Origin of the sequence: Novosphingobium sp. NDB2Meth1, from assembly GCF_900117425.1 — a bacterium.
Lineage (GTDB): Bacteria > Pseudomonadota > Alphaproteobacteria > Sphingomonadales > Sphingomonadaceae > Novosphingobium.
In genome coordinates this window covers 272,566-330,236 of record NZ_FPEH01000011.1, presented here as the reverse complement: position 1 = coordinate 330,236, position 57,671 = coordinate 272,566, and the positions used below count along the sequence as shown (strand labels likewise).

Sequence of the window (57,671 nt, the reverse complement as noted above, 5' to 3'; positions counted from 1 at the left end):
TTTCGCCGGCAGCGATGTGCAGCGGCTGGCAGCCTTCCTCGAATGCGCGGGCGATCCCGCTCTCGACGCCATCTGGTTCGCGCGCGGCGGCTACGGCTCCAATCGCATTGCCGAAGCTGCCATCGCGAAATTGGGGGAGGCCGCCCGCGGCAAGATTTACCTGGGCTATTCCGACACCGGCTACCTCCTTGGCGCGCTTTACCGGGCGGGCATCGGTATACCCGTCCACGCCCCCATGCCCGGCGATATCCGCCGCGAGGGCGGGGCCGAAGCCGTCCGGCGGACGCTGGGCTGGCTCGCCGGAGACCACATCGGCGCGGAACCGACGCAGGACGGCCACCCCCGCGCCGCCTTCAACCTTACCACCCTCGCCATGCTCTGCGGTACGCCGCTGATGCCCGATCTCAGCGGCCACGTCGTGCTGGTCGAGGAAGTCTCCGAGCACCTCTACGCGGTCGACCGGCTGTTCTTCCACGTGACCGCGCACCTTCATGGGATTGCCGGACTGCGTCTCGGCCGCATCGGCGACGTGCCGGAAAACGACGTCGATTTCGGCGCCGACGAGGAGGCCATCGCCCGCGACTGGTGCGCGCGGACGGGCATCCCCTACCTCGGTCGTGCCGATATCGGGCACGACATTGATAACAAGATTGTCGCATTCGGGCTTGAGGGACCCCCGCCGAATCACTAGGCGCGCGGCTTCACAGCAGGAGTGTGTTGATGCGGGCATTCGTTTTTCCGGGGCAGGGCAGCCAGAAGCTGGGCATGGGCGCAGAGCTCGCCGCCGCCAGTGCTGCCGCGCGCGAGGTCTTCGAGGAAGTCGATGATGCGCTCGGCCAGAAGCTCTTCGCGCTGATGACCGAAGGGCCCGAGGACGAACTGACGCTCACCGCCAATGCCCAGCCCGCGATCATGGCCAATGCCATCGCCGTGCTGCGCGTGCTGGAAAAGGAATGCGGCCTCGTGCTGGCCGACAAGGCCCAGTTCGTCGCCGGTCACAGCCTCGGCGAATATACCGCGCTTTGCGCCGCCGGGGCCTTCAGCCTTGCCGATACCGCGCGCCTCTTGCGTCTGCGCGGGTCCGCGATGCAGGCCGCCGTGCCGGTGGGCGAGGGCGCGATGTGCGCGCTGCTCGGTGCCGAGATCGATCAGGCCGCCGCGCTCGCCGAAGCTTCGGCGGCGGGCGAAGTCTGCACCGTCGCCAACGACAACGCCCCCGGGCAGGTCGTCCTTTCCGGCCACACCGGTGCCATCGAACGCGCGATCGCCGGTGTGAAGGAGCACGGTATCAAGCGCGGGATGCTGCTCCCGGTGTCCGCGCCGTTCCACTGCCCGCTCATGCAGCCCGCTGCCGATGCCATGGCGCAGGCGCTGGAGCAGACCCCACCGGGCGCCCTGCGCGTGACCCTGATGGCCAACGTCACCGCGGCCCCCGTCACCGACCCTGCCGAAGTCCGCCGCCTTCTCGTCGAACAAGTCACCGGCCGCGTCCGCTGGCGCGAAAGCATGATCGCACTGGGCGCTGCCGGGGTCACGCATTTCGTCGAACTCGGCGGCAAGGTCGTCGGCCCGATGATCACCCGCACTGTGGCCGATGTGGCAGTTGCCAGCGTGGTCGGCATGGCCGATATCGAAGCCTTCGCGAAGGAGCTCTAAGCCATGGAACACCGCCTCTTCGATTTGACCGGGATGACCGCCCTCGTCACCGGCGCTGCCGGCGGCATCGGCTCGGCGATCAGTCACGCGCTGGCCCGTCAGGGTGCCCGCCTCGCACTCTCGGGCACCAATCCGTCGAAATTGCGGTCTTTCCGGGAAGAGCTCAACGACACCTACGGGCACGACCATGTCGAGATCACCTGTGATCTTTCGAACACCGAGCAGGTCGAGCATCTCGTCCCTGCCGCGATCGATACGCTCGGCAAGGTCGATATCCTCGTCAACAACGCCGGCATCACGCGCGACAACCTCGCGATGCGGATGAAGGACGAGGAGTGGGATGCGGTCATCAAGGTCAATCTCGAAGCCGCCTTCCGCCTGATGCGCGCGGCCTCGAAGCCGATGATGAAGGCGCGCTTCGGCCGCATCATCACCGTGACCAGCGTCGTCGGCGCGACCGGCAATCCGGGGCAGGTCAACTACGCCGCCGCGAAGGCCGGCCTCGTCGGCATGTCGAAAAGCCTCGCGCAGGAACTCGCCAGCCGCGGCATTACGGTGAACTGTGTCGCCCCGGGCTTCATCCGCACCGCGATGACCGACGTGCTGCCCGATGCGCAGAAGGACGCGCTCAACGCGCGCATCCCGATGGGCCGGATGGGCGAGGGCGGGGACATCGGCGCGGCGGTCGCCTACCTCGCCAGCCGCGATGCGGGCTATGTCACCGGGCAGACCTTGCATGTGAACGGCGGCATGGCGATGCTCTCCTGAGCCAGCCCCTGCACCTCAAGATGCGCCGCGCGGCTCTTCTTCTGGCGCTGGCCCTGCTCCAGACAGTGCCCCAGGCAGTGCAGGCGCGCCCGCCGCAGGCGCTCGCCTGTGCTGTCATCGCGGCCCCGGACGGCCTCGACGCGCAGCTTGCGGACTCGATGCTCACGCTCGACGAGACGCGCAGCAAGTCCGCGATGGATACGCTGCACACTCTCGTCGATCGCTGTGCGGCGGACCAGTTCCTGAATGACAAGGAGCGTGAGGCCTATTTCGGCTATGTGCTCGGCCGCATGGCGCGCGATGGGCTCGATCCGCGCCTCAAGGCAGAAGGCATTCCCGCCGATCTCATCGACAAGGCGCTCGATATCGGCCCCGGCAATGCCAACAATCCGGCGACGCAGGTCACGCAGGGTGACTTGCGCCGGGTCTCCACCGCACTCAGCGAAGCGGGCAAGGATCCGGCCAAGGTAACGCCCGTCGGCTGGGGCCTCATCACTGCGTGGATCGCCGCCACCGCGCAGATGTTCGACGCGCTGCGCGTGCTCGATTGACCCTGCAGGGCAAGCCCGCCGTTTTCGCTGCATTTATGCACAGCTTCGCCGCCGCGGATGCGGCTTGCGCTTGCCCGCGGCGGGGCGCGCGTTAAGGAAGGTAGTCCAGCAACAACCCATCTCTCCGGGCGATTCCGCTCGCGAGGAGATGCCAGCTAGACGGCCTTGACGGTCCTTCACGCGGACCGGCCCGGGCAGGGGACACGAGACGAGAATGAAGGCCACGATCGAACGCGCGACCTTGCTGCGCTGCCTGTCCCACGTGCAATCGGTGGTGGAGCGGCGCAATACCATTCCGATCCTTTCCAACGTGCTGATCGAGGCTGCGGCCGGCGGTGCGGTGCGCGTGATGGCAACCGACCTCGATCTCCAGATCGTCGAGACGATGCCCGCCCGCGAAGTGGAACGCCCCGGCTCGATCACCGTTTCCGCGCACCTCCTGTTCGACATCGCGCGCAAGCTGCCCGATGGCAGCCAGGTCAGCCTCGATGCCTCCGAAGGCCGCATGGTCGTCAAGGCCGGGCGCAGCCGCTTCCAGTTGCCGACGCTTCCGCGCGACGATTTCCCGGTGATCGTAGAAGGCGATCTGCCGACCAGCTTCGAAGTGCCCGCCCGCGTCCTCGCCGAACTGATCGACCGCACCCGCTTCGCGATCTCGACCGAGGAAACCCGCTACTACCTCAACGGCATCTTCCTGCACGTGGCGGACGAAGCCCAGCCGGTGCTCAAGGCCGCCGCGACCGACGGCCACCGCCTCGCGCGCTACACCATCGCGCGGCCTGACGGGGCCGAGGGCATGCCGGATGTGATCGTGCCGCGCAAATGCGTGGGCGAGCTGCGCAAGCTGCTCGAAGACGTGCTCGATACCGCCGTTCTTGTCGATCTTTCCGCCAGCAAGGTGCGCTTCACGCTTGGCGGCGAGCACGGCGTGGTGCTCACCAGCAAGCTGATCGACGGCACCTTCCCGGACTACAGCCGCGTGATCCCCACCGGGAATGACAAGCTGCTCCGCCTCGATCCGCGCAGCTTCTTCGAAGGCGTCGATCGCGTCGCCACGATCGCCACCGAAAAGACCCGCGCGGTCAAGATGGCGCTCGAGAACGACAAGGTCACGCTCTCGGTCACCAGCCCGGAAAACGGCACGGCGGCAGAAGAAATCGCTGCCGAATACCGCGCGGCGGGCTTCGAGATCGGCTTCAACGCCAATTACCTCAAGGACATCCTCAGCCAGATCGATGGCGATCTGGTCGAGCTGCACCTTGCCGATGCCGGCGCGCCGACGCTGATCCGCAAGGATGACAAGTCGGCTGCCCTCTATGTGCTGATGCCGATGCGGGTGTGATTTTGCGGAGTGCATGTGGCCTCTACGGAGCCTCCTGCGTCCGCGCGATGGCCCCAATAGACAAGGCTGCCGCATCCGGCTGTAAACGACCGAATGGGCCGATGTAACCTTCATCCGTACTGATTCCGGGCTGATCGGTCCACGATCGGATACGCATTCAACCATATCGGGCCTTCTTCTGTTGCGAATTGTTTCTGGAGTATCCGATCCGGACACAAAACGGACGGACCAAGACACATGGACAACCGCGACATCGCAGGAAAACTGGCTTTCTTCTCGATCGGCGCCGACGACAGGGCCCGCTTCCCGGGCGTCGGCAAAGTGATCGCCAGCGCCGGCCCCGCAGCGCTCGACAAGCTTTACGATCAGATCGCGGCCACGCCCCAGACCGCCGGATTCTTTGCCTCGCGCAATGCCATGGCCTCGGCCAAGTCCAAGCAGATCGCACATTGGCAGGCTCTTTTCGCGGGCGGCGCCACGCCTGACTATTTCCAGCGCGCGGAAAAGGTCGGCAAAGTCCACGCCCGCATCGGCCTTGCCCCGCAGTGGTATATCGGCGCTTATGCCAGCGTGCTGGAGCCCGTCATCACCGCCATGGTCGGCCCTCTCTCCAAGGGACAGGCCAAGCGGATCGCCACGTTGGTCAAGATGGCGCTGCTCGATATGGAAATCGCGGTCGAGACGTACTTTGCAGTGGAGGAGGAACGCCGCAGTGCCGTGATCGACGCGCTCGGCGCCGCACTGCAGCGCATGACCGACGGCGATTTCGGCACCGCGCTCGAACAGCTCCCAGCCGAGTTCGCCGCGATCCACAACAGCTTCGAGACGATGCGCGCGCAAGTCGGCAGTGCCCTCGGCGATGTCGCGCAGACCTCGCATGCCGTCGATCTCGGCGCGCAGGAAATCCGCCAGGCCTCCGATGACCTCGCCCGCCGCACCGAGCAGCAGGCCGCCAGCCTTGAGGAAGCCTCCGCCGCGATGACCGCGCTGGCCGCCAGCGTCGGCAGCACCGCCGGGGATGCTGCGCATCTCCATGATTCCGTACAGGCCGCGCATGGAGACGCTCAGGCGGGCGGCAGCGTCGTCGAGGAAGCGGTCCACGCCATGACCGACATCCACGATTCCGCACAGGAAATCGGCAAGATCATTGCCACCATCGACGGTATCGCCTTCCAGACCAACCTGCTCGCGCTCAACGCCGGGGTTGAGGCGGCGCGGGCCGGAGATGCCGGGCGGGGCTTCGCCGTCGTCGCCAACGAAGTGCGCGCACTGGCCCAGCGCTCCGCCGAAGCCGCGCTCGATATCAAGACCCTGATCGGCCAGAGTTCGGTGCAAGTCGAGCGCGGCGTCGCGCTGGTCGGCCAGACGGGTGACACGTTTGCCCGCATCGTCGGCAAAGTGGGCGAAATCGCCGGGCTCGCCAGCAACATCGCCTCCGCCGCCAGCGCGCAGGCCGAGAACATCGGCCACGTGCGCGAGACGGTGCGCGAGCTTGACGTCATGACGCAGCAGAACGCCGCGATGGTGGAAGAAGCGACAGCTGCCTCGCGCAACCTCGCGGGCGAAGCGGACCGCATGGCCGCGCTGGTCGGACGCTTTGCGCTTTCCGGCGCGGCTTCGGGTCAGGGCGGTGTCCAAGGCGGCATGGCGCTTATGCGCCACGCCGCCTGACGCTCAGATATCGACGACGATCTTGCCGAAGTGGGTATTGCTCGCCTGATGGCGGAAGGCACCCGCGAGATCGGCCAGCGGAAAGTGGCTGTCGATCACCGGCTTGATGCCGTTCGCCTCGATGCCGGCGATCATGTCCAGCTGCATCGCGCGGCTTCCGACGGTCAGGCCCTGCACGCGCAGGTTCTTGAACATCAGCGCCGCGGTCTGCACCGGCCCGGCAAACCCTGCCAGCACGCCGATCAGCGCGACATGGCCGCCGACGCGGGTGGCCACCATCGACTGGTCCAGCGTGCCCGCGCCGCCGATTTCGACCACGCAGTCGACACCCGCGCCGCCGGTCAGTTCAAGCGCCTTGACGCCCCAGTCCGGCACGACCGTGTAGTTGATCAGTTCGTCCGCCCCCAGTGCGCGCATGCGTTCCAGCTTGGCGTCCGATGAACTCGTCGCGATCACCCGCGCGCCTGCCGCCTTGGCGAACTGCAGCGCGAAGACCGAGACGCCGCCGGTCCCTTGCACCAGCACGGTCGAGCCCGGCTTCACGTTGCCGTCCGCGAACAGTGCGCGCCACGCGGTGAGGCCAGCGCAGGTCAGCGTCGCGGCCTCGGCAGCCGAATAGCCGTTGGGCACGCGGGTGAACCAGCCCGCCGGGGCGACGATCTCCTCGCGGGCATAGCCGTCGATCCCGTCGCCCGGCACCGTGGTGAAGGCCGTCGCGGGCGGCGCGCCGTCGTCCCAGTTGGTGAAGAAGGTCGAGACGACGAGGTCGCCCGGCGCATAAGCGGTGACGCCTTCACCCACCGCCACGACTTCGCCGGCACCGTCAGACATCGGAATGCGACCGGGGGCAGCGGGGAGCATGCCCGTCACCACCGCGAAGTCGTGGTAGTTGAGCGAGGAGGCGCGCAGCCGCACCCGGATCTCGCCGGGGCCGGGATCGCCGCAGTCGGGGAGCTGGTCGAGATGCAGGGTGTCGAGCGACGCCGGGGCACCGATACGGATCGCGGCAATGCTCATTCTGCGGCCTCCAGCATCTCGGCCTGCTGCGGGCCGCGCACCAGCACGCCGGGCGTTGCGCCGGTCCAGGTGCCGTTCTCGAAGGTCACTTCGCCCGACTTGATCGTGTAGACGTACCCTTCCGCTCTCTGCAGCAGCCGCTTGCCGCCCGCGGGCAGGTCGAACGCCAGCCACGGCTTGCCGAGCTTCAGCGCCTCCATGTCGATTACGTTGAGGTCGGCCAGCGCGCCCGGCGCGATCACGCCGCGGTCGTTCATGCCATAGAGCCGCGCGGTGTCGTGGCACTGCCGCTTCACGGCCTGCTCGAGGCTCAGCCGCCCGCCGCGCTTGCGATCGCGCACCCAGTGCTGGAGCATGAAGGTGGGCGAGGCCGCATCGCAGATCGTGCCGCAATGCGCGCCGCCATCGGAGAGCGAGTTCACGCAGTCGTCGCGCGATTGCAGTTCCTCGAGGAAGTCGAGGTTGCCGTCGGCATAGTTGAGGATCGGCAGGTAGATGAAGCCGGTGCCGCCGTCCGCCAGCATCAGGTCATAGGCATAGCTTTCCGGCGTCACGCCCGCCGCCGCCGCGCGCGCAGCGATGCTCGCATCGGCCTGCGGTTCGTAATCGAAGCTCGCGTCCATTTCATACTGGTTGGCCCAGCCTTCGCCGATCACGCGGTAGAGGTGGACGATGTCGGTATCGGGATAGACGTTCTGCTCCGACAGCAGGATGTTCTTGAACACCGGATCGGCGAGGTGCGCGAGCTGGTCTTCCCACGGCATCGCCGCGATGGCCGCCCACGAAGGGCGGAACAGGAACGGATGCACCGTTCCGCGCCAGTTCATCACGATGCCGTTCCCGCGCAGCGCGATCTGGGCGACAATGTTCGCGCCGGCCGCGTTCTGGCGGGTCATTTCCGCAATCTGCTCGGAAAGCGGCAGTTCCTTGGCGATCGACTGCAGCGCGGCGAAAGTGACGGGCAGGCCCGTCTCGCGGCTCAGCGCGCCCATCCAGCCGAACTCGTCCCACTCGCGCTTCATGTCGCTGGCGATCTCGAACACGCCGTGGCCGACGCGGCCCATCGCGCGGCCGATGCGGATGAGTTCGTCGGCGGTGGCGGTGGTGCCGGGGACGACTTCGCCGTCGACGCTCTTGTGAATGATGGTGCGGCTGCTGGAGAAGCCCAGCGCTCCTGCACGGACCCCGTCCTCGACGATTTGCGCCATCTTTTCAATATCTTCGTCGGTCGGGACGGCGCCCGGACGCTCGCGGTCGCCCAGCACGTAGGCGCGCACCGCGCCATGGGGCACGTGGGTCGCCACGTCGACCGAGCGCGGCAGGCGCTCCAGCGCGTCAAGGTATTCGGGGAAGCTTTCCCAGTCCCACTTGAGCCCTTCGGCGAGCGCGGTGCCGGGGATGTCCTCGACGCCTTCCATCAGCCCGATCAGCCACTCGTGCCGGTCCGGCGCGGCGGGCGCGAAGCCGACGCCGCAGTTGCCCATGACCACCGTGGTCACGCCATGCCAGGAACTCGGCGCCATTTCCTGATCCCAGGTCGCCTGACCATCATAATGCGTGTGGATATCGACCCAGCCCGGCGCGACGACCTTGCCGGCGGCATCGATCTCGCGCCTCGCCGTGCCGCTCACCTTGCCGACAGCGGTGATCAGGCCATCTCGCACGGCCACGTCGCCGGTGAAGCGGGGGCGGCCGGTGCCATCGACGATGGTCCCCCCGCGCACGATGAGGTCATAAGTCGGCATCACTCGGCTCCTCTATCCCCGCGCGGCCGACTCGTTGACGGCGGCCTACGCGTTTAACTGGGCGATTAAGTCAGAGGATGGCCAGCGGGTCAATGTCCGCTTGGGCCTAGGCGTCAAGGAACCCGGTCAGCTTGCCGATAAAGGCGTCCGGCTGGGCGAGCATGAACAAGTGCCCGCCGCCCGCGGTCATCTCCAGCTTGCTGCCGGGGATCGCGTTGTGGAGGAAATGCGCGTTGGCGGGCGGCACCAGCTGGTCGTCGGCATCGCCCATCACCATGACCGGCATGCCCAGCAGCGGCAGGAACGCGGCGCTGCTCCAGCCTGCGAAGGCCGCCAGCTGGCAGCTCCAGCCGAGCGGGGAGGGGGCGGTTGCGGCGTTCAGCGATACGCGGTCCGCCCCGCCGCCGTTGTAGAACATCGCAAGGTTCCGGCGCAGCGTCTTCTCGACAGAATATTCCATCGGATCAAGCATCTGGCTGATCATCGAGGCATTGCCGGGGATCATCGTCCCGCCCGCCGAGGTTGCCGCCAAGACCAGCTTGCCGGTGCGCGCGCGGTGCTGGAAGGCGAACTGCTGCGCCACCGCGCCGCCCCAGCTGATCCCGAGCAGATCGACGCAATCGATCCGCAGCCGGTCGAGCAGCGCCGCCAATGTCAGCGCCATATGCGGGATCGTGTAGGGGAAGATCGGATCGGGTGACTGGCCGATGCCCGGCATGTCGAAACTGATGATCCGGCGGTCCGGCAGGCGCCGCGCGATCGGCTCGAGCATTTCCATGTTCATGCCGATCCCGCTCAGGATCACCAGCGGGCGCGGTGCAGGCGCCTTGGCACCCGGCGCCGGCTGGACATGCCATTGGCCCACCCGCAGGCGCCGTCCGGCAACGCCGATCATCGTGAAACTGGCGGTCGTGGCCACGCGAAATCCTCGAGGTTCTGGTAAAACAACAGCTTGCCGCTGCCCCTAGCACCGCGCCGTGGCAAGCAAAAGCAAACCCAAGGAAATCTGCGGAAAAAAGTCCGGAATGGGGGCACGCTTAACGGTTTCTCAAAGCAGTTAAGCGCAATTGACGGGTGATGAGCCAACCGACCGGGGACCCAGCTGCTTTGCAGGCCGAGCCGACGCGCGCGGTGCGCGATTTCGCGCGCACGCAGCGGCGCCGGGACCGCGTGCCGACCGCGCCGGTCAGCCGCGCCGATGTCGCCGGCGCGGCGTTCCTGTTCGGCACCGGGCCGGGCAGAGGCCTGATCGCGCGCGAATGGCCGCATATGGCCTTGCCGATGGTGCTGGGCGTGCTCGGCCTTGCCCTCGCCAATTTCTCCGTCCGCCCGATCATCGCGCCGCTGCTTGCACTGCTGGCTTCCGCCCTGCTGTTCGTCGCGCGCTTCACTTCGGTCTACGAGGAGAGCCGCGACCATCCCACCATCGTCCGCATGGCGCTGATGGCGGCCTCGATCGGCATTCCGCTGTTCATCTATGGTTACGCGATCGGCATGTGGGCCAACAGCGGCGTGGTGCCGTGGGTTCAGGCGCTCGCGCTTCTCGTCACGATCTCGCTCCTTGCCACCGTCACCGAATCGGGCCGCCTTGCCGGCATGCTCACCGCCGAAGTCGCGATGTGGTCGGGCGTCACCTGGGTCACGCATTTCGCTGGCGGCATTCTCTCGCTGGTGATCGGCGGCGTGATCGCGGTCGCGGCCTATCTCCGCCAGCGCGAGATCGATCTCAAGGTGCGCATCGCGGTCGAAGAGGGCGTGCGTATCCAGACCCGCGCCGAGGAAATCCTCGCCGATTACGAGGAGACCGGGCAGGGCTGGTTCTGGGAAACCGACCGCCGCGGCCTCATCACCTATATCTCGCGGCCCGTCGCGCATGTCCTCGGCCGCAAGGTGGACGAGATCATCGGCCGACCCTTTGCCGAACTGTTCAACCTTTCCGAGCAATCGGGCGAGGGCGAGCGCACGCTCGCCTTCCACCTCTCCGCCCGCTCCAGCTTCAGCGAACTGGCGGTGCGCGCCGCCGTCTACGATGAGGAGCGCTGGTGGTCTGTGACGGGCCGCCCGACTTACGACGCGTTCAACAACTTCCAGGGCTTCCGCGGCTCGGGCACCGATCTCACCGAGAAGCGCCGCTCGCAGGAGCACGCCTCGCGCCTCGCGCATTTCGATTCGCTCACCGGCCTCTCGAACCGCTTCCAGATGTCGCAGACGCTGGAGAAGATCCTCACTGCGCCCAACGAGCAGAACCGCGCCTGCGCCGTGTTCCTGCTCGATCTCGACCGCTTCAAGCAGGTCAACGATACGCTCGGCCACCCGGCCGGCGATGCCCTCCTCAAGCAGGTCGCGCAGCGCCTCGAACGCGTGATCGGCACCGTCGGCCGCGTCGGGCGGCTTGGCGGCGACGAATTCCAGGTCATCCTTGCCGGCAAGATCGCCCGCGAGCAGCTGGCTCACCTCGCCGAGCGCATCATCGAGACGCTCAGCCAGTCCTATTCCATCGAGAACAGCCGCGTGATGATCGGCGCCTCGGTCGGCATCGCGCTGGCGCCCGACGACGGCGTTACCAGCGAAGCGCTCATCCGCAATGCCGACCTCGCGCTCTACGCCGCCAAGGACGCGGGACGCGGACGCTATCACTTCTATGCCGCCGATCTCCACAGCGATGCCGAGGAGCGCCGCCAGCTCGAGGAAGACCTGCGCGACGCGATCACACACGGCAATCTCGAGCTTTACTACCAGCCCGTCGTCCAGACCGCGACCGAGCGGATCACCGGCTTCGAGGCGCTGCTGCGCTGGAACCACCCGGTCCACGGCTTCATCTCGCCCGCCAAGTTCGTGCCGATTGCCGAGGATGCGGGGCTGATTGTCTCGATCGGCGAATGGGCGCTGCGCACGGCGTGCCAGGATCTCGCGCAGTGGCCGGATGACGTGCGCGTCGCGGTCAACGTCTCGCCGCTCCAGTTCGCCAATCCGGCGCTGCCTTCGATGGTGACCAGCGCGCTCGCGTCCGCCGCAGTCCATCCCGACCGGCTCGAACTCGAGATCACCGAAAGCGTGTTCCTGGGTGACGACAAGGCCACCGAGGCGATGTTCCGCGCGCTCAAGGGCATCGGCGTGCGCCTTGCGCTCGACGACTTCGGCACCGGCTATTCCTCGCTCGGCTATCTGAAGCGCGCGCCCTTCGACAAGATCAAGATCGACCAGTCCTTCGTGCGCGGCGCCACGCAGGCCGGCAGCCGCAACGGCGCGATCATCGCCTCGATCGTCAGCCTTGCCGAAGCGCTCGGCATGGAAACGACCGCTGAAGGCGTCGAAACGCTCGACGAACTCGATCTCGTGCGCATGCTCGGCTGCAGCCATGTGCAGGGCTATATCTACGAACGCCCGCTGTCTGCGTCCGCCACCCAGTCGCGCCTCGCCACCGGCCTCATGGCGATCGCCCGCGGCCCCCGTTCGGCCCGCGCCTCGCGCCAGGCCATGCTCCGCCGCGTGGTGCTCGACCACGGCGGCCATCGCTACAACGGCACCGTGCGCAACATGTCGCTGACGGGCGCGCTGATCGAGGGCCTGTGGAACGTGCCGCCGGGCACCATCTTCCGCATCCAGCTCTCAGACGGCCACACCGTCACCGCCACCTGCCGCTGGGCGAGCGACGACCGCATGGGGGTCGAATTCTCGCAGCCGCTGCGCCTTGATGATGACGGCCGGATCGCCGCCGTGGCGATCAGGTCCACTCTGGCCCCGCTGCCCGATCCCGCCGCAAACCAGCGCAAGGTTGGCTGAGCGCTAGCCCGCTTTCCCGAAGATCCTGCCCAGCAGCTTGCTCCCGGTCCCGAGCGGATTGCGCCGAATCTCCCGTTCCTGCTCGCCGAGGTAGAGGAATACCCCGTCGCTCGCCTTCTGGGTGACATAGCCAGTCAGGTCTTTCGCGCCGAACTGGCCCGCGATCAGGCTGTTCTTCGCGGTGAAATTGTCGAGCGCCTGGAACGCCTTTACGCCCGAAAGCGATTTGGCAACGACCGGCGTCATCGCGGTCTGCAGGTCCGGACCCATCGTGCGGCGGAAGTAGTCGGTGGCGGAGGTTTCGCCGCCGGTCACGATCCCCAGCGCATCGGTCACCGTCATCCGCGTGATCGCCGTCTTGAGCAGCGGCAGTGTCTTGCCTACCGCACCTTCCGCAGCGGCGTTGAGCTTGGCCGAAAGTCCGCCGCCCACCCCGGCGCGGTCGAGCGTCTGAAACAGCCCGTTCAACTTGCCCAGCGGCCCCGGCAACCCGATGCGCACGCGCGGATCATCGGCAAACCCGCCCGGCCGACCCAGCTGCGCGACGACCTTTTCCGCCGCCTTGCCCAGCGCCAGCTTGAGCCCGCTGGAGGCCTCGCTGTCGGTCACGCCGGGCGGCGGGGCGGAGGTGGTCGGTGCGCTGCTGGCGGACGGGGCCGTGCGGCCGAGAATAGCGCCGAGAATGCTGCCCGCATCCTGCGCTGATTGCGCGGCGGCGCTGCCTGCCACGGCCAAGGCAAGGCCCGCACCTGGTATCAACATCCTTGCGCGCATCGTCTTGTCCCCGTCCCGTTTTGGCCAGTCTGCCGCCGCGAGCCGCCTCGGGCAAGGGGGCGCCTGCACCTTGGGGCAGGGCTGCCGTCGGGTTCGCTAGTCAAAATGGCAATGGCACCGCCCTGTAGCGGCACCTAGCTCTCGGTGCACAGGCCAAGCCAAGCGGAGCGAGCTATGCCCCACACCAACCGCCGCATCTTCCTCAAGCAATACCGCGAGGGCCTGCCGCTTCTCGAAGACTTCGGCGTCGAGGACAGCGAAATCGCAGATGTTCCGGCAGGCCATGTCGTGGTGAAAGTCGATACGCTCTCGATGGACGCGTGGATCCGCACCACGCTCACCCCCGGCAGCTTCCACGAGACGGCAGGCCTTGGCACCACGATCCGCGCTCTCGGGGTGGGGCAGGTGGTCGAAAGCGCCGATCCCGCGCTGGCAGTGGGCGATTGGGTGTACGGCATGCTGGCGGCGCAGACCCATGCGCTCACCCCTGCCGCCGCGCTGACCAAGCTCGACCTTTCGAACAGCCTCAAACCGGCGGATTATGTCGGCCCGCTTGGCCTCACCACCGGGCTCACCGCATGGGTCGGCCTTGTCGCGGTGGCGGACGTGAAGGGCGGCGATACCGTGCTCGTCTCGGGCGCAGCGGGGGCGGTCGGCTCGATGGTCGTCATGCTCGCCAAGGCGCGCGGCGCCCGCGTGATCGGTATTGCCGGCGGCCCGGCGAAGTGCCGCTACCTCACGGAGAAGCTCGGCGCGGACGTCGCGATCGACTACAAGAATGCCGATCTCGCCGCCGAAGTCGCCGCCGCCGCGCCTGACGGGATCGACGTGTTCTTCGACAATGTCGGCGGCGAGATCCTCGACGTCGCGCTCGCCAACCTCGCACCTGCCGATGCGCGCATCGCGATCTGCGGCGCGATCTCGCAATACTCGGACCTCGCCAACGTTCGCGGCCCCAGGAACTACCTCAAGCTGGCCGAGCGGAACGCGACGATGAAGGGCTTTGTTGTCACCCACCACGCCGCGCGTTTCCCCGAAGCGAAGGCCGAGATCGCGGCGCTGATGCAGGAGGGCAAGCTCGACCTGCCCGAGCACGTGGTGACCGGCATCGACCACTTCGCCGAAGCGCTGCTGCTGCTTTTCGCGGGCGGCCACACCGGCAACCTGCTGGTGCGGCCCTGACGCTTCAGTCCTGCGCGGCGTAGATCTTCACCAGATCGTGGAGGTAATCGCGTGCGCGGTAAGCGCCTTCCACCGAGTGTCGTTCGTTGAGACCGTGGAGACCGTTGCCGTCCGGATCGAGCAGCGGACCCGGCACCCCGTACGTCGGAATGCCGAGAGGCCCGATGTAGGTGGCGTCGGTTGCGCCAGCCAGCATCGCGGGGACGAAAGGCACGCCCGGATAGTGCTGGGCGGCGAGCTTTTCTGCCGGCCCCATGATGCGCGGGTCGAGCGGCGGGGGCACCGCGAGTGGACGCACTCGGCCAACCGGAGTGACCGTGATGCGCGGATCGGCAATTGCCTTGATCAGTGCGGCGCGGGTGGTGGCGCCATCCTCGCCGGGTACGATCCGGCAGTTGATATTGGCCTTGGCGCGCTGGGGCAGGGCATTGGCTGCATGGCCCCCTTCGAGCAGCGTGGCGACGCATGTGGTGCGCAGCAATGCATTCATCGTGCGGTCCGCAGCCACGATGGCTTCTGCAGACTGGTCGGCCGGATTGGCGGCAAGGCGCGCCATCGCCGCCCCCAAAGCATCCCCACGCGCAGCACCGACTTTTGCGAAGTAGGTGCGGGTCGTATCGTTGAAGTGGACCGGGAACTTCAGCGCTCGCACCCGTGCCAGCGCGTCCGCCAGCTCATAGATCGCATTGTCGTCCACCGGCAGCGAGCTGTGCCCGCCGGGATTGGTCGCCTGCAGTTCGAAATTGTGGTTGGCTTTCTCGCCCGTCTGCATCGATTGGCTGAGCACCTTGCCGTGCCCATCGGTCGTCCCGTTGCCGCCTTCGTTGAGCGCAAATGCGGCAGCAATCAGATCAGGGCGATTTTCGGCCAGCCATTTGGCCCCGTTCATCCGCGCACCGGATTCCTCGCCGCATGTCAGCGCGAGCTTGATCGTACGTTTTGGCCTGAAGCCCTCGGCCTTGAAGCGGACCAAGGTGTCGATCCAGATCGCATCGAGCAATTTCATGTCGGACGTGCCGCGCCCGTAGAAGTATCCGCCCTCTTCGATGAAGCCGTAGGGATCGCGCACCCAGTCCTCGCGCCTGGCGTTCACGACGTCGATATGGCCAAGCAGCAGCATCGACTTCGCCTTGGCCGACGTGCCGGGCACGGTAACGACCAGGCCACCATCGAGCGGGAAGGCCGGGTCCGTGAACAGCGTCAGTTGATCGTCGCCGAAGCCTGCGGCGCGGAAACGTACCGCGATCTTCTCTGCCAGCGCGGTACAACTGCCGGTGGCGAGCGACGTGTCCGTCTCGACCAGCTCCCGGTACAGATCGCGGAAGGCCAGCTGGCCTGCCGTCGGCCGCGCAAGCGCAGCATCGGCTGCATGCGAGGCTTGAGAGACAAGGACGAGCATGGCTGCCATTGCGGCGGCACAGGCGTGTCTGGTGGTCATGGCATGATTTCCCCTTACGCGGCGTAGTTTCCATTCCCCCGCGGGAAAGTCCACCACAGCCTGCAACGTGTGCAGGGTCATCAACCTCACTGTAATTCCATCGTCATCGCCGATAGATAGATCATCGGGCCACAGGCAGGGGGAATGAGCCGTGAGCAACGCAAGGCGCTGGATATGTGGGGTATCGGCTTCTGCATTGGCAGCCGTCAGTCCGCTCCATGCCCAGGACATCCCAAATCCGGCCCAAGCAGACGCGGCAGATGCTGCAGTGCAGCCCGGCGAAATCGTCGTCACTGCGCAGAAGCGCACGGAGAAGTTGCAGGACGTTCCGCTTTCGATCGTCGCGCTTTCCACCGAGGCGCTGGCCGAACGCAACGTCCGCAATTTCAACGATTACGCCAAGTTCCTCCCCAGCCTCTCCTACTCGAGCTACGGCCCCGGGCAGGCCGAAGTCTATTTCCGCGGCCTTTCGAATGGCAACCGCCTCTCCACCGGCTCGCTCCCCACCGTCGGCGTCTATCTCGACGAGCAGCCGGTCACCACCATCGGCTCGACTATCGACGTCCACGTCTACGATATCGCCCGCGTCGAGGCGCTGGCCGGCCCGCAAGGCACGCTGTTCGGGGCGAGCAGCGAGGCGGGCACCTTGCGCATCATCACCAACAAGCCCGACACCAAGGCCTTCTCGGGCTCGGTCGATCTCACCGCCAACACCGTCGTTCACGGCAAGCGGGGCGGGATCGCCGAGAGCTATCTCAACATCCCGCTGTCCAGCCGCATCGCCCTGCGCGTCGTCGGATTCTACCAGTACGACGGCGGCTATATCGACAACGTGCGTGCCCCGCGCGGCGTGACCTATCCAACCTCGGGCGCGGTGCGCGACAACAAGGACCTTGTTGGCCGCGACCAGAACTCGATCGAAGCCTATGGCGGCCGCGCTGCGCTCAAGGTCGATCTCGACGACAACTGGACGGCGACCGCCACGCTCATCGGCCAGCGCCAGACCTCGAATGGCACGTTCGCCTACAAGCCCTCGGTCGGCGATCTCAAGACCACGCGGTTCTTCCCTGAAAAGCAGGAAGACAAGTGGTATCAGGCCAGCCTCGCCATCGAGGGCAAGCTCGGCCATTTCGATCTGACCTATGCTGGCGCCTATTTCGCGCGCGAGGCGCGGTATACCTCCGATTATGCCGACTACGCGTTCTTCTATGATACCGCCTACGCCAGCACGCCGGACTATTTCGGCAACAACTTCTTCGACAATGCCGGCAATCTGATCAGCCCCGCGCAGACCGTCAGCCAGGACGAACGCTTCACCAAGCAGAGCCACGAACTGCGCATCGCGTCGCCCTCCACGGACCGTCTGCGGATCGTCGCGGGGCTGTTCTACCAGCGCCAGACCAACAACTGGCGCAATCTCTATACCGTCCCGAACCTTGCTGATGTGCAGTCCGTCACCGGCTTGCCGGGGGTGAACTACGCCAATATCCAGTTCCGCACCGACCGCGATTATGCCGCCTTCGCCGAAGCGGCGTTCGACATCGTGCCGACACTGACGCTGACCGGCGGCCTGCGCGCCTACAAGTACGACAACGACGTAATCGGCTTCTTCGGCTTCAACGGCACCCGCAGCGCGGTCGGCGAGGCGCTGTGTTTCCCCGGTACGGTGGGCGCCTATGGCACGCAGCGGCCTTGCGACAATATCAACGCCAAGGCGACCGGCTCGGGCGTCCGCCACAAGCTCAACCTCAGCTGGAAGGCCGCCCCCGGCAAGCTGCTCTACGCCACGTGGTCGACCGGTTTCCGCCCCGGCGGTATCAACCGCCGCCCTTCGGCCCCTGCCTATGCGGTCGAAAAGCTGACCAACTACGAGATCGGCTGGAAGACCAGCTGGCTTGACGGCAAAGTCCTGTTCAACGGCGCGCTGTTCCTCGAAAAGCTCACCCAGGCGCAGTTCGCCGTCACCAGCGACCAAAACGGCATCACCGATATCGTCAACGCCGGTCGTGCCCGCTCGAAGGGGATCGAGGCGGACTTGACCGTCATTCCGACGCGCGGCCTCTCGTTGCAGGCCTCCGGCACTTTGGTCGAGGCCGTAATCACCACGGACCTGTGCCAATACACCAATGCTGCGTTCGATTGCACGATCCCCAGCCCAGCGGGCAATCCCAATTCCTTGCGCGCCCCGGCCGGAACCCGCTTCGCCGGCAGCCCCCGCTTCAAGCTCTCGGGCCTCGCGCGCTACGAGTTCCCCCTCGGCCCGTTCAATGCCTACTTGCAGGGCGCGGTGTTTCACCAGTCCAGCGTCACGTCCTCACTCGATGTCGAGGAAGCGCGCCTGATCGGTATCCAGCCCGCCTACACCACCTTCGACATCTCGACCGGGGTCAGCCGCGACAACTGGTCCGCCTCGCTCACCATCGAGAACGTGGGCGACAGGCGCGCGCAGCAGAGCCGCACCGCGACTTGCGCCATCGCGATTTGCGGACCCGGCTCGGTCGTCGTCTATCCGCTGCGGCCCCGCTTCGTCAGCTTCCGGGTTGGGCGCAAGTTCTGATGGGAGGGAATGCCATGCTCCGCGCGCTGCTTGCCCTAGCTTTTCTCCTGCTCCCCTCCATCGCGCGCGGTGAAGCCCCTGCCGATGGCCAGCGCCTGATCCTTGTCACCATGGATGGCACGCGCTGGCAGGAGGTGTTTCGCGGGGCCGACAAGGCGCTGGCGGTGGACCCCAAGTTCACCCATCCCGACTGGAAGGAGACGGTCGAAAAGGCTTGGAATACTGGCCCGGCGGTCATGCCGTTCCTGCACAGCCTGCCGACGATGGGCGGCGTGCTCCACGGCAACCGCGATGCAGGCCAGTGCATGCGCGTGACCAATCCGATGTGGTTCTCCTACCCCGGCTACAACGAGCTGCTCACCGGCAGGCCCGACCCCGCCATCACCACCAATGACAAGATATGGAACCGCAACACGACATTCCTCGAATGGCTGAACCGCCGGCCCGGCTTTACCGGGAACGTGCGCATGTACGGCACCTGGGATGTCTTCCCCTACATCATCAACGACAAGCGCAGCGGTGTGCCGGTGAATGCCGAAGATGCCGGGAAGCTGCCCACCGAGACCCGCACGATGCGCATGGCGCAGGACGCGCTGCGCACCGCCAGCGGCATGCGCGTGCTCTATGTCGCGCTCGGCGATACCGATGAATTTGCGCACGAAGGCGACTATGCCCAGTACCTCTCTGCCATGAACCGCGACGATGATTTCATCGCCGAGCTATGGCGCATGGCGCAGGCCGACCCGGCGTGGCGCGGGCGCACCACCTTGATCGTCACCACCGACCATGGCCGCGGCGCCAAACCGGGCGCCTACTGGACCGAGCATGGCAGCGCTGCCGGTTGGAAGCTTGCGCCGCAGGACTACACGATCGCCGATCCCGAAGGCTTCATCGGCTCGGATGCGATCTGGCTCGCGGCCATCGGTCCCGGCGTCCACGCCGCGCCCGCAGGCTCGGCTTGCCTCACGCAAAGCCAGATCGCCGCCAGCGCGCTCACCGCGCTGGGCGAGGACTGGCGCGCTTTCGATGCCGGGGCAGGGGCGCCCCTGCCGTTCTTCAAATAGCCATTCTTCGGCGGGGGCTGAGGCCGCTTACTTCTTGCGCACCCACTTGAGGTCGTAGTCGGTCGTCCACGTCGCGCCGCCGTCCTCGGTGCCGATGGCCAGTTCACGGATCGTGCCGTCCGGCATGGCATAAAGCGTCCAGTGCCGCAGCCGCACCTTTCCGTTCGGCAACGGCTTTTCGGTCACGTACCGCATCTCGCCCGGCTTCACGAGGTTGCCGCGAAACACCGTCGCCGCGCCGTCATCGGTCGCCCAGGTATAGCCCCACGATTTCAGCAGCCGCGAATAGTTGAACAGGCCGATGCCGTTGCCGGTGGGGTGCCCGTCGGTCTTCTTCCAGTGCTCCTCGATCGCGCAATCGTTGAGGATCAGCGCCATCGTCACTTCGTCGGTCTTTTTGTCGCCGGTGTAGACGTCCCAGCTGCCAAGCGTGAAATCCAGTTCGCGGAACTTGGGATCGGTCTTGCAGGTATCTGCGGGGTTTGGCGCGGTCTGCGCGGCGGCCGGTGCGGCAAGAGCAATCAGGGCGGCGGCAAGCAGCGGACGAAGCATCAGCGGTCTCCTGTCGAAGTCGGCACGATGAGGCCGCAATTTCGGCGATTGCGCAAGGCCGCTTTGCGATTACAAATCATGGCCACGCGGCGCGCAGAAACGGGGGACATGCCATGGGCGAGTGGTCGGACAAGGAACTGGGGCTCCATTTGCCGATTGCCCGGCGCGACTTTATCGGCGGTGTCGCGGCTGGCGCAGCCATGGCCGCCGCACCCAAGGCCTTGGCTCAGGCCGCGCCGTCCAGTGTCGCGCCCGCTGGCGATTATCCCCCCGCGCTGACCGGGCTGCGCGGCCAGTACCCCGGCTCGTTCGAAGCCGCCCACATGGCGCGCGACGGCGATTTCAACGGTGCGCTGCAGGCCGAAGACAGCGGCGAGCACTATGATCTCGTCATCGTAGGCGGCGGCATTTCGGGCCTCTCCGCCGCCTGGTTCTACCGGCAGGCGCTGGGCGACGACCGCAAAATTCTCATCCTCGACAACCATGACGATTTCGGCGGCCACGCCAAGCGCAACGAGTTCACTTACGAAGGCCGCACCATCCTTGCCTACGGCGGCACGATGAGCATTGAATCGCCGTTCCCCTACAGTTTCACCTCGAAGAAGCTGCTGGCGGACCTCGGCGTCGATCTCACCAGCTACCACCGCTACGAGACCAAGGCCTACGATGGCCTCGGCTCGGCCACCTTCTTCGACAAGGAGCACTTCCTTGCCGACAAGCTTGTCACCGGAACCGGCAGCAAACCGTGGCCGCAGTTCTTCGCCGAAGCCCCGCTCACCCCGGCAGTGCGCGCCGACCTCACGCGGATATATACCGAAAAGGTCAACTACCTCCCGGACCTGACGCCGGAAGCCCGCGCCGAATACCTCCGGCACATCAGCTATCAGGACTATCTCCTCAAGCACGCGAAGATGCTGCCGGAAAGCCTGCCCTTCTTCCTCGGCCACTACTTCCGCAACAACAAGCGCGTCGATACGCTTCCTGCATGGGAAGCCGCGCTCGGCGGGCGGATGCCGGGTTTTGCGGCCATGGAACTGCCCAAGCAGATCACCGCCGAAGCGCAGCATTTCCATTGGCCGGACGGCAACGCCACTGTCGCCCGCCTGCTCGTCAGCCGCCTGGTCCCGGGCGCCTTCCCGTCAGACAAGCTCGATCAGGAAAGCGTCGTCCTCGCGCCCGCCCGCTATGCGGCGCTCGACAATCCCGCGAACCCCACCCGCCTGCGCCTCAAGAGCATGGTCATCCGCGCCGAACATATCGGCAAGGTGGCGCGCCAGACCGAGAAGGCCGTGCGCGTCGTCTATGTGAAGGATGGCAAGCGCATTGCGGTAACGGGCGCGAACGTCATCATGGCCTGCTTCAACATGGTGATCCCCTTCATCGTGCCCGATCTGCCGCAGGTGCAGAAGGATGCGCTGCATTATGCCTCCAAGGTGCCGATGCAGTACACCAACGTGCTGGTGAAGAACTGGCGCCCCTGGGCCAAGCTCGGCGTCAAGTCGATCGGCGCGCCCAACGGCTACCACATCGGCGCCTCGCTCGACTATCCGGTGGACATCGGCGGCTACAAGAGCGCGCATACGCCCGACGAACCGGTGGTGATCCACATGGTGCGCAATCCGAACCAACCTGGTTTGCCGCGCAAGGAGCAGAACCGCATCGGCCGCGCTGCCATGCTGGCCGAGGAATACCCCGCCATCGAACGCGAGATCCGTAGCCAGCTCCAGCGCATGCTCGGGGCTGCGGGCTTCAATGCCGCGCGCGATATCGCCGGGATCACGGTCAACCGCTGGCCGCACGGCTATGCCTATACCTACGATACGCTCGGCGATCCCGATGTGCCGGACGAGCAGCGCCCCCACGTCATCGGCCGCCAGACTTTCGGCCGCATTGCCATCGCCAATGCCGACGCGGCGGGCAGCGCCTTTACCAACACCGCCATCGACATGGGCGAACGCGCGGTGCAGGAATGCCTCATCAGCCGGGGACTGATCTAAACGATCCTCCCCATTTTCCCCTGAGCTTGTCGAAGGGGCAAATGGGGAGGTGGCCCGCCAAAGGCGGGTCGGAGGGGTAGTTAGAGCAACACAATGATCCAACTCTACCACTGCCGCGATGCGCGCTCGTTCCGCGCGCTCTGGGCGCTCGAGGAAATGGGGCTGGCCTACACGCTCCACACCATGCCGTTCCCCCCGCGCTTCCGGGTGCCGGAATACCTCGAGGCGAACCCCCTCGGCACGATCCCGCTCTTCGTCGATGGCGAAACGCGGATGACTGAGTCCAGCGCGATCCCGCACTATCTCGCCACCCGCTATGGCCCCACGCCGCTGGCCCTCGCGCCGGAGGAACCCGACTACGGCCTCTACCTCGATTGGCTCCTGCGCAGCGAGGCGACGCTCACGTTCCCGCAGACGATCGTCCTGCGCTACACCCGCCTCGAACCCGAAGAGCGCCGACTCCCACAGGCCGCCGACGACTACACCCAATGGTTCTTCTCGCGCCTCAAGCACCTCACCCGCGCGCTCTCCGATTGCCGCGAATGGCTCTGCGCCGGGCGTTTCACGATGGCCGATATCTGCACCGCCTACGCACTCCTCCTCGCGAAGGACCTCGGCCTCGATTACAAGTTCAGCCCCGAAATCGCCGCCTATTGGGAGCGCTGCGCCGCGCGCCCGGCGTTCCTTGCGGCAAAGGTGGCGCAGGCGGCCTAGTGCCGCGCGGGCAGTTCGATCACCCCGTCCACCGCGCGCCATTCCGCCGGGCGGATCAGCTGGTCATGCGCGATCCGCACCGAATGGATCTTCGCGCCGATGTCGCGCCGCCAGAAGCCAAGGAAATCGAACAGCACCGGAAAGTCCGGCGCCTCGTCGTATTCCTGCCACGCGAAGAGCTGAAGCAGCCACGGGTAGTCGGGCCGGTAGTAGGCGATCTCGGCGGTCGTCAGCCCATAGCCGAGGAGGCGGAGGCGCAGGCCTCCATCGGGGCTGGGCAGGGCAGGAAGTTGCGGCATGGCAGGCAAGGCAGGTACTCCCTTCTCTCAAGGGTCCGGCCCGGCCATCCCCCGGCACGCACCGGACAAGGGGCAGTCTTCCTCACTCGTGAACATCCGTCAAGTATCTGAAATATTGGCACTTAACCGGGTAGAGTGCCAAAAAATCGCATCGCCCCCTTGAAGCCGATTTTGCCCGCACCTAGCTTTTTGGTGCCTCCTGCCGGTCATGCGGGGGAGGCGTTCAACACATCGTTTTGCAACTGGAGGTTATGCATGCATTTCCGACCCTTGCACGACCGCGTGCTGGTCCGCCGCATCGAGGCCGAGGAGAAGACGGCCGGCGGCATCATCATTCCCGATACCGCAAAGGAAAAGCCGCAGGAGGGCGAAGTCATCGCCGTCGGCGCCGGTGCCCGCAACGAGGCTGGCGAACTTATCGCGCTCACCGTCAAGGAAGGCGACCGGATCCTGTTCGGCAAGTGGTCCGGCACCGAGGTCAAGATCAATGGCGAGGACCTGCTCATCATGAAGGAGAGCGACATCCTCGGCGTGATCGAAGCCGCAGCGGAGCTCAAGAAGGCGGCCTGATCAGGCGCCTTTTTCGTCCAACCCATCTGAGAGGAGGTAGGCCACAATGGCTGCCAAGGAAGTCAAGTTTGCCGGCGAAGCGCGCGAGCGGATGCTGCGCGGCATCGATACGCTGGCCAATGCCGTCAAGGTCACGCTCGGCCCCAAGGGGCGCAACGTGGTGATCGAAAAGAGCTTCGGCGCGCCGCGCATCACCAAGGATGGCGTCACCGTCGCCAAGGAAATCGAGCTCAAGGACAAGTTCGAGAACATGGGCGCGCAGATGCTGCGCGAGGTTGCGAACAAGCAGAACGACAAGGCCGGTGACGGCACCACCACCGCCACCGTGCTTGCCCAGGCGATCGTGCGCGAAGGCGCCAAGGCGGTCGGCGCGGGGATGAACCCGATGGACGTCAAGCGCGGCATCGACATGGCCGTCAAGGCGGTCGTCGCCGATCTCGCGGCGCATGCCAAGAAAGTCTCGGCCAACAGCGAGATCGCGCAGGTCGCCACCATCTCGGCCAATGGCGACGAGGAAGTCGGCCGCATCCTCGCCGAAGCGATGGAGAAGGTCGGCAACGAAGGCGTGATTACCGTCGAGGAAGCCAAGAGCCTCGCGACCGAGCTCGAGACGGTCGAAGGCATGCAGTTCGATCGCGGTTATCTCTCGCCCTATTTCGTCACCAATGCGGAGAAGCTGAAGGTCGAGCTCGACGATCCTTTCATCCTCATCCACGAGAAGAAGCTCTCCAACCTCCAGGCGCTCATCCCGTTGCTCGAACAGGTCGTGCAGTCGGGCCGTCCGCTCCTCATCATCGCCGAGGACGTGGAAGGCGAGGCGCTGGCGACGCTCGTCGTCAACAAGCTGCGCGGCGGGCTCAAGGTCGCCGCGGTCAAGGCGCCGGGCTTCGGTGATCGCCGCAAGGCGATGCTGGAAGACATCGCGATCCTCACCGCGGGCAATGTGGTCAGCGAGGAGCTTGGCACCAAGCTCGAGAACGTCACCGTCGGCATGCTCGGCCGCGCCAAGAAGGTCATCATCGACAAGGACAACACCACCATCGTCGATGGCGCCGGCGCCCGCAGCGAGATCGACGCGCGCGTTGCGCAGATCCGCGCGCAGATCGAGACGACCACCAGCGACTACGACCGCGAGAAGCTGCAGGAGCGCGTGGCCAAGCTGGCAGGCGGCGTGGCCGTCATCCGGGTCGGCGGCGCGACCGAGGTCGAGGTCAAGGAGAAGAAGGACCGCGTCGACGACGCGCTCCACGCCACCCGCGCGGCGGTCGAGGAAGGCATCCTGCCCGGCGGCGGCATCGCGCTGCTGCGCGCGACGCAGAAGCTGGGTGACCTCAAGCCCGCCAACGACGACCAGCAGTCCGGCATCGACATCGTGCGCCGCGCGCTGCGCGCGCCGACGCGCCAGATCGCCGACAACGCGGGCGAGGACGGCTCGTACATCGTCGGCAAGCTGCTGGAGAGCGAGGACTACGCCTGGGGCTTCAACGCGGCCACCGGGGCCTATGAAGACCTCGTCAAGGCGGGTGTGATTGACCCGGCCAAGGTCGTGCGCACGGCGCTGCAGGATGCGGCATCGGTCGCCAGCCTGCTGATCACCACCGAGGCGCTGATCGCCGAACTGCCCAAGGATGAGAAGGCGGCCGCGACGCCGCCGATGGACTTCTGATCCATCCGGCCAAACGAAAGGGGCGGCGGCCTTGCAGCCGCCGCCCCTTTTGCATGTCAGGCGCTTGTGCCGATCAGAACTTCACGCTGCCACGCACGCCGAACGTGCGCGGGGCCTGGAACTGATAGGTGTTGCTGCCCGCGTTGAAGTTCTGCGTCGCGTAGGCCAGGACCTGCTTGTCGAACACGTTGCGCACGTAGGCCGAGATTTCCCAGAAGCTGTTGTTCGGCGTGAACTTGATGTTCGCATTGGCCAGCACGTAGTCCCACGAGCGCGTATCGACCGTGTTGAAGACCCCATAGTAGAAGTCCGAGGAGTATTTCGCGTCGATCCGCGCGGTGAACGTGCCGAACGAGACGGGCAGATCCTGCTCGATCGAGCCCGATGCGGTGAATTCCGGCGCATTGGGCAGGCGGTTGCCGCTGATATCCACCGAAACCGGCGGATTGGCGCCGGTATTGATCCGGATGCCGTCGCCGAACTTGGTGTGCAGATAGGCCGCGTTGAGGTTCACGCGGGTGGTCTTGCTGGCAAGTGCGGTGAGGCTGCCTTCGATGCCGAACACCTTGGCACTGCCGACGTTGAAAACGCCGGAGCCGCTGGAGGTCGCGTCGGTGAACTGCGAACCCTGGTAGCCCTTGTAATCGAAGTAGAACACTGCGGCGTTCAGCTGCAAGGTGTTGCCCATCAGCGAGTTCTTGGTGCCGATTTCGAACGCGTCCAGCTTCTCGGGGCCGTAATCCACCGAAGGTGCGCTGCCGTTCGAATTGAACCCGCCCGACTTGTAGCCGCGGTCATACTTTGCGTAGACCAACGTGCCCGGTGCGGGGCGGTAGTTGAGGCCCACGTGCCAGGTCGGTTGGCCCTGGTTGAGGTTGCCGTTGCCCGGTGTCGTCAGGGGGAAGGGCGGGCACGAACCCGGGTTCGGGAAGTCGTTGCCGCAGAGCGGGAAGGCGAGCGCGGGCAGGCTCAGCACGGCGTTGCCGGTGCGCACCTTCTTGTCCCAGGTATAGCGGCCGCCAAGGCTGAGCTGCAGCTGGTCGGTCATTTTGTATTCGATCTGGCCGAACAGCGCCTGCGAGCGGGTCAGGATGTTGTAGTCGAACTTGATGCCGTAGCGGTTCGACTGGTCGACGTTGGGCAGGAACGAGAGCGGACCGCCCGGCCCGAACGGACCGCCGGGGCCGAACGCGCCGGTCATGTCGAGGTTGAAGATCCCCGAATTGACGACGTTCTTTTCCTGGAAATAGAAGTAACCGGCCTGGAAGAAGAGCTTGCCGCCCTTGTTGTTGCTTACCCGGAACTCGTGGTTCCAGGTCTTGGGGGTTTCCTGCTGGCGGAACTGGCGATTGGCGGGATAGCCGCTGGTCGCATCGAGCCGGTTGCGCCAGTCGGCGCTGTCATAGCCGCCTGAATAGATGAAGTTGAGGCCCAGGTCGGCGCTGTAGGCCGCTTCCCACCGCACACGGTCGCTCTCGAGCTTGGTCATCGTGGGCGCGAAGCTGGTGAAGGTCCTTGCCTTGCCGAAGTCGGGCATGGGGCCGCCGAGGGGACCTCGGAACTGCGCATCGCCGTTCACGTCGCGGCTGTCGTGCTGGTAGGAAACCCAGAGCGAAAGGCCATTGCCGCCCTTGTAGAGCGCCTGGATGCGGCCAGACTTGAAGTTCTCGTCATCGCCGTCGAAAGCGGGGCCTGCCGACTTGCGGTAGCCTTCGTGGCTCAGGATCGTACCCGAAGCGCGGACTGCAAAACCATCGGCGAGCTGGACGTTGACGCCGGCCTCGCCGTTGATCGTCTTGTAGTTGCCGGCCTCGATGCTGCCATAGGCGCCGGTGCGCATTTCGGGGCGGTTGGTGACGATGCTGACAAGACCGCCGGTCGAGTTGCGGCCCTGCAAGGTGCCCTGCGGGCCCTTGAGCACCTCGATGCGCGCCACGTCATAGAACGAGGAGCTGATCGAGAAAGAGCGGTTCACGAAGAACCCGTCGCGCGTGATCGGCACCGAGGGGTCGCCGATTTCGGTCACGTCGGTCGAGGCGATGCCGCGCACAGCGACATAGGCGGCGCCGGTCGAGTTCGTCACGTTCACGCTGGGGTCGATCTGCGCAAGGTCGCGCACCGTGTTGACACCCTGATCCGCGAGCGCGGCGCCCGTATAGACGTTGAGCGCGATCGGGGTGTCCTGCGCGCTCGAGGCGACGCGGTTGGCGGTGACGACGATCTCGCCGAGACCTTCGGCAGGCTTGGCTGCATCGGTGCCAGTGGCGGCTTCTTGCGCCTGGACGGGCGCGGCCAATGCGAAAAGGCTTGCACCCAGCAGGAATGGAACGGCGGTCTTGGCCTTCATGACTCTCCCCTTGGATTGGAATCTTTTGAGTGAACTAGATTAATAATGATCATTCTAATATTAGGAGCCGAAACGGACGTCAACCCTCTCGCCTGATTCGTCGGGGAAGGGCGCGACCTAAGCGCCGGAAATGCGGGGCTGTCCTACATGCGCTCAAGCTGGCATGGTATGGAAATGGCCGCTTTCCGCACCGTTTCAGTAATCGCCCCGGTCGATCAAAGCGCTTGGACTAATCGAATGGAGTTTTTCCTCAGGACTGTGTCAACCGTGTCAACCCCCTCCCGGACGGACCTGATGACTCGGGGCGCGCACACTGCTAACGGCGCCCGATGACCGACCTTTCGCTGATCCGTAATTTCTCCATCATCGCGCACATCGACCACGGCAAGTCGACGTTGGCCGACCGGTTGATCCAGTATACCGGCGGGCTCTCCGAGCGCGAGATGAGCGAGCAGGTGCTCGACAACATGGACATCGAGCGCGAGCGCGGGATCACGATCAAGGCGCAGACCGTCCGGCTCGACTACACCGGCAAGGACGGCAAGACCTATCAGCTCAACCTGATGGACACGCCCGGCCACGTCGACTTCGCCTATGAAGTCAGCCGCAGCCTCGCCGCCTGCGAAGGCGCGCTGCTGGTGGTCGATGCGGCGCAGGGCGTCGAGGCGCAGACGCTGGCGAACGTCTACCAGTCGATCGAGCACGACCACGAGATCGTGCCCGTCATCAACAAGATCGACTTGCCCGCCGCCGAGCCCGAGAAGGTCCGCAACGAGATCGAGGAAGTGATCGGCATCGACGCGAGCGAGGCCGTCCTCACCAGCGCCAAGTCCGGCATCGGCATCGAGGACGTGCTCGACGCGGTCGTCGCCCGCATCCCCCCGCCGAAGGGTGACCGCAATGCGCCGCTCAAAGCCATGCTGGTCGACAGCTGGTACGACCCCTACCTCGGCGTCGTCATTCTCGTCCGCGTGATCGACGGGGTGATCAAGAAGGGTCTGCAGGTCAAGTTCATGGCCGGCGGGACCGAGCACCTGATCGACCGCGTCGGCTGCATGCGGCCCAAGATCGAGCAACTCGCCGAACTCGGCCCGGGCGAGATCGGCTTCATCACCGCGCAGATCAAGGAAGTCGCGCAGGCCCGCGTGGGTGACACGATCACCACCGTGAAGGGCGGGGCGACCGCGGCGCTGGCAGGCTTCAAGGAAGTCCAGCCGGTCGTGTTCTGCGGCCTGTTCCCGGTCGATGCGGCGGACTTTGAAAAGCTGCGCGAAAGCATCGGCAAGCTGCGGCTCAACGACGCTTCGTTCTCGTTCGAGATGGAAAGCTCGGCGGCGCTCGGCTTCGGCTTCCGCTGCGGCTTCCTCGGCCTGCTGCACCTCGAGATCATCCAGGAGCGCCTCAGCCGCGAATATGACCTCGACCTCATCACCACCGCGCCCTCGGTGGTCTACCGCCTGACGATGACCGACGGCACGGTGCGCGAACTGCACAACCCCTCGGACATGCCCGATCAGGTCAAGATCGCGGAAATGCAGGAGCCGTGGATCAAGGCGACGATCTACACGCCGGACGAATACCTCGGCTCGATCCTCAAGCTGTGCCAGGATCGCCGCGGCATCCAGACCGGCCTGACCTACGTCGGCGGCCGCGCGCAAGTGACGTACGAGCTGCCGCTCAACGAAGTGGTGTTCGATTTCTACGACCGCCTGAAGTCGATCAGCCGCGGCTACGCCAGCTTCGACTACGAGCAGATCGGGCTGCGCGAAGGCGATCTCGTGATGATGAACATCCTCGTCAACAACGAGCCGGTCGATGCGCTTTCGATGATCGTCCACCGCACCCAGGCCGACCCGCGCGGGCGGCATCTGGTCGAGCGGCTGAAGGACCTCATCCCGCGCCACATGTTCAAGATCCCGATCCAGGCCGCGATCGGCGCCAAGGTCATCGCGCGCGAAACGATCAGCGCGATGCGCAAGGACGTGACCGCCAAGTGCTACGGCGGCGACATCACGCGGAAGAAGAAGCTGCTGGAGAAGCAGAAGGAAGGCAAGAAGCGCATGCGCGAGTACGGCAACGTGACCATCCCGCAGGAAGCCTTCATCGCCGCGCTGAGGATGGGCGAGGAGTGACGGGCGGCGCGATCAGCTCGTCGTGAAGCCGCCGTCCACGACCAGTTCCGAGCCGGTCATGAAGGCCGCGCGGTCCGAGGCGAGGAAGGCGACGGCGTCGGCAACGTTCTGGGGCACGCCGAAGTGGCCCAGCGGGTGGAGGTTGGAGAAGGCGGCGCGGGTGTCGTTCACGCCGGTGCCGGTGGCGGCGGAAAACTGGGACACGAGGTCGCGGCCCATGTCGGTTTCGATGATGCCGGGGTGGACCGAATTGCAACGGATACGCAGCGGCGCGACTTCCATCGCGACGCCCTTGGTGAAGAGCCGGACCGCGCCCTTGCTGGCGTTGTAGCAACTGACCAGCGCGGAGCCGACGAGGCCGGCGACGGACGAGAGGTTGATGATCGCGGTGCCGCCGGTCCACAGGTTGGCGCGCTCGGCGAGCAGCGGCACGGCGTGCTTGCAGCCGAGGAACACACCTTCGACATTGACGCTGTGCAGGCGGCGCCAGTCTTCAAGCGTGGTTTCGGTCAGCGGCTTGGCAAGGAACAGTCCGGCATTGTTGACGAGGATATCCAGCCCGCCGGCGGCGTCGCGGGCGAAGGTCATCGTATCGATCCAGCTTTGCTCGTCGGTCACGTCGTGCGCGCGGGCGAGGCCGCCGAGTTCCTCCGCAAGTGCTTCGGGTGCCGCCAGATCGCTGACGATGACGTTGGCGCCAAGCGCGGCAAGGGCGCGGGCCGAAGCCTCGCCGATGCCGCGCGAAGCGCCGGTGACGAGGGCAACGCGGCCGGCAAGCTCAGTCATGGGCATGTCTCTCCATCGGTTCTGTTTGGCGGCATCCTAACGCCGATTTTGCCGATGGCCACTGTGCAGAAAGCCGCGAGAACCCATCGGCCCCAAAGGCCCTGTTCGGGAGGGGCGGCAGACTGAAGCCATTCAGAATTGATTCGGTGCTGCAGCACTCCAGACGACTTCAAGATGCGCGTTCTGATTTATGCTGACTTCGAATATGCACTATCTTTCCAAATACAGGTTGGATGCAATACTCTAGATCTGCCCGGATATAGCGGGGGATCGGCAAGGCATCCCTCCCTATGGATAAATGCTATCCGCCGAACCGCTGTGGTTAAGGTCGCGTTATTGGGGTGCCGTCACGGCTTGTTCACTTCGATTAACGATTGGTCTGCGGGCCGGAGGGGCTGACACGGGGTCGCGCCTTGCACCGGCATTGCCCGAGGACCGCCATGCCCACCACCACCACGCCCAAGCTCTCTGCCGCCGCCGCCATCGTGGATCTGCCGCCCACCGGACAATCGCGTACGCTCAGCGCGCGCGAGGATACCGACAAGGCGATCACGGTGGCCAATCTCCTCTCCGGCTGGCGCGATCCGGAGAAGACCGCGCTCAAGATTGCATCGATCGACAAGGTGACGGGCGGGCGCCTGATCGACGATGGCAAGGGCGGCTGGATCTTCCGTGCCGATGCGAACCTCAATGGTACGGGCGCGGCGAGCATCACCTACACGATCGCCGATGCGACGGGGAAGTCCGCGACGGCGACGGCGCTGATCAATATCGCCGCGGTCAACGATGCGCCGGTGCTGGTGCAACAGAACTTCGTGCTGGCGCCGGGCACGGCGAAGGTGTTCAGCCAGGCCGAAGTGCTCAAGGGCGCCTACGATATCGAGGGCGACGCGTTCAAGGTCGTGGGGGTGACCAATGCTGTGGGCGGCAGCGTGCGGCTCCTCGCCGATGGCACAATCCGCTTCGTGCCCAAGGCGGGCCTTGCGGGCGACGATGTGGCGGGCTTCACGATCAAGGTCCGCGATGCGCTGGGCGCGACGAGCACGGTGTTCCACAAGATCGACCTGATCGGCTCGCTCACCGGGCCCGATCCCAAGGCGGTGATCGACGAGGACGCAGGCCGCAGCTTCAGCGCGGCGGACCTGCTCGCGGGGTGGAAGTCGCCGAGCGGATCGCCGCTCAAGATCGTCGCGGTCACCGATGCCAAGGGCGGCACGGCGGTGCTGGGCGCGGACGGATCGGTGCAGTTCAACCCGACCGCCGACCTCAACGGCAAGGGCGCGGGCGGCTTCACGGTGACGGTCTCGGACGGCGCTGGGCTGACGGCGACGACCAAGGCCGTGGTCGACATCACCGCGGTGAACGACGCGCCGGTGCTGGCGGAGCAGTCGGTGGCGGCGAAGCAGGGCTCGACCGCGATCTATGCGGCGGCGGACCTGCTCGCGGCGGCGAAGGACGTGGACGGTGATGCGCTCAAGATCGTCGGCGTGAAGGACGCGAGCGGCGGCAATGTGAGCATTGCGCCCGATGGCAACGTGCTGTTCACGCCCGCCGGCGGCAATCCGGGCAGCTTCACGCTGACGGTTGCCGACCCTTCGGGCGCGACGGCCAGCGCCAAGGTCGACGTGGCGGTGACCCCGGCGGCTGATCCGCGTTCGGGGCTGGCGGACGAGATCCTGAGCGCGGGCGAGTACCTGCGGTCCGACCATGTGATCCGCCCGGTGTTCAATCCCGATACCAGGCTCGATGCGCTGACGACGTTTGGCTACTACGACCCGCTGACTGACGGCCGCGTCGCACTTTCCGATGCATGGGGCTACGCGCTCGAGACGGACTCGCGGCTGGGGCCCAACATCCTTGCAGGCAAGCCGGACGGGGCTTGGTACGCGTTCCTCAACGAGCTGAACCAGAACCCAGACGCCAAGATCCGCGTCTACCTCAACCGCGATTTCGGAACGTGGCGCGATGGTAAGTTCGTGCCGGCGGATGCGGCGGTGGCGGCAGCGGAGCAGCAGCTGTTCGTTCCAGCATTGGGCGCAGACGGGAAGCCGAACGGCAACTGGACGTGGAACAACCTGCTCCCGCAGGAAAGCTGGCAGGTGATTGCCGACTACTGGGCAACAAAGGTCAAGGCGATCGATACCGAACTGCACAAGCTCGGCAGCAAGGTCGACTATGTGATCGACCAAGGCGAATGGGGGCCTGCACCGATCAATTTTGCCTACCTCAGCTGGATCAACAATCCGGCGATCCAAGCGCAGCTGACTACGAACTACATAGCCAACATCGATGCCAGCGCGGTCGATGTGCCCTGGGAGCATTGGGACCTATACCAGTACGCGACCGATCAGGCCGTCCGCATTCACGGAGCAGTGAAGGATTCGGTGCTGGCGGCGGTGCCGGGGCTTGATGAGTTCATCTACTACATCAACAGCGGCTCGCAGGACCGCGGGCGCTATGGTGGATATTATGGCTGGGGTTTCGACTACGCCAAGACGGCCGACACCTTCAGCACCATCCCGGTCGGGGAATCCTATTTCATCAGCAACAATTCCGGCTGGACAGGCGAATCGAACATCGTCCGCAAGCTGCTCAATGCCGTTGCCGAGCAGATCGACCTCGGCAAGAAAACCGCCTATAACTTTGTCGCGTCCGGCTGGTGGGATGAAGTCGCGACCAAGGAGCAATACGAAAGCTTCACCGGCTTCCTCAAGATCATGTACCTTACCGGTGCGACGGCAGCGAATTCGGGCTCCTACAACCTCGAGCAATCGCGGCGCGGCAGCGGTGACGTTGACACTGCGAATACGCCCGACGGGCTCAACCAGATCACCACGCTGAGCCAGGTCCACGCCGCGTTCAGCTGGCTGGACGACTTTATCCTCGATGGCCACCTCGTGGCCGGGCCCTACAAGCAATACTGGCAGAATGACCTGCAGGCGGGCGCCAAGATTTATCCCGACTATGACTTGCGGGTTCTCGACAAGGGCGTGGAAGTCGACCGGGTGACGCAGCCGGTCCACGCGTTGGCGCGCACCAATGGCGCGGGCGACAAGCTGCTGGTGAGCGTGTGGGCGGCCGATGCCAAGGACCGCACGGTGACGGTCGATCTCTCCACCGCCGGCATCAAGGGGATCGGACAAGTGGACCTGCTCGCGCGGCAGGCGGGGTCGATCTACGTGGTCGAAGTCAAGGACGGCAAGGCGGTCGCGACCCTGCTCGATACCGATGCGGATCATCCGAGCATCGGCGTCTCGGCTTATGTGACCGGACACGATATCTACCACGAAGGCAGTGCCGGGGCGGACACACTGTTTGGCAGTGACTCGGGCGATACGCTGGTGGGCCTCGCCGGCGACGACACCCTGGCTGGCGGCAAGGGCAACGATACGCTGGTCGGCGGTGCGGGGGACGACATCCTCATCGGCGGCAAGGGCAGCGACAGCCTTGAAGGCGGGAAGGGCAGCGATCTTGCCGTCCTGTCCGGCAGCTTCGCGGACTACAAGGTCGAGAAGATCGAGGCGACCGCCTATCGCCTGACCGACAGCAAGACCGGCGATGTCGAGACACTGCGCGATATCGAGTTCATCAAGTTTGCCGACAAGACAGTGGATGTGCTGCGGCAACTGGGTGGCGGGTTCGATGCCGCCACGCACCGCTTCACGCTCAATGCGGATGACTTTGCGGTCTTTACCGAGGCTTCGCGCGAGGTGGTCGATGGCTACCACGGGTTCCAGTGGGACCATGTGGCGATCAACAACAATACCTATTCGGGTCCGATCGGCTACAGCCCGACGAGCGGGACGCAGAGCTTCATCAACCTCGAAGGGGTTGGCGGGGAATCGACCATCGCCCGAGAAAGCGCCGCGGGCACGCCTGCCAGCCTCTCGCGCGAGACGCCCTTCACGCCGATCTCCGCCAACTTCGCATCAGGCTGGCGCGACTACCAGACGCTCACGATCAAGGCCTACGACGATACCGCGGGGACGCACCTGATCGGCACACAGACAGTCAAGCTGGGCATCCTCGGCCGGAACATCCACGTCGATTTCGATCCGACGCTACACGATGCGCGGCTGCTGACCTTCTCGGTCGACGATGGCGACCCCAAGACCGCGGACAACTTCGGCTTCGACGACCTCGTGATTGCAGAAAGCGCCAATCTGCCGATCGCGGTGCCGGCGGGGCCTGGTGCGGCTTTCGATCTCTGGATCTGATCGTCGCAGGAGGGCGCGGGCGCTTGCGTCACGTCCTCCGGTCGTCCCCGGCGCATGCCCGGCGCCGGGGACGACACCAAATCAGCGACCTGCCTTGGCGCGGACTGCCAGGACCGCGAGGCCGATCGCAAAGCACGAAAAGCCGACCACCACGAAAAACGGACCAATCCCGGCTGCGACGATCATCGCGCCCATACCCGACGCTGCAACAGCGCCGATCCGGCCGATCGAGAGCGACACGCCAATGCCCTGCGCCCGGATCGAGGCTGGGAATGCGCTGACGGCCAGCGAAAAGAGCATGACCTGCAGTCCGGACATGAAGACGCCTGTTGCGGCAAATCCCGCAACGACCAGCGCAGTCGGATGCAGGCCGCCGGAAAGCAGTTGCCCTGCCCACAAGGCGCATGCCGTGCCCGCTGCTGCCATGACAAGGATCGGCACACGCGGGCCGAGGCGGTCCATCAGCAGCGAGCCGATCAGCGAGCCGACGATGCCGCCCAGATTGAACGCGCCGAGGCCGAGTGACGAGACGGCAAGATCGTATCCGGCCGCCGCCAGCATGGTCGGGCCCCAGTTGAACACGAGATAGTTGCCCAAGAGGCCGAACAGGAACGCCGCCGAAAGCGCGAGCGTATCGATCAGCAGCGGCGGCCGGAACAGCGACATGCCGCCCCCGACGACAGCGAGAGCGGTTGGCAGTTCGAGGTGATAGCGCGGCGGCAGATCGAAGCCCGCAGCACGCAGCATGCGGTCAAGCTCGCGGCGGCGGCGAGGCCGGTGCACCAGAAATCGTGGCGATTCCGGAAGCAGCGCCATCATGGCGGCGGTCACGACCAATGTGAGAATACCAGCGCTGCCGAACAGCATGCGCCAGCCATAGGTCGGCAGCAACCATGCGGAAAGTGCACCGCCGACAAGGCCGCCAAGCACGACGGACATCATGGTGAGTGAAACTGCCAGATTGCGCCTGCTCGCCGGGGAAAACTCGGAAACCAGCGCCGTCGCATTGGGCAAGGCCGCGCCCAGCGCCAGGGTGGAGATGAAGCGGCAGAACGCGAGCATCGGCAGGTTGTCGGCCAGCACGGAGGCTGCCGTGGTCAGCCCGAACACGCCCACAGCGCTGATAAGTGCGGGCCGTCGCCCGGCGCGGTCCCCCAGCCAGCCGCCAAGGCCGCTGCCGAGCGACATGATGAGGAGACCGCCCACCACCACCGGCACAAAGCTCTCGCGCGGGAGATGCCATTCGGCCATCAGCGCGGGCATCGCAAAGCCGAGGATCTGGTTGTCCAGCCCGTCGAGCAGGACGGCGGCGGTGCAGACTGCCAGCACCCGTTTCTGGTAGCCGCTCCAGTGCCCCCGATCGATCAGCCGGTCGACCGCGATGCGAGGAAGGTCTGGTCCACCTTCGGGCGTACTTGGCATTCCGTTCACGTCAGATCTCCGCGACGATCTGCTGGATGATGTCCGCCACCGCGCGGGAAGCGGAAAACTCGAGATGCTTGGCCGGAAGCGCCAGCACGATTTCGCGCAGCAGCGCCGGCTTGATCCGCGCCGAGACCAGCAGGCCACGCTCGATCAGGCGGGCGACGGCATAGTGCGGCAGGAAAGTGCTGCCGACGCCGCTCATGGCGACTTCGATGAGAGGCTGGAAGGAGTCCGCCTCGACCCGCACGGCAAGCGGAACATCGGCTTCGGCGAAGGCCTTTTCGATGAGGATTCGCAATGCATGGGGCGCGCTTGGCAGCACCAGCGGCTGGCCCTCGAGTTGCTCGAGGGTGACGTCCGCGAGGCCATCGAGCCAGCCGCCGGGGGCGCTGACGACATGGAGCTCGTCCTGCCGCAGCGCGGTGGTGCGCAAGTGGACGTTCTGCTGCGGACCGTAGACGACGGCGAGGTCGATCTCACCCTTGTAGAGCCATTCGGTGAGGTAGCTGCCGTAGGCTTCGACGAGGCGCAGCTCGACGCCCGGCAATTGCTCGACCACGCGCTGGACAAGGCGTGCGGCAAGCGTGCCCCCGACCGTGGGCACCATGCCGATGATGACGCGGCCGCTTGGCTGGCCCGAACAGGCGAGCACGTCGGCGCGGGCCTGCTCAAGCCGGTGGACCAGACCGGCGGTACGATCGAGCAGGATGCGCCCGGCTTCGGTGAGCACCATGCCGCGGCCATGGCGGATGAACAGCGGGGTGCGCAGTTCGTGTTCGAGAAGGCGGATCTGTCGGCTGAGCGCTGGCTGGGCGATGCGCAGCTTGTCGGCGGCCCGGCTCAGGCTGCCGAGTTCGGCGACCGCGCGAAATGTCCGGAGCTGTCTGAGATCCATGCAGTCTTGCTATAGATGCCAGCGCAGGAGTCGATTCCTTTTATGGCTCGGTCCGAACTCAGGACAGTTTTGCATCAATGAAGCCATCGACAAGATTGTTCAACCACAGTCGTTCTTCGAGCAGCCCGGAACGGGACAGATCATTAAGCCAGGCTTTGTTCAAGGCTGCTGCATTGCGGCTGCGATCTAGAGCTTCCCGGGGGTCGATCACTTCGAACCGGATTGGCTCGCCGGATGGCAACTGGGCCACGCGGTCTACATTGCTGCCGATGACCGTTGCGATCTTGGGATAGCCGCTTGTTGTCTGGTGGTCTGCCAGAAGCACGGTGAGGCCGCCCTCGCCATCGGCCTGCAGACAGCCGCGCAGCGCCGGTTCGCTGGGCATCGAGATCGAGGTGGGCTTGAGTGGCGGTCCGCCAAGCACGCGGCCCATGCGATCGAAGCGCGCGGTGGCGGTGAAGCTACCTGTTGCAAGGTTCGCGATGGCGTCGGGCGGGAAGTGACGATCCTGCGGGCCGAGCACGACCGCGATGGAACCCTGCAGCGCAGGTGGCGGCGGCAGCGCGCGGGGTTCGAGCGGGCGGGTTGCGGTGAAATCGAAGGCGGCGCCAGCAGTGACCGCACCGCCGCCGAGGCCAGAGGAGGCATGGGTCGCGCTGCTGCCGAGCCAGCGGGGGACGGCACAGCTTCCAGCAAAGGCAAGGTAGGCCCAATTGCCGGCCCCGGCGCGGATGCGCAGGCGCTGGCCCGCGCGCAGGACGTCTTGCTGCCATGCCTTGCCTTCATCGCCATCGATCTCGGCAAGGAACCCGCCGCCACAGACCGCGAAGCCGATTTCGCCTTCGTGGCAGGCGATGGTGCAGCCGCCGTGCGAGAGTTCAAAGGCCCAGCCGTCCGGCATACCGGTCACGGCCATCGCTGCGGCGAAGGCGAGCCGGTCGACCGGGCCGGAGCGCGGCACGCCGTAGCGCATGACGCCGGGGCGGCCAACATCCTGGATCGAGGTCAGCGGCCCGGCGGCCTCGAAGATGATGCGGGCCTGCATGGCTCAGTCGGCGCGCTCGAAGCGGATCACGTCGCCCGGATCGAACAGGAACGGCTGCTCTCGCACGGGATTGAGGATCACCGCATCGGTATGGCCGATGACCCACCAGCCGGTCGGCATCGGCAGCGTGGTGATCAGGCACTGCGGCCCGGCGATTATCACGCTGCCGACGGGATGCCCGCGCTCGGCCCGGGGCTTGCGTGGCAGTTGGAGCGGAGCCGGGACGCCGCCAAGATAGGCGTAGCCGGGGCCGAAGCCGTACATGAAGACGCGGTATTCGCCGGAGATGTGCTGGTGGATGACTTGGTCAGGCGTCAAGCCCGTCGCCTGTGCGACTGCGAGGAGATCGGGAGCCGAGGCGGGGTCATAGCTTACGGGGATGACATGTTCGCGCGGCGTGCAGGGGACGTTTGCGGCGGCCTCGAGGAGGGCGAGGGCGTGCGCCGCGATCTGTTCGCCGTCCGTCACCAGTGGATCGAAAACGATCATCAGCGCGACATAGGCCGGGACAGTCTCCACCATGCCTACCGGCGGCTGCGCTGCGAGCGCCCGGTCGAGCGCGACGACGCGTTCATTGGTTTCGGTGCTGATATCGCCGCCAAAGTCGATCAGAATGGCCGTCTCGCCCATCGGCCGGACGGTGGGCGCCGGGGCCATCAGCCGAGGAAGGGCGCGATCGTTACCCCGCGTCCGGCAAGCGCGACGCGGATGGCGCGGGCCATGACGACGGCATGGGGATCATCGCCGTGCACGCAGATCGAATGGCCCGCGAGGCGGACCGGATCGCCGCCGACGGTGGGCATCAGACCCGTCTCCAGCCAGCTGAGCAGTCGTGCCGCCGCGGCGCCGTAGTCGTCGATCATCGCGCCGGGCTGGCTGCGGGGGACGAGGTTGCCGGCGGGGGTATAGCCGCGGTCGGCGTAGATCTCGCTGAACACGCGAACACCGGCATCGCGGGCGACGTGCTCGAGCACGGTGCCTGAAATGGCGAGGATGGCGAGCTTGCTGTCGATCGCGCGCGTAGCCCGTACGATGGCTTCAGCGACGGCGCGATCTTCGGTCGCGACATTGCCGAGTGCGCCATGGGGCTTGAGGTAGGACACGCGTGTGCCCGCGAGCGCGGCGATCGCGATGAGCGCCCCCACTTGCGCGGCGACGAAGCGCTCCACTTCGGCGGGCGGATAGGGCAGGCGGCGGCGGCCGAAGCCTTCCTTGTCGGGATAGCTGGGATGCGCGCCGACGGTGATCTTGCGCTCCTTGGCCCAGGTCAGCGTGCGGAACATCGTCTCGGGATCGCTGGCGTGGCCGCCGCAGGCGATGTTGGCGCTGGTGACGATATCGAGCATCGCCTTGTCATCGCCCATCACCCAAGGACCATAGCCTTCGCCAAGGTCCGAATTGAGATCGATGGTGCGGGCGGAGAGATCAGACATCAGCGCTTTTCCGGACTTCGAGGACCACGCCGGCGGCATGGGCCGTATCGAAATAGGTGAAGCCGCTGCCGTTGTCTCGCCTTCCGCGCATCAGGGGGAGCGTGTCGACGGCGGCTGCCTGCCGCTCGGCGGCTGCGAGGTCCGGCACTTCGAAGCCCAGATGGAACACGCCTTCGCCCTTTTCGTCCAGAAAGCGGCGCTGCGGGCAATCGACCAAGGGCGGCTGGCAGAGCTGGATCTGCATGTTGTCGATGTCCGCATAGCGGTACTTCATGCCCATGAAGCCCTCGCGGCTGGGCACGTCGAGCTCGGTATACTGGTCGAGCGGCGGGTAATCGTGCCAAGGCCCTATGCCGACCGAGGCATAGTAGGCCTCGGCAGCGGCGATATTGTGCACCACGATGCAGACGTGGTGGAGGCGGCGGAACAAAGTTGGTTGAGATCTTTGGGGCTCAGGCATCTTCGGCCACCGGCACGACATAGTTGAGGATCATGCGTCCGCCGTCCGGATAGACAGTCTGCCCGGTCATGTAGGAGGCATCGTCGCTGGCGAGGAAAGCGGCGACTGCGGCGACTTCGCTCGCTTCGCCAAGGCGCCCGGCGGGGGTGCGCGAGAGGATCATGCGGCGCTGCTCCTCGTTGGTGAGGAAGCCCATGCTGAGCATCGGCGTGGCGATGGTGCCCGGGCCGATGCCGCAGACGCGGATACCATGCGGGGCAAGCGCGACGGCGGCAGTGCCCGTCACCTGGTTGAGCCCGCCCTTGGAGATGGCATAGGTCGCGACCGAGGGGTTCGCCATGCGCGAATTGATCGACGACATGTTGAGGATCACTCCGCCGCGCTTTGCTGCGATCATCACGCGTGCCGCGGCCTGAGTGCCGAAGAACGCGCCGCGCAAGTTGATGCCGAGGACGCGGTCGTAGTCTTCCGGCGTCACGGCCATAAAGTCCTTGGTGATCGCGATCCCGGCGTTGTTGAGCATGATGTCGAGGTGGCCGAAGCGTTCGACCGCCTGTGCGACGAGGCTGTCTATATCGGCGATCACGCTGACATCGGCGCGGATGGCGTGGACGTCGAAACCTTCTGCGCTGAGCTCCGCGACCGATGCTGCGAGGCCGTCCTCGTCGATATCGGAAAGCACGACCGCCGCGCCTTCCTCGGCAAAGCGGCGCGCGCAGGCGAGGCCGATGCCGCGCGCGGCGCCGGTGACGATGGCGGTCTTGCCCTTGAAACGCATGGGGTCTGGTCCTGTCAGTAGATGGCGCTCTCGGGCATCGGACGGTTCGCGGCGATCCGGCCGAAGCCGAGCGGTGTCAGGTCGATAGTGCGATAGGCGGCATGTGCAATCCATTCCGCAACGCCGCGCGCGGTGCCGGGGGCATGCATCACGCCGTGGCCGGAAAAGCCGGTGGCGAAGACGAGGTTGGCGAGTTCGGGATGGGGGCCGATCACGCCGTTGTGATCGAACAGGCACATTTCGTAGTGCCCGGCCCAGGCGCGGACCAGCCGCAGCTGTTCCAGCGCGGGGACGCGGGCGGCGAGGAGCGGCCAGAGACGGTCTTCGAACAGCGCATGATCGGGCTCGAAATCGCCGTCCGCATCGGGATCGTTCGCCTCGTCGGGCTGGATGCCGCCGATGAAGCCATCGCCTTCGGGCCGCATCCAAGCGCCGGAAATGTCGAACAGCATCGGCATGCCGGCGCCTTCGAGCGGGGCCTTGAAATGGAACACGGTGCGCTTGCGCGGGCGGACGGGGAAGTCGATGCCGAGGAGGCGGGTGACGGCGCCCGATGCGGGGCCGGCCGCGTTTACCACCCAGTCTGCGGGGTAGACCGAACCTCCCGCGCGGACGCCGGTGACGCGGGCGCCGTCGGTGGTGAAGCCGTCCACTTCGGCGTGGAGGTAGCGCACGCAGCTGGCAATGGCGGCACGGCGGGCGGCTTGCAGCAGGCCCCAGGCATCGAACCAGCCTTCGTTGGCGCGGCCGTAGGTGGCAATGGCGATGTCGTCCGCCACGAGCCACGGGAAAGCGGCGGCAGCGCCATCGCTGTCGTAGTCGGCGATATCCGCGCCGAGTCCGCGCTGCATGGCGAGTGCAGCGCGGCGGGCGGGGGCGGTCGCTTCGTCGCCGAGGATCAGGTAACCGCCTTCGACGAAACCGATTTCGGTATCCTCGCCCAGCTCCGCCTTCACGCCTTTGAGGAACCGCGCACCATAAAGGCTCAATTCGACATTGACCGGGCAGCCGAACTGGGTGCGGATCGAGGCGGCGGAGAGCGCGGTGGAGGAGAACTGGTAGGTCGGATCGCGTTCGATCACGGTGACATCGGTCATGCCTTCCCGGCTGAGCGCGCGCGCGGTGAGGCTGCCGATGATGCCGCCGCCGATGATGACGATGCGTGGGGAGGTCATGGGGTCGCTCTAGCGGATGGCGAAGGGGTTGGCGACGCGCGCCATGGGGTCGATCCACACCGTCTTGGTCTGGAGATAGGCGTCGATGGCTTCCTGCCCGTTCTCGCGCCCGATGCCGCTGCGCTTGTACCCGCCGAAGGGGGCCATGTAGCTGACCGCGCGGTAGGTGTTGATCCAGAGCGTGCCCGCCTGCAGCGCTTCGGCGCCGCGGAACAGGCGCGCGGTGTCGCTGGTCCAGAGTCCGGCGGCGAGGCCGTAGGGTGTGTCGTTCGCGAGCGCGAAGGCTTCCGCTTCATCGTCGAAGGGGATCACGGCGAGGACCGGGCCGAACACTTCCTCGCGCGCGATGCGCATGGTGTTTGTCACGCCGGTCAGGATCGTGGGGCGGACGAACCAGCCTTGATCCGCCTCGCCGCCCATGGTTGCTGTGGCGCCATCCTCCCGGGCGTGGGCGATATGGTCGAGCACGCGGCGGTGCTGGGCGGCGGTGGTGATGGGGCCGATCTGGGTGGCCTCATCGGCAGGATCGCCGAGGCGCGCGGGGCCGGCGAGCTCGACCAGCTTGGCGACAAAGGCATCGTGAACCGTGCGTTCGACAAGGAGGCGCGAGCCTGCCACGCAAGTCTGGCCCGAGGCGGCAAAGATGCCCGCGACCACGCCGTTTGCCGCCGCATCAAGATCTGCATCGGCAAAGACGATCTGTGCCGACTTGCCGCCGAGTTCGAGTGTCACGCGCTTCAGGCCCTCGGCAGCGGCATGGTAGACCGCGATGCCGCCTGCCTCGCCGCCGGTGAAGGCGATCTTGGCGACATCGGGGTGCGATACCAGCCGGGTGCCGGCGCGGTCTGCGAAGCCGGTGACGGTGTTGACCACGCCTGCCGGGAAGCCCGCTTCGGCGAACAGCTTCACGAATTCCAAGGTCGAGGCGCTGGCGTGTTCGGAGGGCTTGATCACCGCAGTATTGCCTGCGGCGAGCAGCGGCGCGAGCTTCCACGCGAGGAGCTGCAGCGGCGAGTTCCATGGCAGGATCGCGGCTATCACACCGATGGGTTCGCGCCGGGTCCAGGCGACCATGCCCGGCTTGTCGATGGGCAGGACGCGGCCCTCGATCTTGTCGGCAAGGCCGCCGAAATAGCGGAACCATTCGGGCAAGTAGCGCAGCTGCGCGCGGGTTTCGACGATGAGCTTGCCGTTGTCGCGCGTCTCGATCGCGGCGAGGCGGTCGGCGTGCTCGGCGATCAGATCGGCGAGGCGGTAGAGCAGGCGGCCGCGTGCGGAAGGGGTGAGAGCGGGCCACGCGCCGCTTTGGAAGGCATGCTTGGCGGCGGTCACGGCCGCGTCGACCTGCTCTGCACCATCATCGGGGATCTGCGCCCAGGGCTTGGTCGTGTAGGGATCGATGCTCTCGAGCAGGGCGGGCGCTTCGACCTCTCGCCCGCTGACGGTGTTGCGGAAGATCGGCAGCGCGCTCATGCGGTGGCTAGGCCCAGCGTAGCGCGAAAGCGGTTCTTGATGTGGATCGCATCGCGCGGGGGGAGCGAGCGGGGGAGGTTCTCCGCCTTCACGCTGACGACGGCGAGGTGTGGGCCGGTCTGTGGGGCGTGGAGCAGGTCGCGCAAGGCCGCGACATCGTCCATCGTCACCGCATGGTCGACGCGCGGGAAGCCGCAGGCCGAGGCGACTTCATGAAGGCGCAGGCCGAAGCCGGTGTGGCTGGTCTGCATGCCCGTCTCGCCGAAGTGGCCGTTGTCGATCACTACGATGGAGAGGTTTTCGGGCCGCGCGATGGCAATCGTTGCGAGGCCGCCGAGGCCCATCAGCTGCTCGCCATCGCCGGTGATGACCAGCACGCGGCGGTCCGGCTGCACTTGCGCCAGACCTAAGCCGACAAGTGCGGCGCTGCCCATCGCGCCCCAGAGGTAATAATTGCGGGGATCATCTCCCGCCGCATGAACGTCGTAGCTGGCAGAGCCGAGGCCGGTGACGACAAGAAGGTCGCCGCGATCCCTGAGCAGTTCGGCGACCACGGCGCGCCGGTCGAGCGGACTCACCACTTCTTCTCTCCCATCACGCGCTGGCCGATCAGGATGGCGATCTGCTGATCGGCATCGAAGGCTTCGACGAGGGCGGCGGGCACGATGGCGAGCAGTTCCTCGGCGGTCTCGGCGCGGAACACGCGCACGCCGATTGAACGCAGCGCGTCTTCGGTCGCCTGGCCCATCGGCACTTGCCACGGATTGAATTCGCCCCATTCGCCGCGCATCGTCACCAGCATGAGCAGCGGGAAGCGCGCGATCACCGGCAGCGAAAGCATGTTGATGCAATTGCCGACGCCGCTCGACTGCAAGAGGATCACGCTGCGTACCCCGCCGAGCCATGCACCGGCGGCCAATGCCACGCCTTCTTCCTCGGTGGTGAGAACGGTTGCCGTTACTTCGCTATCAGAGCGCAAGAGGTCGATCAGGCGGGCATGGCCGGCATCAGGGACGTAGCTGGTGTGCGTCACGCCGCCCGCGCGCAACTGGGCATAGAGGCGGTCGGGCCATGCCTTTGCGGTGGTCTTTTCGAGAAGCTCGGTATCGGTCATGCGGGAGAAAATACAGTCTCGGCCTGCCCGGTCTCGCAACATCTGGACCAGTCAGCTATGCCTGATTGCTATAGCTGACCCGCATGACTTCGTCTTTGTGGGGCCGAGCCGCGGCTGGTAGTGGCGGGCCCATGTCACAGCCCGACTATACCGATATCCGCGCTGCGGTCGCCGCGCTTTGCGCTGATTTTTCCGGCAGTTACTGGCGCGATCTCGATGCGCGGATGACCTATCCGAGCGAGTTCGTCGCCGCGCTGACCCACAGCGGTTTCCTCGCCGCGTTGATCCCGGAGGCCTATGGTGGATCGGGCCTGCCGCTTTCGGCGGCTTGCGCGATCCTTGAGGAAGTGCAGCGCGCAGGCTGCAACGGCTCCGCCTGCCATGCGCAGATGTATACGATGGGCACGCTGCTCCGCCATGGCAGCGAGGCGCAGAAGGCACGCTACCTGCCGGCCATCGCGCGCGGCGAACTTCGCTTGCAGGCCTTCGGCGTGACCGAGCCGACGAGCGGGACCGACACGCTCTCGCTGCGCACTTTCGCGCGGCGGGAGGGCGATACTTACCGCATCAGCGGGCAGAAAGTCTGGACCAGCCGGGCCGAGCATTCCGACCTGATGATCCTGCTGGCGCGCACCACGCCGCGCGAGGAGGTCGCGCGCAAGGGCGACGGGCTGTCGGTGTTCATCGTCGACATGGCGCATGCCCGCGCGAACGGCATGGAGATCCGCCCGATCCGCACGATGATGAACCATGCGACGACCGAAATCTGGTTCGACGACGTGCCTGTGCCCGCCGCAAACCTGATTGGTGAAGAGGGAAAAGGCTTCCGCTATATCCTCTCGGGCATGAACGCCGAACGCATCCTGATCGCTGCCGAATGCATCGGCGATGCCAAGTGGTTCATCGAGCGGGCGAGCGGCTATGCCAGGGAGCGGCAGGTCTTCGGGCGGGCCATCGGAGCCAATCAGGGCGTGCAGTTTCCCATCGCCAAGGCCTATGCCGCGATGCGCGCGGCCGAGCTCATGGTGCACAAGGCGGCCGAAGTCTACGAGACGGGCGGCAATGCCGGCGCCGAGGCGAACATGGCCAAGATGCTGGCGGCGGATGCCTCGTGGGAGGCGGGCAATGTCTGCGTGCAGACGCATGGCGGGTTCGGCTTTGCCGCCGAGTACGATGTCGAGCGCAAGCTGCGCGAGACGCGGCTCTATCAGGTGGCACCCATTTCGACGAACCTGATCCTTGCCTACCTCGCCGAGCATGCGCTTGGCCTGCCGCGCAGCTACTGATGCCGGGAGCGCTTGAAGGCCTGCTGGTGGTGGCGCTGGAGCAGGCGGTCGCGGCGCCGCTGTGCACGCGCCAGCTAGCCGATGGCGGGGCGCGGGTGATCAAGCTCGAGCGTGCGGGCGGCGAGACGGCGCGGCATTATGACGCGGCGGTGCATGGGACTTCGGCCTATTTCGCGTGGCTCAACCGGGGCAAGGAAAGCATTGTCGTCGATGCAAAGGATGCTGCCGACCGCGCGATGATCGAACGGATGGTGGCGAAAGCCGATGTGTTCATCCAGAACATGGCGCCCGGTGCTGCGGCGCGGCTGGGGCTCGATGCGGCTTCGCTGGTCGCGCGCTATCCGGGCATCGTGGCGGTCGACATCTGCGGGTATGGACAGGAAACCGGCGCGAAGGACATGCGCGCCTATGACATGCTGGTTCAGGCCGAGGCGGGCATTTGCGCGGTGACGGGTACGCAGGATGCCATGGCCAAAGTCGGCGTTTCAATTGCAGACATCGCGACGGGCATGAACGCGCATGCCGCGATCCTTGAAGCGCTGATCGGCAAGGGCAGGACGGGGCGCGGGGCGGCGATCGAGATCGCAATGTTCGATGCGATGGCCGACTGGATGGCGGTGCCGCTGCTCCATCTGGAACAGGCCGGGCGCGCGACGGGGCGGCACGGGCTCGAACACGCGGGGATCTATCCTTATGCCGCCTATGCCTGCCGCGACGCGACGCTGATGATCTCGATCCAGTCGCCCGATGAATGGCGGCGGTTCTGCGCAGGGGTCCTGGGGGATGCCGCGCTGGCGGACGATCCGCGTTTTGCGACCAACCCGGACCGCGTGGCGCATCGCGAAGTGCTAGGGCAGATTGTCGGCAAGGTCTTCGCGGCGCGCACCATGGCCGAAGCCAGCGCGCTGCTCGATCGGCACCGCATCGCGTGGGGGCGCGTCTCGCAAGTGGCGGATGTCGCCGTCCATCCGGCATTGCGGCGGATTGCGGGCGAGGTGGGAGGCAAGGCGTTCGACGTGCCGCGACCGGCGGGGCGCCCGGCGGTGCTGCCTTCCGTCATTCCGCCGCTGGATGCCGATGGGCCTGCGCTGCGCCGCGAGTTTGCGGCGGAGTGAAGGGGGCCATGAGTAGCGGCGGTGGACAATTTGATCAAAATATGGTCGGATCGGCATTCCACCGGCGTTGGAGTGCAGCGTGAGCGAGTTTCCCTTTTCGGATACGGTGGCACAGGCGCAGACGCGCTTCCTGGCTGCCGCAGCGTCGGCCGGTGCGCTGGTCGAGGTCCATCCCCATCCGCTTGCCGGGCCTGACGGGGAGGCAATCGGGGCGGCTACCGCGTTTCTCGGTGATCCACAGGCGCCACGGCTGATCGCGGTGATCTCGGGCGTCCACGGGATCGAAGGCCATGCCGGTGCGGCGATCCAGACCGCATGGCTTGACCGGGCGGACCGTCCGCCGTTGCCGGAGGGGACAGCGCTGCTGTTTCTCCATCAGGTCAATCCCTGGGGCGCGGCGTGGGACCGGCGCGAGAACGAGGACAATGTCGATCTGTTCCGCAACCTCGTCTATCGCGGGCCCGATTTCCCGGCAAATTCGTTTTATGCCGAGCACGAGGCGATCATCAATCCGCGCCACGTGGCAGGGCCCGAGCGCGAGGCCGCCGACCGCGCCTTTGCTGACCTGATCGCGCGCGAGGGCTTCGATGCGGTCGCGGGCAGTATTCGCCGGGGCCAGCACGATTTTCCGCGCGGGATGGGCTTCAACGGGCGCGGCGCGACTTGGTCGAGCAGGCTGATCGACGGTTGCGGGGCGCGCTGGGCGAGCAGCGCCGCGCGGATCGATGTGCTCGATATCCACACCGGTTTCGGCGCGCCGGGAGAAGCGTTGTTCATCCCCACCCAGCCATCCGGCAGCCGCTGCTATGCCCTTGCCGAGCATTGGTTTTCCGGGCAGCTGTTCCTGCAGGGCAGCGACGTGATGATCCCGCAGCATCCGCGCGCGCCGTTCGACAGCTGGGCAGACCTGCCGCATCGCCCCGAGGTCTGCTCGATCGGGCTGGAATACGGCACCGACGGCATTGACCGGGATGTGGAGCAGATGCGCGCCTATTCGGTCCATGCCAACTATGGCTCGCTGGCGAGTTCCGAAGCACAGCCGCTGCGCCGGTGGTGCCGCGAGAAGTTCTATCCCGCAGCGCCTGCGTGGCGCGGCACTGTGCTGGCGGCAGGGCTTGCGGCGATCGACCGGATGGTGATTGATCCGGGGCCGCGCTGATCAGCGTTCGCGCTGCAGCACTACCTTGCTTTTGACCTCGCCCGCGAGTGCCTCCCACGTCCAGGCGACGGGCTTGAGTTCGCGGCGGCTGACGAGCGCGCGCATCTGGTCGGTGGCGTGGGGGGAAGTGGGATCGAGGCTGGTGCCGGGGTTCTGCATCGTGAACGAGCGGATGCCCTGCGGACCGTAGAAATCGAGCCGCATCATCCGCGAGCCTACGACGGCGGTGCGGGTGCCATCGGCAGCGGGCGGGCCATAGCCGATCGCGAAAAGCGTGGTCGGGCACAGCAGCGGCTCGATCCGGCATTCGGGGCCGGGCTTGTCCTTGCCGCCGATATCCGCGCCCAGCCGACCGCCCGACATCGGCAGGCTCACCCCGTCGCTGACGATGCGGTAGACCGCGCCATAGGGCGTGGCGAGGCCTTGGGGCAGGACGGCTGCCTCCTTTTCGGCGGAGTCGAGCGCGCGTGCGGCCGCAGCGATGAGGTCTGCGCTGGGGGTGGCTCCGCGCATCACGACATCGGCGAGATTGCGGGCGGTCGCGTCATTGAGTTCGGGCCGAAGCGCGCGGCGCCAGAGCATGTATTTGAGCGCGGCGGTGGAATCCGCCCTGAGCGCACCGTCGAACTTGGCAAGATCGGCAGTGAAGGCGCCGTTGCCCGGCGCGGCAGAGGCTGCCGCCTTCACCAGCGCGGTCCAGCGGTCGCTGCGCGAAACCGTGACATCGAGCGCCATCTGCCGCGCTGTTTCCTCGTCGAACTTCGGCGTTCCGGCTATTGCGAGCAGGAACCGGTCCTCGCGGTCGGTGCGGCGGCCTTCGGGCGTCCAGCCTTCGGCAAGGAGATAGTTGGGCATTTTCGCAGCGGCCGTCGGTTCGCCATCGGGATACATGAAGCGCGGATCGACATTGTTGTTCGCGACGTAGCCGGCGGCCGGCGAGCGCAGCGTGAAGAGATCGCTTGTCGGGTGATAGCCGCGCCATGCCGTCCGCGAGGTGTTGCCGTCCTGCGGTTGCTGCCAGTCGAAACCCGGCGGGCGGCGCGGGGTCATGCCGGCGTGGATGTAGAAGCTGTCGCCGTGGGTATCGGCGGCGGTCACGTTCTGGATCGGCATTCCGGGCACGTCGAGCGCCTGCGCGAAATCCCCGGCGCGGTGGGCGCGATTCATGCGCCAGGCGGCGTTGTGGATGCCTTCGAGATGTTCGATGTAGGGGGTGGAGACGATCCAGACCTTTCTGGCGTCCTCAGCGATCACCGGGGAATAGACGCCGTTGTGGCGCGTATATGCGCCGGTGAAGTGCAGTTTTGGCCCACTTTTGACCGCGATATTGATGGGAAATCGCATGATCTGCCGCGCCTTGCCATCGAACCGGTAGCGCCACGCCACCTTCGCGGCGCGGCGGACGACGTAGCAGTCCGAGACGTCTGGCGAGCCGGTGGTGAAAGCCCAGCCGACCGATGCATTGCGCGCGATCAGAAGCATCGGGCCTTGCGCGAAGCCTGCCGATTCCAGTCCCGGGGCATGGAGCCGGTATTCATAGACGAAGCGGCCATCGATCGGTCCGTGCGGATCGGAGAGCAGGACTGCGCCGCCGGTGGTGGTCCGGCTCGGCATCAGCACCCAGCCATTGGACGCGCCGCGCGGGCCTGCCTTGGGACGGAAGGGTTCCACGCCGCCGCGCACGCAATCGTCGCTGCCGATGCCGGCCCAGTACGACATCCAGACATCCGAATGGCCCAGCGCGACGAGATCGGCCACGGTGATGTCTGCCGGTGCCCAGCTCGGCACGCGCGCCGGATTGGCCTTCCGCCATGCCGCAATGCCGCCGATGAATGCGGCGTAATCGCGCTGCACTTGCGGCTCCAGCCGCGCGGCGGCCCGCTGCGCATGGGCATGGAGCTGCCACAGCCGCGCTTCGTAATCGAGCGCGACGAGATCGTCCTGCGTGCTTGCCAGCATCCGCGCATAGGCAGGAATATCGGCGGGCGTGAGGTTTTCCGCGAGCATGCCGCGTGCGCGAAGGACGCTGAAGGCGAGGCCGGCGATGCGGTCCTGCGCCATGGCATAGCCGAGCGCGAAGTAGCCGTCCGCCTCGCTGGCGGCATAGATATGCGGCACGTCCCAGCCGTCGCGGTAGATTTCCGGTGCGCCCGGCTGCGGAGCGGGTTCAGCCTGCGCGGCGCCGGCGCTGAGGAGCAATGCCGAGACGAACAACAACAGGCGGCTAAACCCTGATGACATCTGATCCTCCTTCCAACGCCACAACGGTGCGGCCATAGGCCCCGAGCCCGCGCAACAGCAGCAGCGCGCTCGCGAGGTAACTAAGCGTTCCCACCAGCGCGAGCGCCGAGCCGATGGCCTTGTCGCCGGAAAACACGAGGTCGCTGGCGAGCGCGACAGCGGTCGGGCCGACGCCGATGCCGACGAGATTGACCGCGAGCAGGAACAGCGCCGAGACTTGCGCGCGCAGCGGCGGTGGGGTGATCGCCTGCAGCGCGGTTGGCGCTAGCGGGACGGTGAGCGACGAAACGAGTACGAACAGCCCGGCCATGACCAGCGCGGCCGTGGCGCTCGGGGCGAAGGCGATCAGCGCAGGCAGCGGTACGGAGATGACGACCAGCATGGCGTTGAGCCGCAGCGCCGCATCGCCTTTGCCGCGCGCGCGCCAACGGTCTGCCAAAGCGCCACTGGCAATGCCGCCGCCGATACCGGCCACCAGTGTGACCGCGCCAAGCATCGCGCCCGCTTCGCCCGCGCTCCAGCCATAGCCGCGGATGAATAGCGTCGGCAGCCAAGCCTGCACGCCGTAGACGATCATGCTGGCGAAAGGAATGCCAAGGAACATCGGCGCGTAGGCCGCGCGTTCACGCCAGATATGCGCGGCGGCTGCGCCGAGGCCGCTTGTCTGCGCCGCGTGGTGTCGGGGTGGATCGGCAATCGCGCGCAGCGGCAGGAGCAGCAGCAGCGTAAGCGCACCGACCGCGACGAAAGCGAGCTGCCATGGATGAAGGCCGAAGGGAGCGGCCCCCGGCGGCATCCCGCTCACCAGCGTGACCACCGCGCCGCCGCCAAGCAGCGAGAGCCCGCTGCCGAGGAATGTCGCCGTGGTGAACACCCCCATCGCCCGCCCGCGCTTTTCCGGCGCGAACAGGTCTGCAATCAGCGAATAGGCGGTGGGCGTGAGCGCCGCTTCACCGATACCCACCCCCATGCGCGCGAAGAACAGCATGGCAAAGCTGGTGCTGAGGCCGCACAGGATCGTCATACTGCCCCAGACGGCGACCCCGGCGAGGATCAGACGTTTGCGCGAACCGCGGTCAGCAATCACCGCGAGCGGGAGCGCCATGACCGCGTAGAAGAGCGCGAAAGCGGCGCCGGCAAGCAGGCTGAACGCGGTATCGCCGATCTGGAGATCAGCCCGCACCGGCCCGACCAGCAGGACAAGGATCTGCCGGTCGAGATAGGAGAACACATAGGCCAGCGTCAGCACGCCGACCGTGGTCCAGGCCGCGCGGGTGGAGACTTCAGCCATTGCCATCCGATGCCTGCAGGGCTGCGATCGTCGCTGAAATGCTGCGCGCGGCGCCGGAGAGGTCTTCGTCGATGGCCTGAGCGGCGATATCGGCGCGGCCTTCGCGGATGGCGTCGAGCGCCAGCGCGTGGTGATCATGCCCGCCGGGGATCAGGTCGGGCGTCACCCGGGCGAGCACCGGCCCGAGGCGGACCCACAGGTTGGAGATCAGATCGAGCAGGACGGGGTTCTGCGCCGCGCGGTAGATCGCGAAGTGGAAGCGCTGGTTATGTGCGGCAATGCGTGTCCCTTCCGCGCCTTCGGCCAGCGCACGGCTATAGCCTTCGTGCGCTGCGGCGATGGCGGCGAGGTCGTCGGGCCGCGCGCGGCGCGCGGCGAGCGCGGCGGCATGGGGCTCCAGCCGAAGCCGGACGTCGAGGAGGTCGGCATACTCGGCGGCGTCGAGCGGGCGGGTGGAGAAGCCGCTGCGGGGCCGTGCGAAGAGCACGCCGTCGGCCTCCAGCCGTTTCAGCGCATCGCGCACCGGCGCGGCGCTGACTCCCAGCGTTTCGGCGAGCGAACGTACCGAAAGGCCGACACCAGCCGCCACCCGGCCGCCGATCAGTGCATCGCGGATGCTGCGATAGACCTGCTGCTCGAGCGGATCGGCGCCGGACGGGTCGATCTGCGCCAGTTCGGGTGCCGCGCGGCGGCTGCGCGCGCGGCGCTGGGTGCTGCCTTCCGTCGGTGCCGCGATGTTCATGGCTGCGTCTCCTTGCAGGGCATGGCGCAAGCCTACTCCTCCCATTCCGCGTTGCCATCCACGCCCAGCAATTGCCCGGTGATATGGCGCGCGGCGGGGGAGGCGAGGAACAGGACAGTGGCGGCAAGATCCTCCACTGCAATGCGCGTGCGCATCGAGATGAAGCGCAGCAGGTGCCGCTCGAAGGCTTCCGGGCTCTCGCCGCGCTCTGCGGCACCGGTGCGGATAAGCGCATCGAGCCGGGGGTTGTCGATCGCGCCGGGGAGGATGGCGTTGATGCGCACGCCGAAGGGCCCCAGCTCGCGCGCCAGATTGCGCGTCATCGCCTCGAGCGCGCCTTTGGCTGCGATATAGGCGGTGCGTCCGGGCAGGCCGGTGCGGGTGGAGGAGCTCGAAAAGTTGATGATCGCACCGCGCCCGCGCGCCTTCATCTGCGGGATGACTTCGCGGCAGCAGAGGAACGCGGCACCGGCCGATCCGGCGATGGTTTCCATGAAGTCCTGATAGCCGAGGTCCTCGGCCAAACCGCGCGGGCCGCCAAGCCCGACGGTGTTGACGAGCACTTCGACCGGCCCGCTGCCGCGCACTTCGGCGAAAAAGCTGGCGACGGCGCCTTCATCCATCACATCGACACAGCGCGCGGCAATCGCGGGGTGGGTGAGCGCAGCAATCGCTTCGTCCGAACGGTCCGCCACGAAGACGCGCCGTCCAGCCTCGGCAAAGGCGAGCGCGGTGGCCCGGCCGACGCTGGTGGCGCCGCCGGTGACGACGACCAGACCGGCATCCTCGGCTTGCTTCTCGTCACCCTGCGATTCCATGCCCTCTCCGAATTTGATCAAAATTGTCTTGGCAGCATTCTTAAACTGGTATAGCAGATATTGCCAGAGACAATCTTCCGGCGTGTAGGATGACGCCGGTAGAGATGAAAATCCGGGGACACGGCAGGCAGCGCCACGGCAAGGGGAGAAGCGGGGCATGCGCAAGGCGGGCAAAGTGGTGATCACCTGTGCGGTGACCGGCTCGATCCACACGCCGACGATGTCACCCCACCTGCCGATCACGCCGGACCAGATCGTGGAGCAATCAGTCGAAGCGGCGGAGGCGGGGGCAGCGATCCTCCATCTCCACGCGCGCAATCCTGAAGACGGGCGGCCCACTGCCGATGCCGATGTGTTCATGCAGTTCCTGCCACGCATCCGGCAGATGACTGACGCGGTGATCAACATCACCACCGGCGGCGGCCCGGGCATGACCATCGACGACCGGCTTGCCGCCCCGCGCCGCGCCAGCCCGGAGCTCACTTCGCTCAACATGGGCACGATGAACTTCGGCGCGCACGGCCTCGCCGAGCGCTATACCGACTGGAAGTACGACTGGGAGAAGCCCTTTCTCGAAAGCACCCGCAGCGGCTTCCAGAGCAATACCTTCGCACAGATCGAGCAGATCATCACCGAGCTGCATCACGAACGCGGCACGATGTTCGAGTACGAGTGCTACGACGTCGGCCACCTCTACAACCTCGCGCATTTCCGGGATCGCGGGCTCATCCGCGGGCCGATGCTGATCCAGTGCATCCTTGGTGTGCTCGGCGGGATCGGGCCGCAGTTCAGCCATCTGCTCCACATGAAGGAAACCGCCGACCGGCTGTTCGGTGATGATTACTACCTCTCGTGCTTCGCCATCGGGCGCGACCAGATGCGCTTCCTTGCGATGGGCGCGCTGCTTGGCGGCAACGTGCGGGTCGGGCTGGAAGACAGCCTCTATATCGAGCGCGGCCAGCTGGCTCAGAGCAATGCGCAGCAGGTGCGCAAGATCCGCGGCATTCTCGAAAGCCTCGGGCTGGAGATCGCCACGCCTGCCGAGGCGCGCGAGATGCTGAGCCTCAAGGGCGGCGACAAGGTGGCGTTCTGATGGCCGAGACCTATCGCGGCGTGGCCTTCCCCTGGCTCTGCGACCAGCAGGGGCATCTGACGACATCGCAGTACATGCTGATGTTCGATGTCGCGTCCTATCACCTGATGGACCTGCTCACGCGCGGCATCGGCGATGATCCGGCGCTGTCGTGGGCGGATGTGCGGCACGAGATCGACTACCGCGCCGAAGTGCCGGCGGGCGCGCTGGTGGTGATCGACAGCATGATCGAGGCCATGGGCACGTCGTCGCTGCGCGCGGTGCACGAAATGCGCTCCACCGATGGCGCGGTGGTCCATGCGCGGATGTTGGCGGTCTCGGTGCGTTTCGACAAGGCTGCGCGCCGGTCTGCACCGCTCAGCCCGGCGCTGCGCGAGCGCGCGGCGGCGCTGCTTCCGGTTGTGGAGCCCACAGCATGAGCGCCGGGTCAGCGCGCGCCGATCTCGCGGGCGGCACGGCTGCTGCGCTCGATGATCGCCTTCATCGCACTTCGGGCGAAGTCCGGATCGCGCATGCGCACGGCCTCGACGAGACGGCGGTGGAGCACCGTCTGCTCGGCGCGGTAGGCCTGCGCGCAGTCGCCGGTGGTCATGAAGCCGGTCAGCAGCGGGCCGAAGCGCAGCCACAGGTTCTCGATGATCTGGACCAGCTGCGGCGATCCGGTCATCCGGTAGATCGCGAAGTGGAAGGCGAGGTTTGCAGAGAGCTGCGCGCTATCGACCGCGGCAGGGAGATCGAAGGACTCCAGTGCGGCGAGCGCGGCTTCCAGATTGGCGAACGTTTCGCCGGTCGCCGCTTCGGCGGCGCGGGCCGCGGCATGCGGTTCGATCAGCAGGCGCAGTGCGAAGAGTTCCTCGATCTCGGCCGTTTCGAGCAAGGGCACGCGCAGCCGGCCGTTGGGCAGCGCATCGAGCGCGCCTTCGGCGGCGAGGCGCTGCACCGCATCGCGCACCGGCATGGTGCCGACGCCGAGCTCCTCGCAGAGCTTGCGCACGGGGAGCGAGGCACCGGCGGGAAAGCTTCCGAGCATGAGCATCCGCTTGAGATCAAGGTAGACCTTGTCGCGCTGCGTGGCACGGGCCGTGCGCCCTCCGACGGCGTCGTGCTCGGGTCCTTCACTCATCGCGCCCGTCCTTCCCCCACGCCCCACGCGGCGGAGCGGCGCGCTACAAGCACCAGATTTGGGCGCCCGGCGCAAGACCGGCCGCGACAGGGGAGCAAGTCGTTCATGGCCCAGCCTATCCTGCAGATCCTGCGCGCGGCGTTGCTGGCGCTGCTCGCCGCATGGGCCGCACCGGCGCTCGCCGAGGAAGGCCCGCCGAGCAATGCGCAGCTCAGCCAGCGCGGGGCGTTCACCGGGATCATCGGCAAGTTGCGCTCGATCCACACCCCGAACGGGATCGATACGCTTGAGCAGGTCGAGATCGGCGGGGTGAAGCAGTGGATCTCGATCCGCGGACGCGACAAGGCGAACCCGGTGCTGCTCGTGCTCCACGGCGGGCCGGGCACGCCCACGCTGCCGCTCGCGTGGGCCTACCAGAACGGCTGGGAAGACTACTTCACCGTGGTCAACTGGGAGCAGCGCGGTGCGGGCAAGAACTGGCAATTGACCGACGGCGAGAAGCTGGCGCCGACGATGTCGCTCGACCGCCTGGTCGACGATGCGGCCGAGGTGATCGGCGCGCTGCGCGGCAAGCTGGGCCAGCGGCGCGTTGTGGTGATGGGTTTTTCCTATGGCACCTGGATCGGCACTGCGCTCGCGCTCAAGCATCCCGAGCTGATCTCGGCCTATGTCGGCGTCGGGCAGGTGTTCGATGATGCCGAGCGCGATGTCTACAATGGCGGGCTTGCCGAGGCGCGCGCGCAGCACAACGAAGCGGCGATCAAGGGGCTGGAGGCGCTTGCGCCTTATCCCAACCCGGATGGCAGCGTCGACATCACCAAGATCGTTGCGGTGCGCAAATGGGTCAAGGCCGTCGGCGGCGGCTGGTACGGCTGGAGCGATCTGGAACTGCTCTATCAGCTCCCGGTACTCTCGCCTGAATACGACGCCAAGGACCTCGCCGGATGGCCGATCGGCAACAGCTGGTTCGGCATGTCGCTGGGCAAGGAACTGAAGGAGGGGCCGCAGCTTGCGCGGCGCGGGCTCGCCTTCAAGGTGCCGGTGTTCTTCTTCATGGGGCGGCACGACCTGATGACGCCCTACGTCTCCGCGCAGCGCTATTTCGGAAAGCTGAGCGCGCCGGGCAAGACGTTCGTCACCTTCGAGAACGCCTCGCATTTCGTGATGCTCGAGGAGCCGGGGCGCTTTCTCGTCGAGCTGGTCGGCAAGGTCCGGTCGGTCGCCACGGCGCGCGAATGAGGGGGCGCGCGATGTTTCCACGCAGACATATCAGAATGGGGAGTTCCACCATGCACATGAGGTACCTTTGCGGCACCGCGCTCGCGCTGCTCGCCGCCACTGCCCAGCCGGCCCTTGCCGCCGATGCCGCCGCGTCCGACAGCACCGAGACGAAGGAACTCGTCGGCAATGAGATCATCGTCACCGCCTCCAAGCGCGAGCAGCGGCTGATCGACGTGCCCGCGAGCATCGTGGCGGTAACCGATGTCGACCTGCGCCGCCGGGGCGCGACTGAACTGCGCGACATTTTGGCCAATACGGCGGGCGTCAACAACCCTTCCGCGGGTGCGCGCAGCCTTGCGAACATCACGATCCGCGGCGTCACCACCGGCACGGTCAGCGGCATTCGCCAGAATACCGTGCAGCAGCTTTATGACGACATTCCGCTCGACCCGACGGCCAACGCCGGCACCACCAACCTGCGCCTGATCGATGTCGAGCGCGTCGAGGTGCTGCGCGGGCCGCAGGGCACGCTGTTCGGCTCGGGCTCGCTGGCGGGTGCGATCCGCTATGTGACGCGCAAGCCCGACGTCGATACCGTTTCGGGCCGGATCGAGGGCTCTGTCTCCTTCACCAAGGATGGCGGGACAAACGGCAGCGGGCAGGCGACGGTCAACATCCCGCTGATCCCGGGCAAGCTCGCGCTGCGCGCTTCGGGCTATGCTTTCGGCGATGCGGGCTGGGTCGACAACCAGCGTACGGGCCGCAAGGACGAGAACGGATCCGAGACCTACGGCGGCCGCGCGACGCTCCATTGGCAGGCGACCGAGACTTTTCAGGCCGATCTGAGCTGGCTCTACCAGTCGATCTTCGACAAATCGAACGGTGGCAGCAACTATGACGGTCCGGACCACAATCAGGTGACCATCGGCCGTGTCGACACCGCGTTCAGGGGCCGC

Annotated in this window: 48 protein-coding genes (2 of these 48 only partly in view); 23 read left to right on the top strand and 25 right to left on the bottom strand. The window is 66.3% G+C overall.

Annotation, left to right across the window (positions count from 1 at the left end):
- The 6 genes from NDB2M1_RS01870 to NDB2M1_RS01845 form a co-directional block, all read left to right on the top strand.
- Positions 1-691, top strand: the 3' portion of a protein-coding gene (locus tag NDB2M1_RS01870; protein ID WP_072379077.1) for an LD-carboxypeptidase. Its footprint begins 134 nt before the window's first position; only the last 691 of its 825 coding nucleotides appear in the window; the start codon falls outside the window, past its left edge; the stop codon is at positions 689-691.
- Positions 692-720: 29 nt separating this feature from the next.
- Complete coding sequence (gene fabD / locus NDB2M1_RS01865; protein ID WP_072379075.1) at positions 721-1,656, top strand: ACP S-malonyltransferase; 936 nt, start codon at positions 721-723, stop codon at positions 1,654-1,656.
- A 3-nt stretch (positions 1,657-1,659) separates the two neighbouring features.
- Complete coding sequence (gene fabG / locus NDB2M1_RS01860; protein WP_054121717.1) at positions 1,660-2,424, top strand: 3-oxoacyl-[acyl-carrier-protein] reductase; 765 nt, start codon at positions 1,660-1,662, stop codon at positions 2,422-2,424.
- 20 nt (positions 2,425-2,444) lie between these two features.
- On the top strand, positions 2,445-2,975 hold the full coding sequence (locus NDB2M1_RS01855; protein WP_143146589.1) for a hypothetical protein: 531 nt from the start codon (positions 2,445-2,447) through the stop codon (positions 2,973-2,975).
- A gap of 214 nt (positions 2,976-3,189) precedes the next feature.
- Positions 3,190-4,317 (top strand): DNA polymerase III subunit beta, encoded by a 1,128-nt coding sequence (gene dnaN, locus NDB2M1_RS01850; protein WP_054121718.1) that lies wholly within the window; start codon positions 3,190-3,192, stop codon positions 4,315-4,317.
- Between the two features lie 237 nt (positions 4,318-4,554).
- Positions 4,555-5,988 (top strand): methyl-accepting chemotaxis protein, encoded by a 1,434-nt coding sequence (locus NDB2M1_RS01845; RefSeq protein WP_072379073.1) that lies wholly within the window; start codon positions 4,555-4,557, stop codon positions 5,986-5,988.
- A gap of 3 nt (positions 5,989-5,991) precedes the next feature.
- Here NDB2M1_RS01845 and NDB2M1_RS01840 read toward each other — a convergent pair whose 3' ends face one another.
- The 3 genes from NDB2M1_RS01840 to NDB2M1_RS01830 all read right to left on the bottom strand — a co-directional run bounded on the left by NDB2M1_RS01840 (position 5,992) and on the right by NDB2M1_RS01830 (position 9,669).
- Positions 5,992-7,005, bottom strand: a complete 1,014-nt coding sequence (locus NDB2M1_RS01840; protein WP_216233928.1) for a zinc-dependent alcohol dehydrogenase family protein — start codon at positions 7,003-7,005, stop codon at positions 5,992-5,994.
- Positions 7,002-8,750, bottom strand: coding sequence for an N-acyl-D-amino-acid deacylase family protein (locus NDB2M1_RS01835; protein ID WP_072379071.1), 1,749 nt, complete (start codon positions 8,748-8,750; stop codon positions 7,002-7,004). Before NDB2M1_RS01835 ends, NDB2M1_RS01840 begins: the two co-directional genes overlap by 4 nt.
- Positions 8,751-8,856: 106 nt before the next feature.
- Positions 8,857-9,669 (bottom strand): alpha/beta fold hydrolase, encoded by an 813-nt coding sequence (locus tag NDB2M1_RS01830; protein ID WP_253185738.1) that lies wholly within the window; start codon positions 9,667-9,669, stop codon positions 8,857-8,859.
- A gap of 158 nt (positions 9,670-9,827) precedes the next feature.
- Between NDB2M1_RS01830 and NDB2M1_RS01825 the strand changes: the two genes are divergently transcribed.
- Entirely contained in the window at positions 9,828-12,533 is a 2,706-nt protein-coding gene (locus NDB2M1_RS01825; RefSeq protein ID WP_072379069.1) for an EAL domain-containing protein, read from the top strand.
- 3 nt (positions 12,534-12,536) lie between these two features.
- On the opposite strand, the gene NDB2M1_RS01820 is transcribed toward NDB2M1_RS01825, so the two are convergent.
- Positions 12,537-13,262: a DUF4197 domain-containing protein gene (locus NDB2M1_RS01820; protein WP_171955299.1), complete on the bottom strand. Its 726-nt coding sequence runs from the start codon at positions 13,260-13,262 to the stop codon at positions 12,537-12,539.
- Between the two features lie 219 nt (positions 13,263-13,481).
- Between NDB2M1_RS01820 and NDB2M1_RS01815 the strand changes: the two genes are divergently transcribed.
- Entirely contained in the window at positions 13,482-14,489 is a 1,008-nt protein-coding gene (locus NDB2M1_RS01815; RefSeq protein ID WP_072379065.1) for an NADP-dependent oxidoreductase, read from the top strand.
- A 4-nt stretch (positions 14,490-14,493) separates the two neighbouring features.
- Here the strand turns inward: NDB2M1_RS01815 and NDB2M1_RS01810 are convergent, their stop codons facing one another.
- On the bottom strand, positions 14,494-15,927 hold the full coding sequence (locus NDB2M1_RS01810) for a M20/M25/M40 family metallo-hydrolase (protein WP_072379063.1): 1,434 nt from the start codon (positions 15,925-15,927) through the stop codon (positions 14,494-14,496).
- A 268-nt stretch (positions 15,928-16,195) separates the two neighbouring features.
- On the opposite strand from NDB2M1_RS01810, the gene NDB2M1_RS01805 reads away from it, so the two are divergent.
- Complete coding sequence (locus NDB2M1_RS01805) at positions 16,196-18,484, top strand: TonB-dependent receptor (protein ID WP_171955298.1); 2,289 nt, start codon at positions 16,196-16,198, stop codon at positions 18,482-18,484.
- A gap of 14 nt (positions 18,485-18,498) precedes the next feature.
- Positions 18,499-19,548: a hypothetical protein gene (locus NDB2M1_RS01800; protein ID WP_072379058.1), complete on the top strand. Its 1,050-nt coding sequence runs from the start codon at positions 18,499-18,501 to the stop codon at positions 19,546-19,548.
- 27 nt (positions 19,549-19,575) lie between these two features.
- Here the strand turns inward: NDB2M1_RS01800 and NDB2M1_RS01795 are convergent, their stop codons facing one another.
- A complete protein-coding gene (locus tag NDB2M1_RS01795; protein WP_072379056.1) occupies positions 19,576-20,100 on the bottom strand; it encodes a hypothetical protein in 525 nt (174 codons plus the stop codon).
- Between the two features lie 113 nt (positions 20,101-20,213).
- Here NDB2M1_RS01795 and NDB2M1_RS01790 point away from each other — a divergent pair, with 113 nt between their 5' ends.
- Both NDB2M1_RS01790 and NDB2M1_RS01785 read left to right on the top strand, forming a co-directional pair.
- Positions 20,214-22,097, top strand: coding sequence for an NAD(P)-binding protein (locus NDB2M1_RS01790; RefSeq protein WP_072379054.1), 1,884 nt, complete (start codon positions 20,214-20,216; stop codon positions 22,095-22,097).
- Between the two features lie 93 nt (positions 22,098-22,190).
- A complete protein-coding gene (locus NDB2M1_RS01785) occupies positions 22,191-22,811 on the top strand; it encodes a glutathione S-transferase family protein (RefSeq protein ID WP_072379052.1) in 621 nt (206 codons plus the stop codon).
- Here the strand turns inward: NDB2M1_RS01785 and NDB2M1_RS01780 are convergent.
- Positions 22,808-23,110, bottom strand: coding sequence for a protein usg (locus NDB2M1_RS01780; protein ID WP_072379050.1), 303 nt, complete (start codon positions 23,108-23,110; stop codon positions 22,808-22,810). The genes NDB2M1_RS01785 and NDB2M1_RS01780 overlap by 4 nt on opposite strands.
- Positions 23,111-23,365: 255 nt before the next feature.
- Between NDB2M1_RS01780 and groES the strand changes: the two genes are divergently transcribed.
- On the top strand, positions 23,366-23,680 hold the full coding sequence (gene groES, locus NDB2M1_RS01775; RefSeq protein WP_072379048.1) for a co-chaperone GroES: 315 nt from the start codon (positions 23,366-23,368) through the stop codon (positions 23,678-23,680).
- 46 nt (positions 23,681-23,726) lie between these two features.
- Positions 23,727-25,346 carry a chaperonin GroEL gene (gene groL / locus NDB2M1_RS01770; RefSeq protein WP_072379046.1) on the top strand — a complete coding sequence of 540 codons (1,620 nt, stop codon included), beginning with the start codon at positions 23,727-23,729 and terminating at the stop codon, positions 25,344-25,346.
- A gap of 73 nt (positions 25,347-25,419) precedes the next feature.
- Here groL and NDB2M1_RS01765 read toward each other — a convergent pair whose 3' ends face one another.
- Positions 25,420-27,693: a TonB-dependent receptor gene (locus NDB2M1_RS01765; protein ID WP_072379044.1), complete on the bottom strand. Its 2,274-nt coding sequence runs from the start codon at positions 27,691-27,693 to the stop codon at positions 25,420-25,422.
- A 329-nt stretch (positions 27,694-28,022) separates the two neighbouring features.
- On the opposite strand from NDB2M1_RS01765, the gene lepA reads away from it, so the two are divergent.
- Positions 28,023-29,825 carry a translation elongation factor 4 gene (gene lepA / locus NDB2M1_RS01760; protein ID WP_054121735.1) on the top strand — a complete coding sequence of 601 codons (1,803 nt, stop codon included), beginning with the start codon at positions 28,023-28,025 and terminating at the stop codon, positions 29,823-29,825.
- 12 nt (positions 29,826-29,837) lie between these two features.
- Here lepA and NDB2M1_RS01755 read toward each other — a convergent pair whose 3' ends face one another.
- The gene (locus NDB2M1_RS01755; RefSeq protein ID WP_054121736.1) at positions 29,838-30,611 is read right to left on the bottom strand and encodes an SDR family NAD(P)-dependent oxidoreductase; all 774 of its coding nucleotides are present in this window, start codon (positions 30,609-30,611) and stop codon (positions 29,838-29,840) included.
- A gap of 440 nt (positions 30,612-31,051) precedes the next feature.
- Here NDB2M1_RS01755 and NDB2M1_RS01750 point away from each other — a divergent pair, with 440 nt between their 5' ends.
- Positions 31,052-34,828, top strand: coding sequence for a cadherin-like domain-containing protein (locus NDB2M1_RS01750; protein ID WP_072379042.1), 3,777 nt, complete (start codon positions 31,052-31,054; stop codon positions 34,826-34,828).
- A gap of 81 nt (positions 34,829-34,909) precedes the next feature.
- Here NDB2M1_RS01750 and NDB2M1_RS01745 read toward each other — a convergent pair whose 3' ends face one another.
- The 11 genes from NDB2M1_RS01745 to NDB2M1_RS01695 are packed head-to-tail and all read right to left on the bottom strand — an operon-like array spanning position 34,910 to position 44,626.
- Positions 34,910-36,250: an MFS transporter gene (locus NDB2M1_RS01745; protein ID WP_072379040.1), complete on the bottom strand. Its 1,341-nt coding sequence runs from the start codon at positions 36,248-36,250 to the stop codon at positions 34,910-34,912.
- Between the two features lie 10 nt (positions 36,251-36,260).
- Positions 36,261-37,148: a LysR family transcriptional regulator gene (locus NDB2M1_RS01740; RefSeq protein ID WP_054123108.1), complete on the bottom strand. Its 888-nt coding sequence runs from the start codon at positions 37,146-37,148 to the stop codon at positions 36,261-36,263.
- Positions 37,149-37,206: 58 nt separating this feature from the next.
- The gene (locus tag NDB2M1_RS01735; RefSeq protein WP_072379038.1) at positions 37,207-38,193 is read right to left on the bottom strand and encodes a 5-oxoprolinase subunit C family protein; all 987 of its coding nucleotides are present in this window, start codon (positions 38,191-38,193) and stop codon (positions 37,207-37,209) included.
- Between the two features lie 3 nt (positions 38,194-38,196).
- A complete protein-coding gene (locus tag NDB2M1_RS01730) occupies positions 38,197-38,850 on the bottom strand; it encodes a 5-oxoprolinase subunit B family protein (protein ID WP_216233927.1) in 654 nt (217 codons plus the stop codon).
- Positions 38,850-39,626, bottom strand: coding sequence for a LamB/YcsF family protein (locus tag NDB2M1_RS01725; protein WP_054123106.1), 777 nt, complete (start codon positions 39,624-39,626; stop codon positions 38,850-38,852). The genes NDB2M1_RS01730 and NDB2M1_RS01725 overlap by 1 nt, the downstream gene beginning before the upstream one ends.
- Entirely contained in the window at positions 39,619-40,056 is a 438-nt protein-coding gene (locus tag NDB2M1_RS01720) for a VOC family protein (RefSeq protein WP_216233926.1), read from the bottom strand. Before NDB2M1_RS01720 ends, NDB2M1_RS01725 begins: the two co-directional genes overlap by 8 nt.
- Positions 40,057-40,078: 22 nt before the next feature.
- Positions 40,079-40,864 carry an SDR family NAD(P)-dependent oxidoreductase gene (locus NDB2M1_RS01715; protein WP_072379034.1) on the bottom strand — a complete coding sequence of 262 codons (786 nt, stop codon included), beginning with the start codon at positions 40,862-40,864 and terminating at the stop codon, positions 40,079-40,081.
- Positions 40,865-40,878: 14 nt separating this feature from the next.
- Positions 40,879-42,039, bottom strand: coding sequence for an NAD(P)/FAD-dependent oxidoreductase (locus tag NDB2M1_RS01710; RefSeq protein WP_072379032.1), 1,161 nt, complete (start codon positions 42,037-42,039; stop codon positions 40,879-40,881).
- Between the two features lie 9 nt (positions 42,040-42,048).
- Positions 42,049-43,512, bottom strand: a complete 1,464-nt coding sequence (locus tag NDB2M1_RS01705; protein WP_072379030.1) for an aldehyde dehydrogenase — start codon at positions 43,510-43,512, stop codon at positions 42,049-42,051.
- The gene (locus NDB2M1_RS01700) at positions 43,509-44,090 is read right to left on the bottom strand and encodes a thiamine pyrophosphate-dependent enzyme (RefSeq protein ID WP_216233925.1); all 582 of its coding nucleotides are present in this window, start codon (positions 44,088-44,090) and stop codon (positions 43,509-43,511) included. Before NDB2M1_RS01700 ends, NDB2M1_RS01705 begins: the two co-directional genes overlap by 4 nt.
- The gene (locus NDB2M1_RS01695; RefSeq protein ID WP_072379026.1) at positions 44,087-44,626 is read right to left on the bottom strand and encodes a thiamine pyrophosphate-binding protein; all 540 of its coding nucleotides are present in this window, start codon (positions 44,624-44,626) and stop codon (positions 44,087-44,089) included. The genes NDB2M1_RS01700 and NDB2M1_RS01695 overlap by 4 nt, the downstream gene beginning before the upstream one ends.
- Before the next feature lie 131 nt (positions 44,627-44,757).
- Here NDB2M1_RS01695 and NDB2M1_RS01690 point away from each other — a divergent pair, with 131 nt between their 5' ends.
- The 3 genes from NDB2M1_RS01690 (at position 44,758) to NDB2M1_RS01680 (ending at position 48,186) form a co-directional block, all read left to right on the top strand.
- Positions 44,758-45,912, top strand: coding sequence for an acyl-CoA dehydrogenase family protein (locus NDB2M1_RS01690; RefSeq protein WP_072379024.1), 1,155 nt, complete (start codon positions 44,758-44,760; stop codon positions 45,910-45,912).
- Positions 45,912-47,027: a CaiB/BaiF CoA transferase family protein gene (locus NDB2M1_RS01685; RefSeq protein WP_072379021.1), complete on the top strand. Its 1,116-nt coding sequence runs from the start codon at positions 45,912-45,914 to the stop codon at positions 47,025-47,027. Before NDB2M1_RS01690 ends, NDB2M1_RS01685 begins: the two co-directional genes overlap by 1 nt.
- Before the next feature lie 79 nt (positions 47,028-47,106).
- Positions 47,107-48,186 carry a DUF2817 domain-containing protein gene (locus NDB2M1_RS01680; protein WP_072379019.1) on the top strand — a complete coding sequence of 360 codons (1,080 nt, stop codon included), beginning with the start codon at positions 47,107-47,109 and terminating at the stop codon, positions 48,184-48,186.
- Here the strand turns inward: NDB2M1_RS01680 and NDB2M1_RS01675 are convergent, their stop codons facing one another.
- The 4 genes from NDB2M1_RS01675 to NDB2M1_RS01660 are packed head-to-tail and all read right to left on the bottom strand — an operon-like array spanning position 48,187 to position 53,278.
- On the bottom strand, positions 48,187-50,427 hold the full coding sequence (locus NDB2M1_RS01675) for a penicillin acylase family protein (RefSeq protein ID WP_171955297.1): 2,241 nt from the start codon (positions 50,425-50,427) through the stop codon (positions 48,187-48,189).
- Positions 50,411-51,718: an MFS transporter gene (locus tag NDB2M1_RS01670; RefSeq protein ID WP_072380003.1), complete on the bottom strand. Its 1,308-nt coding sequence runs from the start codon at positions 51,716-51,718 to the stop codon at positions 50,411-50,413. The genes NDB2M1_RS01675 and NDB2M1_RS01670 overlap by 17 nt, the downstream gene beginning before the upstream one ends.
- Entirely contained in the window at positions 51,711-52,460 is a 750-nt protein-coding gene (locus NDB2M1_RS01665) for a GntR family transcriptional regulator (protein WP_072379015.1), read from the bottom strand. The genes NDB2M1_RS01670 and NDB2M1_RS01665 overlap by 8 nt, the downstream gene beginning before the upstream one ends.
- Positions 52,461-52,492: 32 nt before the next feature.
- Positions 52,493-53,278: an SDR family NAD(P)-dependent oxidoreductase gene (locus NDB2M1_RS01660; RefSeq protein ID WP_072379013.1), complete on the bottom strand. Its 786-nt coding sequence runs from the start codon at positions 53,276-53,278 to the stop codon at positions 52,493-52,495.
- 157 nt (positions 53,279-53,435) lie between these two features.
- Here NDB2M1_RS01660 and NDB2M1_RS01655 point away from each other — a divergent pair, with 157 nt between their 5' ends.
- Positions 53,436-54,371: a 3,5-dioxohexanoate:acetyl-CoA acetone transferase gene (locus tag NDB2M1_RS01655; protein WP_072379011.1), complete on the top strand. Its 936-nt coding sequence runs from the start codon at positions 53,436-53,438 to the stop codon at positions 54,369-54,371.
- Complete coding sequence (locus NDB2M1_RS01650; RefSeq protein WP_072379008.1) at positions 54,371-54,790, top strand: acyl-CoA thioesterase; 420 nt, start codon at positions 54,371-54,373, stop codon at positions 54,788-54,790. The genes NDB2M1_RS01655 and NDB2M1_RS01650 overlap by 1 nt, the downstream gene beginning before the upstream one ends.
- Positions 54,791-54,798: 8 nt before the next feature.
- Here NDB2M1_RS01650 and NDB2M1_RS01645 read toward each other — a convergent pair whose 3' ends face one another.
- Positions 54,799-55,494, bottom strand: coding sequence for a GntR family transcriptional regulator (locus NDB2M1_RS01645; protein WP_072379006.1), 696 nt, complete (start codon positions 55,492-55,494; stop codon positions 54,799-54,801).
- A gap of 105 nt (positions 55,495-55,599) precedes the next feature.
- Between NDB2M1_RS01645 and NDB2M1_RS01640 the strand changes: the two genes are divergently transcribed.
- Positions 55,600-56,733 carry an alpha/beta fold hydrolase gene (locus tag NDB2M1_RS01640; RefSeq protein ID WP_072379004.1) on the top strand — a complete coding sequence of 378 codons (1,134 nt, stop codon included), beginning with the start codon at positions 55,600-55,602 and terminating at the stop codon, positions 56,731-56,733.
- 50 nt (positions 56,734-56,783) lie between these two features.
- Positions 56,784-57,671 carry the 5' end (the start) of a TonB-dependent receptor gene (locus NDB2M1_RS01635; RefSeq protein WP_072379002.1) on the top strand. Its footprint extends 1,344 nt past the window's final position, so the window shows 888 of its 2,232 coding nt (coding positions 1-888); it begins with the start codon at positions 56,784-56,786; its stop codon lies off the right edge, out of view.

Coding starts and splice junctions, on each gene's coding strand:
- NDB2M1_RS01755 (WP_054121736.1), bottom strand. CDS start 30,611: ATGACTGAGCTTGCCGGCCGCGTTGCCCTCGTCACCGGCGCTTCGCGC.
- NDB2M1_RS01785 (WP_072379052.1), top strand. CDS start 22,191: ATGATCCAACTCTACCACTGCCGCGATGCGCGCTCGTTCCGCGCGCTC.
- NDB2M1_RS01800 (WP_072379058.1), top strand. CDS start 18,499: ATGCTCCGCGCGCTGCTTGCCCTAGCTTTTCTCCTGCTCCCCTCCATC.
- NDB2M1_RS01670 (WP_072380003.1), bottom strand. CDS start 51,718: ATGGCTGAAGTCTCCACCCGCGCGGCCTGGACCACGGTCGGCGTGCTG.
- NDB2M1_RS01685 (WP_072379021.1), top strand. CDS start 45,912: ATGCCGGGAGCGCTTGAAGGCCTGCTGGTGGTGGCGCTGGAGCAGGCG.
- NDB2M1_RS01855 (WP_143146589.1), top strand. CDS start 2,445: ATGCGCCGCGCGGCTCTTCTTCTGGCGCTGGCCCTGCTCCAGACAGTG.
- groES (WP_072379048.1), top strand. CDS start 23,366: ATGCATTTCCGACCCTTGCACGACCGCGTGCTGGTCCGCCGCATCGAG.
- NDB2M1_RS01695 (WP_072379026.1), bottom strand. CDS start 44,626: ATGACCGATACCGAGCTTCTCGAAAAGACCACCGCAAAGGCATGGCCC.
- NDB2M1_RS01840 (WP_216233928.1), bottom strand. CDS start 7,005: ATGAGCATTGCCGCGATCCGTATCGGTGCCCCGGCGTCGCTCGACACC.
- NDB2M1_RS01835 (WP_072379071.1), bottom strand. CDS start 8,750: ATGCCGACTTATGACCTCATCGTGCGCGGGGGGACCATCGTCGATGGC.
- NDB2M1_RS01825 (WP_072379069.1), top strand. CDS start 9,828: ATGAGCCAACCGACCGGGGACCCAGCTGCTTTGCAGGCCGAGCCGACG.
- NDB2M1_RS01730 (WP_216233927.1), bottom strand. CDS start 38,850: ATGGCCCCGGCGCCCACCGTCCGGCCGATGGGCGAGACGGCCATTCTG.
- NDB2M1_RS01780 (WP_072379050.1), bottom strand. CDS start 23,110: ATGCCGCAACTTCCTGCCCTGCCCAGCCCCGATGGAGGCCTGCGCCTC.
- NDB2M1_RS01795 (WP_072379056.1), bottom strand. CDS start 20,100: ATGCTTCGTCCGCTGCTTGCCGCCGCCCTGATTGCTCTTGCCGCACCG.
- NDB2M1_RS01655 (WP_072379011.1), top strand. CDS start 53,436: ATGCGCAAGGCGGGCAAAGTGGTGATCACCTGTGCGGTGACCGGCTCG.
- NDB2M1_RS01705 (WP_072379030.1), bottom strand. CDS start 43,512: ATGAGCGCGCTGCCGATCTTCCGCAACACCGTCAGCGGGCGAGAGGTC.
- NDB2M1_RS01845 (WP_072379073.1), top strand. CDS start 4,555: ATGGACAACCGCGACATCGCAGGAAAACTGGCTTTCTTCTCGATCGGC.
- NDB2M1_RS01710 (WP_072379032.1), bottom strand. CDS start 42,039: ATGACCTCCCCACGCATCGTCATCATCGGCGGCGGCATCATCGGCAGC.
- lepA (WP_054121735.1), top strand. CDS start 28,023: ATGACCGACCTTTCGCTGATCCGTAATTTCTCCATCATCGCGCACATC.
- NDB2M1_RS01765 (WP_072379044.1), bottom strand. CDS start 27,693: ATGAAGGCCAAGACCGCCGTTCCATTCCTGCTGGGTGCAAGCCTTTTC.
- NDB2M1_RS01735 (WP_072379038.1), bottom strand. CDS start 38,193: ATGCAGGCCCGCATCATCTTCGAGGCCGCCGGGCCGCTGACCTCGATC.
- NDB2M1_RS01645 (WP_072379006.1), bottom strand. CDS start 55,494: ATGAGTGAAGGACCCGAGCACGACGCCGTCGGAGGGCGCACGGCCCGT.
- NDB2M1_RS01640 (WP_072379004.1), top strand. CDS start 55,600: ATGGCCCAGCCTATCCTGCAGATCCTGCGCGCGGCGTTGCTGGCGCTG.
- NDB2M1_RS01660 (WP_072379013.1), bottom strand. CDS start 53,278: ATGGAATCGCAGGGTGACGAGAAGCAAGCCGAGGATGCCGGTCTGGTC.
- fabG (WP_054121717.1), top strand. CDS start 1,660: ATGGAACACCGCCTCTTCGATTTGACCGGGATGACCGCCCTCGTCACC.
- NDB2M1_RS01745 (WP_072379040.1), bottom strand. CDS start 36,250: ATGCCAAGTACGCCCGAAGGTGGACCAGACCTTCCTCGCATCGCGGTC.
- NDB2M1_RS01790 (WP_072379054.1), top strand. CDS start 20,214: ATGGGCGAGTGGTCGGACAAGGAACTGGGGCTCCATTTGCCGATTGCC.
- NDB2M1_RS01815 (WP_072379065.1), top strand. CDS start 13,482: ATGCCCCACACCAACCGCCGCATCTTCCTCAAGCAATACCGCGAGGGC.
- NDB2M1_RS01665 (WP_072379015.1), bottom strand. CDS start 52,460: ATGAACATCGCGGCACCGACGGAAGGCAGCACCCAGCGCCGCGCGCGC.
- fabD (WP_072379075.1), top strand. CDS start 721: ATGCGGGCATTCGTTTTTCCGGGGCAGGGCAGCCAGAAGCTGGGCATG.
- NDB2M1_RS01650 (WP_072379008.1), top strand. CDS start 54,371: ATGGCCGAGACCTATCGCGGCGTGGCCTTCCCCTGGCTCTGCGACCAG.
- NDB2M1_RS01810 (WP_072379063.1), bottom strand. CDS start 15,927: ATGACCACCAGACACGCCTGTGCCGCCGCAATGGCAGCCATGCTCGTC.
- dnaN (WP_054121718.1), top strand. CDS start 3,190: ATGAAGGCCACGATCGAACGCGCGACCTTGCTGCGCTGCCTGTCCCAC.
- NDB2M1_RS01740 (WP_054123108.1), bottom strand. CDS start 37,148: ATGGATCTCAGACAGCTCCGGACATTTCGCGCGGTCGCCGAACTCGGC.
- NDB2M1_RS01715 (WP_072379034.1), bottom strand. CDS start 40,864: ATGCGTTTCAAGGGCAAGACCGCCATCGTCACCGGCGCCGCGCGCGGC.
- NDB2M1_RS01675 (WP_171955297.1), bottom strand. CDS start 50,427: ATGTCATCAGGGTTTAGCCGCCTGTTGTTGTTCGTCTCGGCATTGCTC.
- NDB2M1_RS01750 (WP_072379042.1), top strand. CDS start 31,052: ATGCCCACCACCACCACGCCCAAGCTCTCTGCCGCCGCCGCCATCGTG.
- groL (WP_072379046.1), top strand. CDS start 23,727: ATGGCTGCCAAGGAAGTCAAGTTTGCCGGCGAAGCGCGCGAGCGGATG.
- NDB2M1_RS01725 (WP_054123106.1), bottom strand. CDS start 39,626: ATGTCTGATCTCTCCGCCCGCACCATCGATCTCAATTCGGACCTTGGC.
- NDB2M1_RS01690 (WP_072379024.1), top strand. CDS start 44,758: ATGTCACAGCCCGACTATACCGATATCCGCGCTGCGGTCGCCGCGCTT.